The sequence below is a fragment of the Staphylococcus arlettae genome (genome assembly GCF_025560845.1).
Lineage (GTDB): Bacteria > Bacillota > Bacilli > Staphylococcales > Staphylococcaceae > Staphylococcus > Staphylococcus arlettae.
The window spans coordinates 1,903,155-1,960,825 of sequence record NZ_CP094803.1 but is presented as its reverse complement, the minus strand read 5'-3'; the positions used below and the strand labels follow the sequence as shown (position 1 = coordinate 1,960,825).

The following is a 57,671-nucleotide window of genomic DNA, read 5'->3' as shown; positions in this document are numbered from 1 at the left end:
TATCAATACGTTTATCTACACCAGCTTTACCTACTGCTGCTGCTCGTAATAGTTGGCGTGTATTTTTATCAAAATAAACACGTAAGTGAATTTTTGTGTTTCCTGGGTAATAACCAGCATGTTTACCTTGTTTAAGCTCAACCATGCTATAGTCAAAATGTTTTAATTCATTAGGTGTCACACCTACGCTCGCAAATGTATAATCAAAAAACTTAACAATATTACTGCCTAAAAATCCTTTGAATTGAATTTGTGGATTACCGGCAATTTGTTCTGCGATAATACTCGCTGCACGATGAGCACCCCAAGCAAGTGGTACGTGTGCTTGTAAATCGACGTGACGATAACGTGAAGTAATAATATCACCGAGTGCATAGATATTTTCGATATTCGTTTCAAATTTATCATTAACAGGAATATAGCCGTGGCTATCTAAAGTAACATTTGACGCTTTAATAAAGTTTGAGTTTGGCTCAACACCCACACCAGTAATGACGAGGTCAAAGTCTTCGTGGTGGCCTGATTTAAAATACACAGTTTTGCCTTTAATGGTATCTATTTCTTCATTGAAATGATAAGTTATATTACGCTCTTTCAATGATTCGATGATAGGTTCGTTCATATCATTATCCATTAATTTATTAATATGCTCAGAACGATGTATTAATGTAGGTGTAATTCCACGTTCATACAAATTATCTAACACTTCTAAACTGATATAACCGGCACCAACTATTAACGCACGTTGGACTTGATTGTCTTGTATAAAGGACTCAATGGCATCAGTATCTTCCATATTGCGTAGAGTAAAGACTATGTCACTATCAAGAGGAAGTGAACGTGCACTACATCCAGGGCTTAAAATTAATGTATCATAGTTAACATGAAAGACTTCATCTTTTTGATAGTCATGCACAGTAACAGTTTGGTTATCATCATTAATAGCTATAACTTCATGATAGGGCTTAACTGTTATTTGTTTAGCATTATAAAAAGCTTCGGGAGTTGCTTCGAGTATTGCATCACGTGATTCGACAATGTTTCCTAAATAATAAGGCAAGCCACAATTAGCAAAACTCATATCACGATCTTTTTCAAAGACTGTGATTTCACTATTATGATCCAAACGTCTAATTTGACTCGCGACAGTTGCACCACCTGCAACCGCACCAACTACAACAATGTGATTCATAATATTTTCGGCCTCCTTATTGAGTAATATTTGTATAACCTCGATAGTTAGATACGTGAATTTATAACTTGTTCATAAGCGATGTTTAAATTGAAAAATTCATTAAGATAACGGCCGATACCATCATCATTGTTAGAATAAGTAACATGATTTGAAACATGTTTTAGTTCGTCTAAACCATTTTCCATTGCAACGCCATGTTGTGCATATTTAATCATTTCTAAGTCGTTATCCTCATCGCCAAATGCAATAATATTGGAGCGTTCAATATCAAGGTAAGATTTAACCGCATCTATACCTTTAGCTTTACTAATATTTTTACCCACTATTTCAATAACAGGAAATGGTGATCCCCAACGACGATGTTCAATGCTTTCAGCATAAAAACGTGATAGCATTTGTTTAATTCGTGGAATCATAACTTCTTCTGCTTCAACTAAAATCGACGTTGGTGAAGCAGTTAGTGTTTGTAATAAATCTCCAGTTTCAACAGTAGGGCTGCCCATAGAAAAACCATCAAATAATTTTTGGTCAAAGTTATCGATAAAAACATGATCTTTGATTTCAGCAATAATATTACTGACACCATAGTCTTTCAATGATTGAATAATGCTTGTAGCAAGCTCTAAATCTAATTCTTCATGAACTGGTGTAAAATTGTCATCTTTTGGATGATGTACATATGCCCCGTTAAAATTGACTACAGGTGTGTTCATATTCAATTCATGGTAATAAGTTTGACTAGCACGATAAGGACGTCCAGTAGCAATCATTAGTTTGTGTCCTTGTGCTTGTAATGTATTAAGTATTGTTTTTGTATAAGGTGAAATCTGTTTATCATCGTTTAATAAAGTACCATCTAAATCTAAACAAATTAAATAAGGTTTCATATATGTCTCCTTAAGTTGATATTAAAATTTAATGTAACAATATCATAGCATTTTATTGGCGTTTTGTAAGATATTTGATATATTGTTAATTAAGATTAATTACGAAGAGGTGATTACAAATGGATGAAGGACTTAAAGATAGTATTTTAAATGCCTTAGAGATGGTTATCGACCCAGAGCTTGGTATTGATATAGTTAATTTAGGCTTAGTATATAATGTAGATGTAGATGATGAAGGATTATGTACCGTTGAAATGACATTGACTTCTATGGGATGTCCAATGGGACCTCAAATTATAAATCAAATTAAAATGGTATTAGCTGAAATACCTGAAATTTCAGATACTGAAGTTAATGTTGTATGGAGCCCGCCTTGGGATAAAGATAAAATGTCTCGTTATGCTAAAATTGCATTAGGCATTGGCTAAGCTCAATTTTTAGTAAAGACTTAATTATGTTCATAGATGTTTAGACATCATTGGACATGTTAAGTCTTTTTTTGTTGGAGAAAATTAAATATCAATTGAGTTATGATAAAGACAATCCGAAAGTTGGATAGCCATTCGAGATTGGTTTTATTTAACTTGTGACAAAATAAATTGTGTGTGCGTGTGACCATAACGTTGCATATCATCGATACACTGTTCAACTGCTGACATTGATTGAAAATGCATTTTAACTAAAAAGCAAGATGAACCAGAAACTCTATAACAAAAATCAACATCAGATTGGTTATTAATAAAAAGTTTGAAGTCTTTATATAAATTATTTTTAATAGTAATGTGCATAATAACTTCAATAGTATAACCTAACAAAGTGTAATCAATGTCAATTGTATATTTTTTAATAATACCGGTCTCTAAGAGTTTATTGATTCGTTCACGTACTGAAGGTGATGATAAATGTACAAGGTCACTCAATTCAGACAACGATATTTTACTATTCGTTTGTAGCACAGAAATGATTTTATTGTCGATTACGTCCATGAATAATAATACCTCAAATAATAAAGTTTTTATTAATTATACCTAATAAAACATAAGGATGAAAGACGTTTAGTTATATAAACTTCATAATAGGAGGTGGACATATGACTTTAATAAAATTAAGTGAATTAGGTGAAACACCGTATCAACAATTACTAGGTCATAACGAACAATTATTACAGAGTTGGACAACATTAGCCCAAACGATTGAACAAAACTTACATTTACAACCTAAAGTGGTGGAGGAAATTAGAAGAATGTTGGCACACCAAAGTGGTTGTTCATATTGTAAGAGCAAAGGAAAACCAGAAGGTAGTAAAGCACAATTTAATCCAAAAGAACTGACAGCAATTGGTTTTACAGAAGTATATATGACAATGGGGACGAACATACCTGATTATCTATTTCAGGAGCTTTATAAAGTAATGACTGACGAAGAAATCATCATGTTGATAGCGTATATTCAGTTCACGGAGTGTCAGCAAAAATTTGGCGCATTGTTACAATTGGAGGCTACTGATTAATTTGATGGCACGATTTCGATTAAATTTGTACTAATTTGTGTATAACAAAAAAGAGAAAATTAGCGGCATACGAATGATGTTTTTTAGTTGATATTAGCAACAGAAAGGTATATAATTTAATTAAGGTCAAAGAAAGTCAAAGTCAAAGATAGTTAACCTTGACCTACACTTAATGATACAGGGGTGAGTTTATTTGGATATTAATCAAATGACCTATAAAGTACAAAGTGTTTTACAACAAGCTATTGAAATCGCTAAAAACTATGAAAACCAAAATATTGAAATTGAAGCTATATTAAAAGCAGCCTTAACAGAATCGGATAGTTTATTTAAAAATATTTTAGATAGAGCAAATATTGATACTGAAAGTTTAGCACTACAGTATGATAGTAAATTAAGTAATTATCCAACTGTACAAGGTGAACATGTGCAATATGGACAATATATAAGTCAAAACGCTAATAAATTATTGAATACAGCAGAACAATATATGAACACATATGAAGATGAATATATTTCAATGGAACATTTGTTGTTAGCAGCAATGGAAGTAGACAGTATTACACGTGAAGCAATAGGTAACAAACAAGAAGTTATTACAGAAATTATTAAAAAAGTTAGAGGAGGAAACCATGTGACAACACAAAATCCAGAAGTAAATTATGAAGCTTTAGAAAAATATGGCCGTGATCTTGTTGAAGAAGTAAGACAAGGGAATATGGATCCAGTCATTGGTAGAGATGAAGAAATACGAAATGCTATACGTATTTTAAGTAGAAAAACTAAAAATAATCCAGTATTAATTGGTGAACCAGGTGTTGGTAAAACTGCAATTGTTGAAGGCTTAGCCCAAAGAATTGTACGTAAAGATGTACCTGATTCTTTGTTGGATAAGACTATTTTTGAATTGGATTTAAGTGCATTAGTTGCAGGCGCAAAATACCGTGGTGAATTCGAAGAGCGCTTAAAAGCAGTGTTAAAAGAAGTTAAAGACTCAGATGGCCGAATCATATTATTTATTGATGAGATCCATATGTTAGTTGGTGCAGGTAAAACAGAAGGCGCGATGGATGCCGGTAACATGTTAAAACCTATGTTAGCTCGTGGCGAACTTCATTGTATTGGGGCAACAACTTTAAATGAATATCGTGAATATATTGAAAAAGATTCTGCTTTAGAGCGTCGTTTCCAAAAAGTAAATGTATCAGAACCAGATGTAGAAGATACGATTTCTATTTTACGTGGTCTTAAAGAACGTTATGAAGTATATCATGGTGTACGTATTCAAGACCGTGCACTCGTCGCAGCAGCAGAACTGTCTGATCGTTATATTACTGATCGTTTTTTACCGGATAAAGCAATTGATCTTGTTGACCAAGCCTGTGCAACGATTCGTACTGAGATGGGTTCGAACCCTACAGAATTAGATCAAGTTAATCGTCGTGTAATGCAATTAGAAATTGAAGAAAGTGCATTGAAAAATGAATCTGATAATGCAAGTAAACAAAGATTACATGAATTGCAAGAAGAATTAGCGAATGAAAAAGAAAAGCAAAGTGCCATTCAGTCACGTGTTGAACAAGAAAAAGAAAAAATTGCGAAACTACAAGAAAAACGTACTGAATTAGATGAAAATAGAAAGGCGTTAGAAGACGCAGAAAATAATTATAATCTTGAACGTGCTGCTGAATTGAAACATGGTAAAATTCCTGAATTAGAAAAAGAATTAAGAGATTTAGAGGAAGCTTTTCAAGATGAACAAAATGAAGACAATGAGCGTATCATTCGTGAAATCGTATCAGATGAAGAAATAGGCGATATTGTAAGTTCATGGACTGGTATTCCAGTATCCAAATTAGTAGAAACAGAACGCGAAAAATTATTGAATTTATCAGAAATATTGCATCAACGCGTAGTAGGTCAAGACAAAGCAGTAGATTTAGTATCTGATGCTGTAGTAAGAGCTAGAGCAGGTATTAAAGATCCTCAAAGACCGATAGGGAGCTTTTTATTCTTAGGTCCTACAGGTGTAGGGAAAACAGAATTAGCTAAGTCTTTAGCATCGACATTATTTGATTCAGAAAAACATATGATACGTATAGATATGAGTGAATATATGGAGAAACACTCTGTGTCTCGTCTTATTGGAGCGCCTCCAGGTTATGTGGGTCATGACGAAGGTGGACAATTGACAGAAGCGGTTCGCCGCAATCCATACTCAGTAATTTTGCTTGATGAAATTGAAAAGGCACATTCAGACGTCTTTAACGTATTATTGCAAATATTAGATGAAGGACGCTTAACTGATTCCAAAGGGCGAAGTGTTGATTTCAAAAATACGATTATCATTATGACAAGTAATATTGGTTCTCAAGTATTGTTAGAACAAGTGAAAGATACAGGTGTCATTACTGAAGCTACAGAAAAAGCAGTGATGGATAGTTTAAATCAATATTTCAAACCAGAAATTTTAAACCGAATGGATGATATCGTATTATTTAAACCATTATCTGTCGAAGATATGGGACGTATTGTTGAAAAACTATTAGCACAGTTAAATATCAGATTGTTAGACCAACGTATTACAATTGAAGTGTCACCAGAAGCGCAAGCATGGCTAGGTAAAGAAGCCTACGAACCACAATTTGGTGCGCGACCATTAAAACGCTTTATACAATCACAAATCGAAACACCATTGGCACGTCAAATGATTAGAGAAAACTTACCTGAAGGTACAACTGTACAAGTTGATTTAACAGATGACGGCTTAACATTTAATATAGTTGAACCACAAAGTATGTAAAGACACAATAAACAAGAGGGAGTGGGACAGAAATCTGATTTTGAAAAAATGATTTCGTCGTCCCACCCCGGCAAGGATGACTAGCATTGAAAAAAAGCTTAGTTTAAAGCGCATTTTCAATACAGTCATCTACTGCCCATATGAAAAAAGATTTCGAATAAAATATGGAGTGGGACAGAAATCTGATTTTGGAAAAATGATTTCGTCATCCCACCCCGGCAAGGATGACTAGCGTTGAAACAAGCTTGGTTTAAAGCGCATTTTCAATGCAGTCAGCTACTGCCAATATGAAAAGAGACTGGGAGGAATCAATATTGTCCCAGCCCCTCTTATTTGAAAATGGGGATTTATGTCCTAGCTACATTAAAAAAACAAGCCAATGCACTTCTTGTGCATTGGCTTGTTTTTATTTTTTAAATGTCTATTGTTGACTCGTATCTTTTTTTAGTGGCTTCATTGTCATGTCGAATAATACAACAATAATTGTGAAGATAACTGCTGCAACGATTGGTGTAATTAAGTTCAATGGACCACCGCCCTCTAAGCTGTTCAATACAAAGTTAACCATTTCGAGTAACAAAATAGCCCAAAATAATACTGCGAGGTATTTCATAGTATGATGCCTCCAATTAATCTGTATATATCTTCATTATAAGGAAAAGGTTATATTTTGTATAGTAGAAATCGATTACAATTGTTTTGATTTTGTGACGATGGGAAGTGTGATTAATAATAAAATGTGTATATTAACTTAAACCACTGCGCTAGTTCTTGTATTTAACTAAAAAAATATGTTAAGTTAATACCTGGTATTAAATATATATTAAGAAGGTGTACAACCATGAATGTGGGTATCAAAGGTTTCGGTGCATATGCGCCAGAAAACGTAGTGGACAATGCCTATTTCGAGTCATTTTTAGAAACTTCAGATGAATGGATTTCTAAAATGACTGGTATAAAAGAAAGAAGATGGGCTGGAGAAGATGAAGATACTACAGACTTAGCTTATAAAGCAAGCATTAAAGCAATTGAAGACGCTGGAATAGAAGCAAATGATATTGATATGATTATAGTTGCTACTTCAACTGGAGAATATCCGTTTCCAACAGTAGGTAACATGTTACAAAACAGACTAGGTATTAGTAAAGTAGCATCAATGGATCAATTAGCTGCTTGTAGTGGCTTTATGTATGGACTAATTAATGCAAAACAATTCGTACAATCAGGTGATTATAAAAACATCTTGGTTGTAGGTGTAGATAAATTATCTAAAATTACAGATATGACTGACCGTTCAACGGCTATCTTATTTGGCGACGGTGCTGGTGCTGCTGTTGTTAGTGAGGTATCTGAAGGTCGAGGTATTTTAAGTTATGAGCTTGGCTCAGACGGTTCAGGTGGAGAATATTTATACTTAAACCCAGATAATGGTAAAATATTTATGAACGGACGTGAAGTGTTTAAATTTGCGGTCCGCATCATGGGTGAAGCTTCCAATAGAGCGGTAGAAAAAGCTGGTTTACAATCTGAGGATGTAGATATGTTTATTCCACACCAAGCAAATATCCGTATTATGGAATCTGCGCGTGAACGTTTAGGCATTCCAAAAGAAAAAATGAGTGTATCAGTAGATAAATTTGGTAATACTTCTGCAGCATCCATTCCTTTAAGTATTGCACAAGAATTAGAAAATAATAAAATTAAAGATGATGATGTATTAGTATTTGTTGGATTTGGCGGCGGCCTTACATGGGGTGCCATTACATTAAAATGGGGTAAATAGGAGGTCAATTTATGAGCAAAGAACAACGTGTGGTTATTACGGGTATTGGTGCTTTATCACCAATCGGTAATGATGCGAAAACATCATGGCAAAATGCATTAAATGGAGTAAGTGGAATTGACAAAATTACACGTATTGATACTGAACCATATAATGTACATTTAGCAGGTGAGCTAAAAGATTTTAATATTGAGGACTATATTGACAAAAAAGAAGCAAGACGAATGGATCGTTTTACGCAATATGCAGTCGTGGCTGCAAGAGAAGCAGTTGCAGATGCGAAATTTGAAATCAACGAAAGTACAGCTGATAAAATTGGTGTATGGATTGGTGCAGGTATCGGAGGTATGGAAACATTTGAAAATGCCCACAATACTTTATTAAATAAAGGTCCACGACGTGTTAGTCCTTTCTTCGTACCAATGTTAATTCCAGATATGGCAACAGGTCAAGTCTCTATAGACTTAGGAGCTAAGGGGCCGAATGGTTCAACTGTAACTGCCTGTGCGACAGGGACGAACTCAATTGGTGAAGCATTCAAAATCATACAACGTGGTGATGCAGATGCGATGATAACTGGTGGTACAGAGGCACCAATTACTGATATGTCGATTGCAGGATTCAGTGCAAGTAGAGCACTTTCAACAAACGACGATCCTGAAACTGCTTGTCGCCCATTCCAAATTGGCCGCGATGGTTTTGTTATGGGTGAAGGCGCAGGAATAGTAGTGCTTGAATCATTAGAGTCTGCACAAGCGCGTGGCGCAGAAATTTATGCCGAAATTGTTGGCTATGGTTCAACTGGTGATGCATATCATATTACAGCACCAGCACCTGAAGGTGAAGGTGGTTCTCGTGCTATGCAAGCAGCAATTAAAGATGCTGGTATTGAAGCACAAGACATTCAATATTTAAATGCACATGGTACAAGTACGTCTGTAGGTGACTTAACAGAAGTGCAAGCTATCAAAAATACTTTCGGTGACGCCGCTCATTCATTGAAAGTAAGTTCTACAAAATCTATGACAGGACACTTATTAGGTGCTACTGGTGGTATAGAAGCTATCTTCTCAGCATTATCTATTAAAGAAGGACGTGTAGCACCAACAATCCATGCAGTTACACCTGACCCAGAGTGTGACTTAGATTTTGTACCTAATGAAGCTCAAGATTTAGACATTACTTATGCTATGAGTAACAGTTTAGGTTTCGGCGGACATAATGCAGTAATTATTTTGAAAAAGTTTGCTGATTAATCTATATAACACACATTAGTATCATAACTTTAAACCGTAAAAACCTTTTTATAATGGAGGTTTTTACGGTTGTTTAATTTTACTAAATTCAAAATAAAGTAACGCTTCCTATTGAATGCAATAGGAAGCGTTTTGTGTAGTTACTATATAATATAGGCTAAAGCAATACTAATTAGAAAATAGATAATGTTACAAGCACAGGCATATTTTATCCAAGATGTGATAACATAATGGTCCTTTTTAGCGCTTTTAGGATTGAAAAAGGAATCGTCTGCTACAGATTGTCTTCGTTTTTTTGTAGATAGTTGATATGTTAAACGGCGAAATCCATAGCTTGTAGGATCTAAAACACCTTCTTGAATAATAATCATTACAAAAGATAGGATTGCGATAATGCTAGATAATATAAACAAAATATTTATGTAGTTTGTTAAAGTGAAATCACTTATGAGCGAAAATATAAGTGTTAACACAGGTGTTGCGAGTAACCAAAGTATACTTTTTTTAAAAAAGCGCATAACTCCTTATCCTCCAAATAAGCATTTCCACAATTATAACTGAAAATTTGAAAAAACAAAATATTAATATGCTAACGCTTTAATATATTAAAATCACTCAATTAATATAAAAATAATAATGCTATCCTTTAATAATGTGAAGCGAAACTATATTGATTAATACGTAAATTAACTATATAATATGTATAATATTTCTGAAAATTTTGAAAGGAATGTTAATTTTGAACATTTAAGGGGGATGAGCTATGCTTAAATACATTTTAAAAAGATTAGGTTATATGTTTCTATCGTTATTTATTATTATAACGATTACCTTTTTCTTAATGAAATTGATGCCTGGATCACCATTTAATGATGAAAAGTTAAATGAGTCACAAAAAGAATTATTAAACGAGAAGTACGGTTTGAATGATTCGATACCAGTGCAATAAGGTAACTATTTAAAAAATGTAGTTACTGGTGATTTTGGAAATTCTTTCCAATATGATAATCAACCTGTGTGGGAATTAATTCAACCACGCTTATTGCCATCGTTAGAAATGGGTATTGCAGCTATGGTTATAGGAGTAATTTTAGGATTGATACTAGGGGTTATTGCAGCAGTTAAACAAAATACATGGGTTGATTATAGTGCCACCGTTATTTCAGTTATTGCAGTTTCGGTACCATCATTCGTTTTAGCAGTATTACTGCAGTACGTATTCGCAGTACGATTACAAATATTCCCAGTTGCAGGTTGGGAAGGTATTTCTACAGCTGTATTGCCATCATTAGCACTTTCGGCAGCTGTATTAGCAACCGTAACGAGATACATAAGAGCGGAAATGATAGAAGTGTTAAGTTCGGACTATATATTAATGGCGAGAGCTAAAGGTAATTCGACAATGCGCGTATTATTTGGACATGCATTACGTAATGCATTAATACCAGTAATTACGATTATTGTGCCAATGCTTGCCAGTATATTAACAGGAACATTGACAATTGAAAATATTTTCGGTGTACCAGGTTTAGGGGATCAATTTGTACGATCAATTACAACAAATGACTTCCCAGTTATTATGGCGACCACTATTTTATTTAGTACACTGTTTATTGTTTCTATCTTTATTGTAGATATTTTATACGGTGTGATAGATCCACGTATTCGTGTGCAAGGAGGTAAGAAATAATGACAGATAAAAGAGATGAATTTTTAACTGATGATGCTTCCAATGCAGTAATGGCTAATACTACAAGTGGTGTTATGGCCGAGGACTTTGTTAAAAGTAATAATGACATTGCTAAAGAGCCAGAGATGCAGCGTGAGAGTAAAAACTTCTGGCAGGATGCTTGGTCACAATTAAAACGTAATAAATTAGCAGTAGTCGGCATGATAGGATTGATTATTATTTTGATACTAGCGTTAGTTGGTCCATTAATGAGTTCACATGATTATGCCGAACAAGATGTAGATCGACGTAATTTACCAGCAAAAATTCCGGTATTAGATCAACTGTCATTCTTGCCTTTTGACGGTGAAGGAGCACAAGGTGTAGATGCATATAAAGAGGCCGGCGTAAAAGAAAATTTTTGGTTTGGGACAGACCAATTAGGCCGTGACTTATGGTCTAGAACTTGGCAAGGCGCTCAAGTATCACTATTTATTGGTGTTGTAGCCGCGTTGTTAGATATTTTTATCGGAGTAGTATACGGTGCAATATCCGGCTTCTTCGGCGGTCGAGTAGACAATGTGATGCAACGTATTATTGAAATTGTCGCGTCTATTCCAACATTGATTGTTGTAATTTTGTTCGTATTAATTTTTGAACCTTCCATTTGGACGATTATTTTAGCGATGGCCATAACTGGTTGGATCGGTATGAGTCGTGTAGTACGTGGAGAATTTTTAAAACTAAAAACGCAAGAATTTGTCATGGCTTCTCGTACGTTAGGGTCATCAAAATTAAAATTAATTTTTAAACATATTTTACCGAATACATTAGGTGCTATTGTAGTTACTTCAATGTTCACAGTTCCAAATGCCATTTTCTTCGAGGCATTTTTAAGCTTTATCGGTATTGGTGTACCAGCACCAAGAACATCACTAGGTTCACTCGTTAATGATGGTCGTGCGATGTTACTAATTCATCCACATGAATTATTCATACCAGCATTAGTGTTAAGTTTATTAATATTATTCTTCTACCTATTTAGTGATGGTTTAAGAGATGCATTTGACCCTAAAATGCGTAAATAACAAAGGAGGCGTTTTTTATGTCAGAAAGAATTTTAGAAGTAAAAGATTTGCATGTGTCCTTTGATATTGATGCAGGGGAAGTGCAAGCCGTACGTGGTGTAGATTTTTATTTGAATAAAGGTGAAACATTAGCAATAGTAGGTGAATCTGGATCTGGGAAATCAGTTACTACTAAAGCGATTACAAAATTGTTCCAGGGTGATACCGGTCGTATCAAACAAGGGGAAATTAATTTTTTAGGTGAAGACCTTTGTGTAAAATCAGAACAAGAATTAGTTAAATTACGTGGTAAAGAAATTTCGATGATATTCCAAGATCCGATGACATCATTAAATCCAACGATGAAAATTGGTAAGCAAGTTATGGAACCGCTCATCAAACATAAAAATTACAATAAAGCAGATGCTAAAAAGCGAGCAATAGAAATTTTGGAATTAGTTGGATTACCAAATCCTCAACAGCGATTTAACGCGTATCCACACCAATTCTCAGGTGGACAAAGACAGCGTATTGTCATTGCTACAGCCTTGGCATGTGAACCCAAAGTACTTATTGCAGATGAACCAACAACGGCTTTAGATGTAACGATGCAAGCACAAATACTTGATTTAATGAAATCATTACAAGATAAAATCGATACGTCTATTATTTTTATTACCCATGATTTAGGTGTAGTGGCAAACATAGCAGATCGTGTAGCAGTAATGTATGGCGGACAAATGATTGAAACTGGTGATGTTAATGAAATATTTTATGATCCTAAACATCCGTATACATGGGGATTATTATCATCTATGCCAGATTTAACAACAGGTACAGATACAGAGTTGATTGCTATTCCAGGAACACCTCCAGACTTATTACATCCGCCTAAAGGGGATTCGTTTGCTAGTCGTAGTCAGTATGCATTAGATGTTGATTTCAAAGAGGCACCACCATGGTTCCAAGTCTCACCAACGCACTATGTGAAATCTTGGTTATTGGATGAACGTGCACCAGAAGTTGAACCGCCAGCAATGGTACAACAACGCATGCGTGAAATGTCAAATAACTACGCTAAGCCTAAACAAGTAGAAAGGGTGTCGTTCAATGGTCAATCATAAAGAAACACTGTTAGAAGTAAAAGAATTAAAACAGTACTTTAACGAGGGCAAACGTAATGAAGTACGAGCGATAGAAAATATTTCCTTTAATATATACAAAGGTGAAACATTTGGACTTGTAGGTGAATCTGGTTGTGGTAAATCAACAACAGGTAAAGCCATTATTAAACTTAATGATATTACTGATGGTGAAATTCTCTACGAGGGTGTAGATATTCAAAAAATAAAAAACAGAAAAGATTCTTTGAAATTCAACAAAAAAATTCAAATGATTTTCCAAGACCCTTATGCATCATTAAATCCTAGACTGAAAGTTATGGATATTATCGCTGAAGGCATTGATATTCATAAATTAGCTTCTGGTACAAAAGATCGCAAAAAACGTGTGTATGATTTATTAGAAACTGTAGGTTTAAGTAAAGAACATGCGAATCGTTATCCACACGAATTTTCAGGGGGACAAAGACAGCGTATCGGAATTGCTCGTGCATTAGCAGTTGAACCAGAGTTTATCATTGCCGATGAACCAATATCGGCACTAGATGTCTCTATTCAAGCACAAGTAGTTAACATCTTGTTAAAGCTACAACGTGAAAAAGACATTACGTTTTTATTCATTGCACATGATTTATCGATGGTGAAATATATCTCAGACCGAATAGCGGTAATGCATTTTGGTAAAATTGTGGAGCTAGGAACGGCGGACGAAATTTACAATAATCCCCTCCATCCATACACTCAATCATTACTATCGGCTGTGCCTCAACCAGATCCAGAAAGTGAAAAACAACGTAAACGTATAACATATAAAGCAGATGAAGCACGAGATAAAGAACGCACTTTACAAGAAGTGTCACCCGAGCATTATGTTTTTGTCACTGATGAAGAAGCAGAAACTTTAAAAAATAACAACGCTCAAACGCAACAATAACAGGGAGAGGGGGAGTTAGATGAAGAAGTTCAAATTACTTATTATCACGATTGCACTTGCTGTTGTGTTAGCTGGGTGTAGTAGTGCAGAAGGTATTTATTCAGATAAAGGACAAGTATTTAGAAAAGTAATACCACAAGATATGGCATCATTAGATACAGCAATGGTCACAGACACAGTGTCATTTGATATTTTCAATCAAGTTTACGAAGGCTTATATTCGTTGAATGATAAAGATGAAGCCATTCCAGGTGTAGCAAAAGAGCTGCCTAAAGAAAGTAACGGTGGCAAAACATTAACTATTAAATTACGAAAAGACGCTAAATGGTCTAATGGAGATAAAGTAACAGCACATGATTTTGTTTATTCTTGGCAACGAGCACTTAAGCCGGATACAGCTGCAGAGTATGCTTACATAATGTATGATATTAAAAATGCAGAAGAAGTTAATTTAGGTAAAAAAGATGTCGATGAATTAGGGGTTAAAGCTGTAGATGATTATACGTTAAAAGTAGAATTAACTAAACCTATACCTTATATCAATGAATTGTTTGCTTTTGGTATTTTCATGCCACAAAATGAAAAAGCCGTTAAAAAATATGGCGAACAATATGGTACTACAGCTGAAAAATCTGTCTATAATGGTCCATTTAAAGTGAAAAATTGGAAAGTTGAAGACAAAATTGAATTAGAAAAAAATAAAGATTATTGGGATAGCAAAAAAGTACATTTAGATAGAGTTAATTATAAAGTATTAAAAGATCAACAAGCGGGAGCTGCATTGTATGACACAAGTTCTGTCGATGATGCTATCATTACTGCAGATCAAGTAGAAAAATATGAAGGTAACGAAGGTTTGCAAAAACGTCTATTAGCAAGTACTTTCTTTATTAAAATGAACCAAAAAGAAGTACCTGAATTTAAAAATAAAGATATGCGATTAGCAATTGCTAAATCAATAAATAAAGAAGCCTTTGTAAACTCCGTTAAAAATGATGGTTCTGAAGCTATGGATGGCTTTACATCTAAATTAACTGCTAAAACACCAAATGGTAAAGACTTTGCTGATGTTATAGATTCGCCACTTGCATTTAATGCGCAAGAAGCCCAAAAACACTATGACAAAGCGAAAAAAGAGTTGGGTATAAAGAATTTTACGTTCACTATGATTACTGATGATGGTGCTGATAAAAAAATAGCAGCAGAATTTATTAAAGCTCAAGTAGAAAAAAATCTACCTGGAGCCACTATGAAAATACAACAGGTACCGTTTAAACAACGTGTAAACAGGGAACTATCAGAAAACTATGAAACATCATTATCAGGCTGGGGTCCAGACTATCCAGATCCATTAACATTCTTAAGTATTATGACAACTGGTAATTCGCAAAATAATACTGGTTGGAGTAGTAAGGAATATGACCAGTTAGTAAAAGACGCTAATGGAAAATTATTGAAAAAACCAGAAGAGCGTAATGCGGCAATGATAAAAGCAGAAAATTTATTACTCAAAGATGCCCCGGTCGCTCCTATTTACCAAAAAGGTGAAGCACATTTAACAAATCCACAAGTTAAAGGATTGGTATATCACCAAATTGGTGGGGATACATCATTAAAAAATGTCAAAATAGATAAAAGTATTGACCGTGAAACTGGTGAAAAGAAATAGACTAATCTAAGAACGTATTACTTTTAACGCTTCTTATAAACTAGTTAATAACGGAATAACGCCTGAAACATTACTAATGTTTCAGGCGTTATTGTTTTGCTATAGGTTTATCTTTTACGTCCTAAGCCCATTGCTTTTTCCATTTTCTTCAATGTTTTGAACGACGCTTTTTGAGCCTTGTCACGGCCTTCATCTAAAATTTCATCTAATTGGTCTGAGTTGTAGAAGGCATTGTAGCGCTCTTGGAAATCAGTTAAGAATTGTTTCACTACTTCTGATAAATCTACTTTAAATGTTCCATAACCAGCCTCTTTATAACGTTCGACAAGTGCGTCGACAGATTCATCGGTAAGACTAGAATAAATAGATAATAAGTTCGAAATACCCGGTTTATTTTCGCGATCAAATTGAATAATACCATCAGAGTCAGTTACTGCACTTTTAATCTTTTTAGCAGCTACATTTGGTTCGTCTAATAAAGAGATAAAGTTTTTTTGATTGTCATCACTTTTACTCATTTTTTTAGTAGGATCTTGTAAACTCATTACACGACCCCCGACTTTTGGCATGCGTATTTCTGGTTTGACTAGAATATCGTTGAAGCGTGTATTAAAACGATCAACTAAATTACGTGTTAATTCAATATGTTGTTTTTGATCATCACCTACAGGGACAATATTCGTATTATAAATGACGATATCAGCTGCCATAAGTGGTGGATATGTGAGTAATCCTGCTGGAATACCTTCAGTCTGTTTCTGAGATTTGTCTTTGAATTGAGTCATACGTTCCAATTCACCAATAGATGCGATGGTAGTTAACATCCAACTTGCTTGTACATGCGCAGGTACTTCTGATTGAATAAATAACGTTGATTTTTCTGGATCAATACCTGATGCAAGGTAAATTGCAGCGAGTTGTCTAATTTGCTTACGTAACTTTAAACGGTCTTGAGGAACGGTAATTGCATGTTGATCTACGATGCAGAAAAAACAATCATAATCATCTTGCACTTCACCAAATTGTTTTAATGCACCAATGTAATTTCCCAGCGTTGGAATACCGCTTGGTTGGATACCTGAAAATAATGTTTCCATTTGTGTGATGCCTACTTTCTAATTTATTAATAACTTTGCATTCATTATAACAGTATTTTAATCATTTGTAAGTTATGTTAAACTAGATATATACTCCAGTTTTAGTGTTAAAGGTCACATGAGATTTGAGAATTTTTAAAAAGTTTTTAGAAAAATTGTGAATTTCTCATTTAATTTTAATGTTGAAGGGGTATACTAACGTATGTAAGGTTAAGAAAGATAAAAATCATTACGATACAATAACTTCTTAATCATATAAATAATGTGAACAATGAATTTTATTCATGAAAATAGGAGAGTGAGATGTATGGTAACATTATTTACTTCACCAAGTTGCACATCTTGCCGTAAAGCGAAAGCATGGTTACAAGAACATGACATTCCGTATACGGAGCGAAACATTTTTTCTGAGCACCTAACAATTGATGAAATTAAACAAATTTTAAAAATGACTGAAGATGGAACAGATGAAATTATTTCTACGCGTTCAAAAACATATCAAAAGTTGAATGTTGATATTGACGCGCTACCACTTCAAGATTTATATGCAATTATCCAAGATAATCCTGGCTTATTACGTCGTCCTATCATTTTAGATGATAAACGTTTACAGGTAGGATACAACGAAGATGAAATCAGACGTTTCTTACCACGTAAAGTACGTACTTTCCAATTGCAAGAAGCACAACGTCTAGTTGATTAAGTATACATTAAAAGAAGTAACGTTATAAAAAATAGAAATTGTGAATGAATTGTGAAATTCAAAAAAACAGCACTATAAATAAGTGCTGTTTCAGACTGTCGACAAAGTCTCCGACTTTGTTGGCAGTTTTTTTATGCACGCTTTCCGCGGGCACTGCCTTAGCCTGTAGTCTTCGGCTAGTGATATTCCCGCAGGAGTCGGCATAAATTACTGCCAATATTACACAAAAACATTATAATATATGTAAATTAAACAGTGGTGGTGTTTATTATGTTGAATAAATCAATTGATAAAAGAGATCAATATGAAATGATTTCTATCTCTGAATTAGTCCCTAATAATCATTTATTACGTAAAGTCGATGCGATATTAGATTTAAATTTTGTGTATGAACTTGTCGAAGACAAATATTGCCTTGATAATGGTAGACCATCTATAGATCCTGTTATTTTAGTAAAAATATTACTCATACAAAGGTTGTTTGGCATTAAATCAATGAGACAAACAATTAAAGAAATAGAAACAAATGTAGCTTACCGTTGGTATTTAGGATATAGCTTTTTAGATAAAGTACCTCATTACGGAACATTTAGTAAGAACTATACACGTCGTTTTCATGATACAGATTTATTTGAACAAATATTTGAGAAAATACTAGAAATAGCTATCAAAAATAACTTAATAGATCACTCATCTTTATTCATTGATTCTACACATATTAAAGCAAATGCAAATAAGAATAAATACATCAAAAAAATTGTAAAAAAAGATACACTTCACTTCCAAGAAGAATTGGATAATGAAATAAATGAACAAAGGCGAGCACAAGGAAAAAAGCCAATAAAAAATAAAAGCAAGGAGGAATATAAAACCAAAAAAGTAAGTACGACTGATCCAGAAGCTGGGTACTACGTTAAAGGTGAACGAGAAAAGCAATTTGCTTATAGTTTACACGCATGTGTAGATAAAAATGGTTATATTATTGATAAGCACGTGACACCTGGTAATATTCACGACAGTACACAACTCAAACCAATGATTGAAAGATTGGAAACCAAGCAGATGTTGCCTATCACATTAGCAATTGATTCAGGTTATAAAACACCTTTTAATGCACACTTTTTGCTTGAAAAAGCAATTGTACCAGCAATGCCATATACGAGACCTAAAGGAAAACCTGGTTTTTTCAGAACAAAAGATTTCATCTACGATGAACATTATGATACTTATATTTGTCCTAATGATGAAACTTTACTATATAAAAGAACAATGCCAACAGGACACAGATTATATGTATCAGATGCTTCAATATGTCGAGACTGTCCACTACTAAATAAATGTACTGAAAGTAAAGATGCCATAAAACAAATTAGAAGACATGTTTGGCAAGATGATTTAGATATAGTTGAAGATTTAAGGTTTGTGGATACAATTAAAAAACAATATAAAATGCGAAGTCAAACAATAGAGAGAAAATTTGGCGATGCAAAAGAACAGCATGGTATGAGATGGACGAGATATAGAGGACATGACAAAGTTTCCATGGATACCACGCTAATTTGTGCTGCCATGAATCTTAAAAAAATCGCAATGTGGCTAATAAAAGGCCCAGTAATGGTCTGAAAGACCACTGCAATTTTGAAAAAAACTATAAAAAAAGAAAATAAATAAACCCTTCGCATTAACTTGCGAAGGGTTTGTCCACGTTCTGAAACAGCACTATAAATAAGTGCTGTTTTTTTGGTATATAGCAGGGTATATGTTATTATAAGAAATCGATAGATGATAGTAAAATTTAATCAAACAAAACGATTGTAATTCTTACTACGTTCTAATACAATATGGTTACTATTCATCGACTGTAAGGAGTGAGATGATATGAGAATAGAGCGTGTTGACGATACAACAGTGAAGTTATTTATAACTTATAGTGACATTGAAGCTAGAGGATTTAAACGCGAAGATTTATGGACTAATCGTAAGCGTGGCGAAGAATTCTTTTGGAATATGATGGAAGAAGTAAATGAAGAAGAAGATTTTGTCGTAGAAGGTCCATTATGGATTCAAGTTCATGCTTTTGAAAAAGGCGTAGAAGTTACCATTTCTAAATCGAAAAACGAAGATTTAATGAATATGTCTGACGATGAAGCCAATGAGCAATTAGATTATCAAGTAAGCGATATTTTATCACAAACGTTTGACCAAGATGACAGCCTAGAAGAATTGCTTGAACAAAAAGCACAACAATCAACTAGTAATCAGCAAGAACAAAAAGAACACAAACAACAAAATGTTCGTACTGTAATTGTAAAATTCAATGACTTTGAAGAAGTAATTAGTTATGCACATCAACATAATATCGTTATCAATGAATTTGAAGACTTACTGTTCAGTCTTAATAATCAATATTATTATGCTATGTACTTCGATGAAAGTGTAGAGCAAGAAATTATTAATGATTGCTATAGTCAATTGTTAGAATTTGCACATCCTACAGACAAGTCAGAAGTATATTTAAATGATTATGCGAAAATTATTATGAGTCATAACGTGACTTCTCAAGTACGTCGTTATTTTCCTGATACAGTAGAATAAAATAAATACAGTATAGACAAATAAGCCATAGTTTTATGGCTTATTTTTTTGCCTTTAAAAGTAATTCGATGAGTAGCGTCGTGTATCCTTATGAGGTGAAAAAATGTATTATGCTAAACAAAATAACGGATCATTGATAACTGCACATGAAGCACAAAGAGGTAGTGCTTATTTTTGTCCGCATTGTGCTGAAACAGTAGTATTACGACAAGGAACAGTTAAAAGAGCTCATTTCACACATATTAAACGAAATTGTCGACCTAATCATAGTGGGGAAACGCTGACACACTATAAAGCGAAATATCGTTTAGCGCAAGACTTACAATTATTAGGTTATGAGGTGCAAATCGAACCACAAATACGCCAAGGTTCACAAATACCGGATTTATTACTAAATAATAAAGTAGTAGTGGAACTACAATTTTCCAACATTACGCTAGTTGAACTACAACGCCGTACTTCAAATTATGAATTACTTGGTTACATGGTTTGTTGGGTAGTTTTGTTACCTACAGTAAAGTATAACTATTTTAAATTAACGGATTTTCAAAGTGCTTGTATTCAGCCTCAATTACGTAGATTATTTGCGTGGCATCCAACTAGTGAACGATTATACGTAATAACACAAATTATGGCATACGGTCATAACAAGTTTAAAGGGGTCTATAATAAGTTAAACCATTTTACGTTCAATAACTGTTCAGAGCAACAAAGAGTATCAACTGCTAAAATCCCTGAGCAAAGTATATTAAAGTATTTGCAATTTTGTCGCAAAAGGAAGTCAGTGTTAGAACCGACATTAAGTTTAATGTATCAATTACAACTTACAGAACAATGGGTAGCTAAGCATTTAGGTCATGTATATCCTGAGCAACTATTAATAAAAACCCACCCTGTTTTATGGCAATTACGTTATATTTACGAATTACAACTACCTAATTTTCAAGTAACACAAGTGGTGAATAGTTTAAAGAGACGTACATTTGCTACGCCAAATATTAATACTACAAAAGAGTTACAACGTTTGATAAATCGATTTGCTCAGCATTATAAAACTAGTAAACAATATAACGTGCAAAATTAGACGTGTCATGAGAAAATTATAACAATTAGATTTCTAGGAGGTTTAGAAAGTTATGAGTCAACAATTAACAAGAGAAGAACAAGAAACTAAATATCCTGAGTATACATGGGATTTAACAACAATCTTTGAATCAGATGATGCTTTTGAAGCAGCATTCGCTGAGGTTGAATCATATTTAGGTCAAGAAGAACAATTTAAAGGGCATTTAGCAGATAGTGCTGAAACACTATACCAAGCATTAGCTCTAGAACAAGAAGTTGGTTCCAAATTGGAAAAAGTGTATGTATATGCGCATTTAAAACAAGATCAAGATACTGCAAATGATAAATACACTGGTTTAGAATCAAGAGCACACCAACTCATTATTAAATTTAATGCTAGTTGGAGCTTTTTAGTGCCTGAAATTTTACAAATAGATGAAGCACAAATACAAAGTTATATTGAAGCGTATGAACCTTTACAACAATTTGCATTTGATTTGAAATTAATTAATGAAAAGCGCCCTCACGTGTTAAGTGCAGATAAGGAAAAATTACTGTCTCAAGCACAAGATGCCTTGTCTACGCCGAATAATGTCTATGGTATGTTTAGTAATGCAGATTTAGAGTTTGAAGACGCTGTTGATAGTGAAGGTAATAAACATCCATTAACACAAGGTACATTTATTAAATGTTTAGAGTCGGATGATAGAGTGTTACGTCAATCAGCATACAATAATTTATATAATAAATATGGTGCCTATAATAATACGTTAAGTGCAACCTTAGCAGGCGAAGTAAAAACAAGTATATTTAATGCGCGCTCACATAATTATCAAACAGCAAGAGAAGCAGCTTTAAGTAATAATCACATTCCAGAGGAAGTTTATGACAACCTAGTGAAAACAGTTCATAAATATTTACCACTATTACATCGTTATACTGAACTGCGTAAATCATTATTAGAATTAGATGATATGAAAATGTATGATCTTTATACGCCGTTGGTAAAAGATGTTAAATTTGATATGCCATATGAAGAAGCTAAGTCATGGATGATAAAGGCATTGGAACCAATGGGCGAAGAATATATGAATGTAGTAAAAGAAGGCTTGAACAATCGTTGGGTGGACGTTTTTGAAAATAAAGGCAAACGTTCTGGTGGTTATTCTTCTGGTGCTCATTTGACTAATCCATTTATTTTACTCAACTGGTCAAATACAGTCTCTGATTTATACACATTAGTTCATGAATTTGGTCATTCTGCGCACAGTTATTTCAGTCGTAAACATCAACCTGCTAATTCTAGTGATTATACTATTTTCGTAGCAGAGGTAGCATCGACATGTAATGAAGCGTTATTGAGTGATTATATGGATAAACATTTGGATGACGATAGACGTTTATTACTACTCAACCAAGAATTAGAGCGCTTCCGTGCTACATTATTCCGCCAAACAATGTTTGCTGAATTTGAACATAAAATTCACCAAATTGAAGAAGCGGGAGAACCTTTAACAGCAACTCGTATGAATGAAGAATATGCAGCATTGAATAAACTATACTTCGGTGATGCAGTAGAAACTGACGAACATATTAGTAAAGAATGGTCACGCATACCTCATTTCTATATGAATTATTATGTATATCAATATGCTACTGGTTATAGTGCAGCCCAAAGTTTAAGCCATCAAATTTTAACAGAAGGGCAACCCGCAGTAGAACGCTATATTAATGAGTTCTTGAAAAAAGGTAGTTCCGACTATCCAATTGAAATACTAAAAAATGCGGGTGTTGATATGACATCACCAGAGCCAATTGAGCAAGCATGTGAAGTATTTGAACAAAAATTAGATGCATTTGAAAAACTTATGAAAGCTTAATATGAATGAATTCGTTTTCAATTTGACGAGTTTGTGACAAATTTAATTTATTCAGTTTAAATGGTTGAAAAGGGGGGGAGGGCGTGTTATATTATGTACATGAAATTAATCACATAACAAACATACCCCTTTGTTTGAAGTGAGAAATTTCTCCCATCCCCTTTGTTTAGCGCCGTGTAATCAGACACGGCGTTTTTTTATGTCTTTTTTTACTACTTAAGCATTTCTCTTTGACTTCTTTTAAGAAAAGTCTTATATTTAACTTGTATTTAAAATAGTTACAAGTAGGAGGCGTTCATATGAAAATAGCTGTAGTAGGAGCGAATGGGAAAGCCGGTAAATTGATTACTGAAGAAGCAATAAACAGGGGATTTGATGTGTCAGCAATAGTAAGAAATAACAATAAAACAATTGCTTCACAAGTAATTCAAAAAGATTTGTTTGACTTAAATCAAGATGACGTAGCGCCATTTGATGTTATCGTCAATGCCTTTGGTCAACCAGACCCACATAAACAATACGAACATAGTCAAGCGATAGCGCATTTGACAAGTTTAATAGCTAATAGTCCCACACGTTTTATTGTCGTAGGTGGTGCAGGTAGTTTGTATGTAGATGCTGATCATAAAATAAAATTAATAGATACACCAGAGTTTCCAGAACAATTTAAGGCTACTGCTCAAGCACAAGGCAAGACATTAGAGGAGCTGAAAAACCAATCTAATGTACAATGGACATTCGTAAGTCCAGCTCCAGACTTTCAATACGAAGGTAACCGTACAGGAGAATATCGTATAAGCAACGATGAAGTTATCGGTGATTATGTAAGCTATGCTGATTTTGCGATAGCGATTGTCGATGAAATTGCTAATGCACATTATGTACAACAGCGTTTTGCAGTATTTGCAAAATAATAAAATTGTATATAAAAAAATCCCGCAAGCGCTATGGACGCTAGCGGGATTTTTTTGGTTCATAATTTGGCTCTCCAAAATGTTCCTTTTGGATCACGTAATTTTTCTATTTTTTGTTGCAATGCTAATTTTTTAAGTTCTTTATTTAATACCTTTTCGGGCCATTCATAAATTGTTAGGAGTTCCTCTTTGGTTACGAGTTGTTGTTGTTGAATATATTCTTCTAACTTTGGAGGTAATTCTTTTTCTATTGATGTGCCCATCAATTCATTTATGATATAAGTATAAATATGATAAGGATACAAACCTTCTACTTTCAAGCCTTCTTCATGTACATCTTCACTAAAGAAAACTAATGAAGGCGCTTCGTTTATATCCATTTCTCGTGCAATGTGTAAATCAACTTGCAAGCTTTCTTTTAGTACTTTATTGTGTAAGTCTTCTTTGAACACATCGTAATCTATACCAGCATTATTTATACAATCATTGACCATACCCTCAGTAATAATATCTTTTTTTGTGATTATTTCATTTTGTACAAGGTGTATGAACCTTTCTGCACGCAATCTACCTTGTAATTCAGCTGCTTTATAAGCTAGTGCAATATTATCTAAATCAGAAGTACTTTGAGCTTGGCATTTCGTTAAAACTCTTAAAGATGGGTTTAGAATATGTCTAATTCGGATATATTGCTTATATTCAAGGCGCAATTTAGACAGAATTGCAGATAGTTTGAAACAATCTGTACTGAATGGATCGAAAAATGAATAAATTTCTATTTTACTTACAGGTGAAAGATTGGCATCTTCACGACTATTAGCATGTATCATTTTTAATTCTCCAGTCATGTGTTTTCACCTACAATTAATTTTCGGAATTTACCATATGATTAGCAGTTAGACGTAGACGTTCATATAAATAATCACCTACACCTGCAGGAAACTGAGCTGCTGTAATTGCAGTAGCCATATTTTCTAGCCAAGCATCACGTTCGAATGTCGTGATAGTAAAATCTAAATGACGTCTTTTAAGCATTGGATGTCCGTGCTCTTGTGAATAGAGACTTGGACCACCTAAAAATTGGGTCAGAAACTGTTTTTGTTTACGGCTCGTTTCTTCAAAATCTCCAGGAAATAAATGGTTTATACGTTGGTCTTTTGCTACAAGCATATAAAAGTGATCAATCATGTTGTATAAAGCTTCAGAACCGATAATTTCATAAGGTGTTTGAGTCATTGTTATCACCATATTTCATTTATATATTAATAATATAACATGAATATTTACATATGAAAGTAATTCGACTTTTAGGAGAATTGTCCGTGTTTATTATTGCAACCCTTCTTTACGGTTAAAGAAACGTTGTACTTTATTATCGGGTGTGACAGCATCGATATCATGTTCTGCTAATAACGCATGAAATTGTGCCAAACCTGAGTTATACTCTTGGACTTCATATTCTAATTCATAATCAGTTGTATTTAGGTAAGTACTTTTATCTAGGACTAATAGATTATTGTCTATCTCTCGTTCTAAACGTTCAGTGGTAAGTGAACCTAATATTACTAGTGATTCGATATCAATATACATTTGCGATAAAACGTCTTTGATATCTTGAGGCAGTTGAGAAGGAGGTAGTGGTGCGTTAATTTCAGGTTGTACAGTAGTATCGAAGTTATATTCTAATAATCCTACTGCGGCTGGAACTTTTAACGTCATTTCATTGTGTTGGTCTTTTACACGAATGCGCAATGCACAACGTTGTGCTTTTAATTGAAAATCTGGTGTGTCTATATAATGATTCGTTTGTGAAAATGGTGTCTCATTTTTAAAGTAAAAATCTGTTAAATTGTCGTATTGTGTTGCTGTTAATAATTGTTTGAATTCAATTTCATTATTTGTAGCCAAAATAATTCACTCCTCGGCTTTTATTATGCAAAATTTTGTTGTAGATTTAAAGTAATCCGAAAAAATAATACTATATATACATAATAAATCTTTAAAAAAGTTGGATTTCATAATAGTCATGTGACGTGTTATGTAATAGGAAATTATGTTAAACTAATGAAGAATAAGGAGGAACAAGCATGCGTATTTATGTTAACGAAATCAAAATTACAGATGATAGCATTCTTTGCTATACCGAAGAATCAATAGAAGGATTACAAGAAGCAGGACAAATGCTTGTTGATAGTGATAATCATGCCTTCGCACATATTTTAGATAATGGGGAATCTTATACATACCTTATTTTTGTACAAGAAACATGGTCGATGTTACACGAAAATAAAGGTAAAAAAATAATAGTTAATGACACGTTAGAATTAACAGAATTTAATAACGAACTAACTTACATATTAGAAAATATTAAGGGTAATTCAAATTATGGTAAGGAGTTTGTTTCAGTAGTTGAAGACACGTTTGAATTAGAGTGAAGCGGAGTGAGACGCAATGAATCAATGGGATCAGTTTTTAGCTCCATATAAACAAGCTGTAGATGAATTAAAAATAAAGTTAAAGGGTTTACGTAAACAATACGAAGTTGGTGAACAAGCATCACCAATTGAATTTGTCACTGGTAGGGTTAAACCTATGACTAGTATTATCGACAAAGCGAATAAGCGACATATCCCTTTTGATCGATTACATGAAGAAATGTATGATATAGCAGGTTTACGTATGATGTGTCAGTTTGTGGATGATATTGATGTTGTGGTTAATCTACTAAGGCAACGTAAAGATTTTAATGTTGTTGAAGAACGTGATTATATTAGTAATACTAAGCAAAGTGGTTATCGTTCATATCACGTGATTATTGAATATCCAATAGAAACACTGTCAGGTAAAAAAAGAATATTGGCTGAAATACAAATCCGTACATTAGCGATGAATTTTTGGGCGACGATTGAACATACATTGCGTTATAAATATGATAGTGATTATCCGCCTGAGATCCAACATAGGCTTGAACGTGCGGCTGAAGCGGCATTTTTATTAGATGAAGAAATGTCGGAAATTAAAGATGAGATTCAAGAGGCACAACAATATTATTCCAAAAAGCGAGCGAAAAAACATAACAATGACTAGTGAGGTGTATATCCATGCGTTATACAATATTATCTAAAGGCGATTCTAAATCTAATGCCTTAAAGCATAAAATGATAAACCATATGGAAGACTTTAATATGGTAGAAGATGAAGACAACCCAGAAATTGTAATTTCTGTAGGTGGAGATGGCACCTTACTTCAAGCATTTCATAAATATAGTCATATGTTATCACGTTGCGCTTTTGTCGGGGTACATACTGGGCATCTCGGCTTTTATGCAGATTGGTTACCACATGAAGTAGAAAAATTAATAATAGAAATTAATAATTCACAATTCCAAGTAATTGAATATCCATTGTTAGAAATCATAGTGCGATATAATGACAATGGTTATGAAACAAGATATTTAGCGTTAAATGAAGCGACAATGAAAACTGAAAATGGTTCAACGTTAGTTGTGGACGTAAATATACGTGGTAAGCAATTTGAACGTTTTAGAGGTGATGGATTATGTGTATCTACACCTTCAGGTTCAACAGCTTATAATAAAGCACTTGGTGGTGCACTTATTCATCCATCTTTAGAGGCAATGCAAATAGCAGAAATTGCATCTATAAATAATAGAGTATTTAGAACAGTAGGTTCACCATTAGTCTTACCTAAACATCATACTTGTTTAATTACACCTGTGAACCATGACACTATTTTAACAACAATTGATCATGTAATTATAAAACATAAGAATGTCAATGCCATTCAATTTCGAGTTGCGAATGAAAAAGTGCGATTTGCTAGATTTAGACCATTTCCATTTTGGAAGAGAGTGCATGATTCATTCATTTCTAGTGAGGACGATATTTGATGAAATTTGTCTACCGAATCTTTCGTAATGAAATGCTGAAAGATTTTTTACACAGACATTCATACTCACGTAAGACGATAAGCGCCATTAAAAATAATGGCGCTTTAGTTGTTAATAATGAGCATGTAACGGTAAGAAAACAATTAACTGAAGGTGATGAGTTAATTGTTTGTTTGCCACAGGAACAACCGAGTTTTAATTTACAGCCTTATCATTCACCATTAACTATTTTATTTGAAGATGATTATATTCTTATTGTATCGAAATCAGCGAATCAAAATATTGCACCTTCTAGAGAACACTTACATCAAAGTTTAGTAGAACAAGTGCTTGCATATTTACAGCAATCTTTCACACGCTATGTGCCACATATCGTTACACGGTTAGATCGTAATACTTCAGGTATTGTTATATTTACGAAACATGGGTATATTCATCATTTAATGTCTGAAACGCAAATAGATAAGCGTTATTTATGTATTTGTATGGGTAAAGTACAGGATAATGGAATAATCAAAGCACCGATAAAGAGGCATCCTGACAGTATTATTCAAAGGATGGTAGATCCAACTGGTAAATACGCAGAAACACATTTTAAATGTTTAGCTTCTACAGACAACTTTAGTTTATGTCAGGTCAAGTTACTAACTGGAAGGACACATCAAATTAGAGTTCACTTTCAGCATATAGGTCATCCACTAGTAGGAGATGGGTTATATGGGGGGATAACATCCCGTTATCATCATCAACTACTACAATGTATGCGTGTTTCCTTCACGCATCCTATTACGCAACAAATCATTACAATTGAAGATCAAACAGATAAACTTACTACTATTTATAATATGCTATAATTTTAAATATATTCTGGAGGTGTCGACTATGAATAATGAGAATGAAACAATCACACTAGATGATGAAAACGTATATAATAAAGTTTTACTTGATGATTTATTGTTACAAAATCATATAGATGAATTTAGAACTGAATTTTTAACAATGCATACATATGAACAAAGTGAGTATTTTGAAGATAGCGAGGATGAAATTCGACAACGTATATTTGAAGTCTTATCTCCAGAAGAAGTAGCTAATTTTTTCGATCAATTAGAAATTGATGAAGAAGAGTATGAAGCACTTTTTGATACGATGAATGCATCCTATGCCAGTCATGTGTTAGAAGATATGTCATATGATAATGCTGTAGACATAATGAACAATTTATCAAAACAAAAAATAGTCAGCCTCTTAACTTTAATGAATAAAGATGATGCCAAAGAAATAAAAGCATTGCTGCATTATGAAGAAGACACTGCCGGCGGTATCATGACTACTGAATATATTTCGTTAAAGGCTACTATGCCAGTGAAAGAAGCATTGATGCACGTTAAAGAACAAGCTCCAGACGCAGAAACCATTTATGTAATTTTCGCAGTGAATGATGATAAACAATTGGTTGGTGTGTTGTCATTAAGGGATTTAATTATTGCTGAAAATGATGCATATATTGAAGATATTATGAGTGAACGTGTTATTAGTGCAAATGTAGCTGATGACCAAGAAGACGTAGCACAAAAAATGCGAGATTATGATTTTATAGCTATGCCGGTTGTCGATTATCAAGATCATCTTCTTGGTATTATTACCATTGATGATATTTTAGATGTAATAGATGAAGAAGCAAGCGAAGACTACTCACGTTTAGCAGGTGTTAGTGACGTCGATGCTACGAATGATTCTGTTACCAAAACTGCTTTAAAGCGTTTGCCTTGGCTTATTATATTAACATTTCTAGGTATGATAACTGCCACAATATTAGGCTCATTTGAAGACACATTATCACAAGTTGCACTATTAGCAGCCTTTATTCCAATTATTAGTGGCATGTCAGGTAATTCTGGTACACAATCGTTAGCCGTTTCAGTACGTAATATATCAACTGGTGAAATTGATGAACAAAGTAAATTCAAAGTGGCATTACGAGAAACTGGAAGTGGATTTTTAAGTGGTTTAGTATGTGCTGCTATTCTATTAATGATTATTATTGTCCTGTACCAACAACCTATTTTAGGGCTTATTGTTGCAAGTAGCTTAACTATAGCGATGACAGTAGGAACGTTAGTTGGTTCAATGATACCTCTAGTTATGAACAAACTTAATATTGATCCGGCAGTTGCTAGTGGGCCGTTTATTACAACAATTAATGATATCGTAAGTATGCTAATTTACTTTGGCCTAGCGACGTCATTCATGTCTTATTTATTATAGGAGGCAATATGGAATTTATATCACTTGTTATAGTTGTTTTAGCAGCATTTTTAACACCTATTATTGTCAACAGACTTAATATTACTTTTATTCCAGTCGTCGTTGCTGAAATACTTATGGGTATTGTGATTGGTAACTCTTTTCTGAATCTTGTAGAAAGAGATGCTATGCTTAATATTTTGTCGACATTAGGATTTATCTTTTTAATGTTTTTAAGTGGATTAGAAATAGACTTTACGGCCTTTAAAAAAGATTCTAAAAAAGGTAGTAATAGTAAAAATGAGAAGAAAAAAGTGCCGGGACATTTACAATTGGCTGTTACTGTCTTTATGTTTATTATGATAATTTCAATTGTCTTTGCCTATCTCTTTAAGTGGTTTGGATTGATAGATGACGTCTTGTTAATGATTATTATTATTTCGACAATCTCATTAGGCGTCGTTGTACCTACATTAAAAGAAATGAACATTATGAGAACGACTATTGGACAGTTTATCTTACTCGTTGCTGTGTTAGCAGATTTGGTTACTATGATTTTATTAACAGCATATGGCACCATTCATGCTTCACATAGTGGTTCTATTTGGTTAATTAGCACATTAGTTGTGTTTACAGTTGTCTTTTATTTAATCGGTGGCGTATTCAAGAAAGCGCAGTTTTTACAAAAGTTAATGGACGGTACTACCCAAATCGGTATTAGAGCAGTATTTGCGCTAATCATATTATTAGTAGCATTAGCAGAAGGTGCTGGTGCAGAAAATATTTTGGGTGCGTTTCTAGCCGGTGTCGTTGTTTCCTTGTTAAAACCAGACGAAGATTTAGTGGAAAAATTAGATTCCTTTGGTTACGGTTTCTTCATACCAATATTCTTTATAATGGTTGGGGTAGATTTAAACATCCCTTCTTTAATAAAAGAACCGTCACTGTTAATTATTATTCCGTTATTAATGGCAGCTTTTTTAGTGTCAAAATTAATTCCGGTCTTTTATATAAGACGTTGGTTTGATCAAAAAACCACGATTTCTACAGCATTTTTATTAACGTCAACATTATCATTGGTTATTGCTTCGGCAAAAATTGCGGAACAATTAGGAACAATCACACCAGAAATTTCAGGCATTTTAATTTTAAGTGCTGTTATTACATGTGTATTCGTGCCGATCGTATTTAAAAAAATGTTCCCAATGCCTGAAGAAGCAACACGCAAAATTGAGGTCAGTATGATTGGAAAGAACCAATTAACGATACCAATTGCTCAAAATTTAGCATCTCAGTTATACCAAGTTTCATTGTACTATCGAACAGATTTAAGCGATAAACGTAAATTAGCTGATGAGATATCTATGATTGAAATTGCTGATTATGAAGCGGACATGTTAGATAGATTAGGTTTGTTCAAAAGAAATATCGTTGTCTGCTCTACTAATGACGATGATATTAACAAAAAGGTAGCGTTAATGGCTAAAGAACGAGGCGTTGAACGTGTTATTTGTCGTTTGGAAAGTAATACCGATGATCAAGAATTACGTGCACAAGGTATTGAAATCTTTAGTAGTTATTTAAGTAATAAAATTTTGCTTAAAGGTCTAATTGAAACACCTAATATGTTAAATATCTTAAGTAATGTAGAAACTTCATTATACGAAATTGCGATGTTGAATCATAAATATGATCAAATACAATTACGTAACTTCCCATTCGATGGCGATATTATTTTTGTAAGAATTATTCGTAATAATGAATCTATCGTACCTCATGGTGATACGCAATTACGTTATCGTGATAGACTAATTGTAACTGGCTCTAAAGAATATGTAGATGAATTAAAACGAGAATTAGAATTTTATTATTAACAACGCCCATGTCCAGTAGGCGACTTACTTAACATAATACAAATTAAATAATTAAATTAATGTATTTAATTGTTCAGTTAAATGTAGCAATGTTAAAATAATTACTGGTATAATTAAGTAATATAATGTGGATTGTACTAAACAATCATTGAAGTGAAATCAATTTATATAAATTAAAGGAGTTAGTCTAATGTTTAATTTGGAAAATAAAACGTATGTTATTATGGGTATTGCGAATAAACGTAGTATTGGTTTTGGTGTGGCAAAAGTGCTAGATGAATTAGGTGCTAAACTAGTATTTACATATCGTAAAGAGCGTAGTAAAAAAGAATTAGAGCGTCTAGTTGAGCAATTAAACCAAACTGAAACACATATGTATCAAGTTGATGTACAAAACGATGAAGATGTCGTTGCAGGATTTGCTAAAATTGGCGAAGAAGTAGGACACATTGATGGTGTATATCACTCTATCGCATTCGGTAATGTTGAAGACTTACGTGGCCGTTTTTCTGATACATCAAGAGATGGTTTCTTATTAGCGCAAGATATTAGTTCATACTCATTAACGATTGTAGCTCGAGAAGCTAAAAAATTAATGACTGAGGGTGGTAGTATTGTTGCTACTACGTATATCGGTGGAGAATATGCTGTACCTAATTACAATGTAATGGGAGTAGCTAAAGCTAGTTTAGAAGCTAATGTACGCTACTTAGCAGCGGATTTGGGTGAAGATAATATTCGTGTTAATGCTATCTCTGCAGGTCCAATTCGTACATTAAGTGCTAAAGGGGTCGGCGGTTTCAATACTATTCTTAAAGAAATTGAAGAACGCGCACCGTTAAAACGTAATGTAACTCAAGAAGAAGTGGGTAAAACAGCTGCATACTTATTAAGTGATTTTGCAAGTGGTGTTACTGGTGAAAACATTCATGTAGATAGCGGCTATCATGCAATAAAATAATAAAGTGTAAAACGTTGGTGCATGCACCAACGTTTTTTATATATGAACTGATGATAAAAAGAGGCTAAGATAATAAAGAGGACCAATCCATATAAGGATTAGTCCTCTTATTTTACGAATGGGGATTTAAGTCCATCCGTTAATCATGCACAGTAGATTGTGCTTTATCTATAATTTTTTGTCTATAGTTGAAAATATTTCTAACAATACATTTAATTACTGCATATAATGGTACAGCAATAAGTATTAGCATAAAGCCTCCTAAATTACCTGCAGCTAAAATCACTACAATGATAGTTAATGGGTGAATATTTAAAGATTTACCCATAACGTTAGGTGTTATGACATTTCCTTCTAATTGTTGTGCAATTAATGTAATGATACAAACCCAAATAAATGTAGAAGGGCTTTGAATAATTGCGATAATACCTGCTGGTGCAAACGCCATCCAAGGACCTAGGAATGGGATCATATTTGCTACAATCGCGAACATTACTAATAATAGTGTGTAATTTAAACCTAAAATAGAATAGCCGATATATAAGATTAGTCCCAAAATTAAACTTACTGTTACTTGACCTTGGATATAAGATTTTACAGTTTCGTTTAAATCTTTCAATAAATCTACAACAAATACTTTGCGTTCACCTTTAAAAATGCGTGCAATAAATGGTATAAAACGCTCATGATCTTTTAACATATAGATTAAGAAAAATGGAACCATAATTAATAAGAACATTGTTGAAATAATAGAAGTAATATAACTTAATGAATTAGATAAAATATCAGCAACGTTATCACCCATAGAGCCAACAACTTTATTGATTCTTTCCGTAACATCTGACGGCAAGCGTTCCATTTGGTTTAATGAAAATTGGATAATATTTTGTACTTCATTTTGTAACATAGGGATTTGTTGGATCAAATTATCAATTTGTTCTACAATCATTGGACCTACAATACCGACGATGATGCCGATAACAATGATTAACCCGATAAAGATAATTGTGATACTTCCCCAACGTGGTACATTATATTTCTCTAAAATCTTTTGAAAAGGAAGACATAGATAGAATAAAAAACCACTTAATAACAATGGTAGAAGTACAGATTGTAAAATAATGATAAACGGTATGAAGATGGAATGAACTTCCATTACTAATTTAATTAGTATAAATAGGATTATTAAGGCAATCCCAGTTCTAAACCATACTTTATTTAACATAGAACTGTCCTCCTAAAGCAATAATAGATTACACTTTAGTATAGCTTATAACGTGGCACAACAAAAGACAAAAATAGAACCATTCATAAATCTACAATTAATGAATGGAAAAGTAAAAAATATCCATTGTGCAAGCGCTTACATATGTGTATAATAATAAGCATTATATCACGCAAATACTGTGATATGACAAGGGGGATAAAATGATGTTAGAAAATTTTGTTGCATGGCTTAATGAATTAGTATGGAGTAAACCGCTAGTTTATGGTTTGTTGTTAACCGGTGTAATATTTTCGTTTATGATGCGTTTTGTTCAAATTAGACATTTTAAAGAAATGATAAGGTTGATGTTTCAAGGTGAGAAATCACCTACTGGGATATCAAGTTTCCAAGCGATTGCTTTATCTTTAGCAGGACGTGTGGGAACAGGTAATATTGTAGGTGTATCTACAGCTATTTTTATTGGGGGCCCTGGTGCAGTATTTTGGATGTGGGCGTCAGCGTTCTTAGGTGCGAGTAGTGCCTTTATAGAATCGACATTAGGTCAGATCTACAAACGTGAAGAAAAAGGGGAATATCGTGGTGGACCTGCTTTCTACATTGAATATGGAATGAAAGGTAAAATTGGGAAAATTTATGGTTTAATATTCGCGATTGTTACAGTAATTTCGGTAGGGCTTTTGCTACCAGGTGTTCAATCAAATGCAATTGCAAGTTCAATGAAAAATGCTTTTGGTTTTGATGCATGGATAATAGCTATAGCTTTAGCTGTGTTATTAGCGTTAATTATTTTCGGTGGTATTAAATGGATTGCTAATGCTGCCACTGCTATCGTACCTTTCATGGCGATTGCGTACATTTTAATGGCAGTTATTATTATCATTATAAATATCGAACATGTACCAGCTTTATTTGCGTTAATTTTTAAATCAGCATTCGGAATGGAAGCTGCTTTTGGTGGCATTGTAGGGGCTATGATTGAAATTGGAGTGAAACGTGGACTCTACTCAAATGAAGCAGGACAAGGTACAGGGCCTCATGCGGCTTCGGCTGCTGAAGTGTCTCATCCTGCCAAACAAGGATTAGTACAATCATTTTCTGTGTATGTTGATACATTGTTTGTCTGTACAGCTACAGCACTTATTATTTTATTATCTGGCACTTACAATGTTACTGATGGTAAAACAAATAGTGATGGTGGTCCGAGACTTATTGAAAATAACGAAATTTTTGTACCTATGGCTAATGGTGACAAAGATTATTCTGGTACTGCAATGTATGCACAAGCTGGTATTGATAAAGCATTACAAGGTAGTTCATATCATTTCGATCCAGCATTTTCTGGTATTGGGTCGTACTTTATAGCGATTGCATTATTCTTCTTTGCTTTTACTACAATATTAGCGTATTACTATATTGCAGAAACCAATATAACCTATCTTACAAAAAATAAAAATTATTCCAACACATTCTTTTGGATTAACGTCACACGTATAATTTTAATAGCTGCAACTATTTTTGGTGCCGTTAAAACTGCAGAGGCTGCTTGGGGTATGGGTGATCTAGGTGTTGGCTTAATGGCATGGTTAAACATCATAGCTATATGGATATTACATCGCCCAGCAATCAATGCTTTGAAAGATTATGAGCGACAAAAGAAAAAATTGGGTTCAGGTAAGCAAGCGATATATAAACCAGATAAGAATGAAGTGCCTAACGCAGTATTTTGGCACTATGATTATCCTGAACGGCTTGAAAAAGAACGACAAAAAGAGTAAATCTATACAATTTAATACTAGTCAGTATATTTGAAAATACTGCGTCTCTTGGTACAATGGCGTTAAGAAAACTAGGAGGCGCATATTTTTATGACCGAGTTTCAAGCAGGAAGCGTAAATGAAATTAACTTTCCCAGTAAAATATTAGAGAGGGATATTAAGTTGTCTATTTATTTACCCAAAGACTATACAGCCTTATTTAAATATAAAGTAGTATTTTGCTTTGATGGTAAAGACTTTTATAGTTTTGGACAAATTCATAGAACTTATGAAAAATTAAGAGCAAACAATGAAGTAGAAAGAGCGATATTTGTTGGATTTAACTATGAATCGGTAGATAAAAGAAGAGCAGAGTTTCACCCACAAGGTGAGCGTACACCTTTAACAGTTAAAGCTATGGCTCAAGAAATATTACCGTATATAGATCAACAATTTCCAACTTATAAAGTAGGTAATGGACGACTACTACTTGGAGATAGTTTAGCAGCCAGTGTTGCTTTAATAACGGCGTTAACTTATCCACGCGTGTTTAGCCAAGTAGGTATGCTTAGTCCACAACATGACGACGTGATTACAACATTGGTGCAAAGATGTCAATTTACTGACATTTTAACAGTTTGGCATACTGTAGGATTAGAGGAGGCCGATTTTGCCTTACCAACAACTGGTAAAAGAGCCGATTTTTTAACGCCTAATAGAGCATTGAATCAATTATTAGCAACACAGGAAATGACCTATTACTATCAAGAATTTGATGGTGGTCATCGTTGGAAATCTTGGAAACCATTATTAGCTGATACACTTACTTATTTTTTATCAGATAATATTTCTTTTTAATAAAAACTAAAAATTGAAGTTAAATAAAGTTTAAAGTAACGAATTTTTCTGAAATTTGCTATAATGGTAATATGTTAAACAAAGGAGGAATTTCAATGATTTTAGGATTAGCATTAATTCCGTCAAAAGCATTTCAAGATGAAGTAAATGCTTACCGTAAGCGTTATGATTCACATTATGCGACAATTATGCCGCATATTACAATTAAAGGGCAATTTGAGATTAAAGATGAAGATTTCGAAGCTGTTAAAGAAGATATTAAATCACGTCTAGAAGGGCTTCAACCAATCGATGTGCATGCAACTAAGGCTTCTAGCTTTGCACCGATAAATAATGTTATTTATTTTAAAGTGCAAAAAACAGATGAAATTCAAAACTTGTTTGATCAATTTAATAATGGTGATTTTTATGGACAACCTGATCATCCGTTTGTTCCACATTTTACAATTGCTCAAGGACTAACAAGTCAAGAATTCGAAGATATTTATGGACAAGTTAAATTAGCAGGTATTGATTATAAAGAAACTATTGATCAAGTTTCTTTAGTGAAATATGATGATGAAGCTGAAAAGTGGAAAGTTGAAGATACTTTTAATTTAGCTTAATTGTAAATTATCCTCATAGAGACTAACAATGTTAGCTCTAGTGAAAATAAAAGGTATTATTGCAATAAAACCTAATTGAAATAATACTTGATTAGGCTAGACTGTCGACAAAGTTTCCGGCTTTGTTGGCAGTTTTTTTGTGCACGCTTTCCGCGAGCACTGCCTCAGCCTGTAGTCTTCGGCGAGCGCTATTACCACAGGAGTCGGCCAAAATCGCTACCAAAATTAATCATTGTATTTAAATCTTAAATATACATTAGTAAATATAAAGAAGGGGAGATATGGGTCAAGGCGTTTCCGCTCAGCAGTTTCACAATAAGAAGCATTTAAATAGCAACTATGTAACTATAAAAAACACGGTCGTAAAATTTAATAGTGTTAACTAAATTTTACGACCGTGACTTTTATATACGTTAAAACATTATTGATTGTCAGTAGTACTTTATATTAAATTTTTGCGGTTTTTTATAAAGTAGAGCGCATAAAAGACTGCTAAAAATAAAAAGACTAGTGCTGAAAAATAAAATGTATTGTTAACACTATGCGTGAACTCTTTAATAAGTCCGCCACATAACGGACCAATCATAGAACCGAAACCTTGAACACTATTAAAAACTCCCCAAGTTTCTTCTTGTTCTTCAGGATTAATGTGACCTGCCATAAATGTATTCCATGCAGGTAGTAGTAGACCGTACATTAAACCGATGAAAACAGCGAGTCCCCATACTATATAAATATTAGTAATAAGAGATAATGCAAAAATTAATAATGCATACAATGTGAAACCACCGATGATTACACTATAGGTAAATAGTCTTCCATTATTATCTATTAATTTTGACAGAATAAGCATTGAAATGGCACAGCCAATGCCACCGATAATAAGTGCAATGGTGTATTCAACAGTTGATACGCCAACAACTTCTGTTGCATAAATAGGTAAAATAGGGACTAATGCAGTAATTGCTGCACCTTGTAGTAAAATACCTGGAAATAGCAGCATATGCTTTTTAGTTACATTTTTAATTTGTGTGATTTGTTGGGCTACAGGTTTCGTATTGTAATTTGTTAATCTGATTTTTACGAAATAATATAATACCCATGCGACTAAAACCATGAGTGACATCATAAAGGCAAAATTCGTTGGATGGAATTTAAAGATAATATTCATTGAGACCATACCAACTAATAAACCTAGCAACCAAGAAAAATAAACATAGCCCATTTGTTTGCCACGATTTTTTTCTTCAACACTAGCTAACATTATGACCCAAATTGGACTAACAGCGATTCCTAGTAAAATTGCACTAGCAATTAAGACAATTGGGTTTGTTGGAAACCAAATAACTAGAAATAAGCTGAAAAAGGCAAGTAAGAAACCTAATGTTAATACTACTTTAGTACCTAATCGTTTGAGTAAAAAACCAATGACAAAATTGGTTGCAGCGTCTGCTATAAAATGAATAGAAATAGCGATAGATGTAACACCTACCGCTATGGAAGTTGCTGTTGGAAGTAGTGATAAATAACTCAATATATACATTCCTCGGGCAAATTCCATTAAAAATAATATTATAAGCATGATTATGAAATTTTTATTGTGTGCGTAATTATTTAACGAAGAGCTTTGCATATAAAGGAACCTTTCCATATACTTCCTCATATTGACTAGAATGATGCATGAGGTCTAGTAAATCTTTACATAACTTATAAGTTGAATATGTTACTCTAGAGTCGTCCATTTGTTGTGACATCATTGCTAAAGCGTCAGGCTGTGATGTTAACTCTGCAACATACGAGATAGCATCATCTGGTGTATAAGCGATCTTACCGAATCCTTTGGCTTCAAAATAATGTGCGTTTTCTAACTCTTGACCTGGTGCTGGATCTAAGAAAATCATAGGAATTTGTCTCGTCAGTGCTTCAGAAATAGTTATACCCCCTGGCTTAGTAATCATCAATTGACTTGAAGCCATCCACTCATTCATATGTTGAGTATAACCTAAAATTAACACATTATTATAGTCTTTAAATTGTGCCGTTAAGCTACGTTTTAATTCTTTACTTTTACCACAAATCATAACTATTTGAGATTGTGGACTTTGGATAAGCATATCTTTAATCATCTGACCGAAACCAGTAGAAACACCAAAAGCGCCTGCTGACATTAATATAGTAGGTTTATCAGGATCTAAGTGATTGCTACTTAACCACTCACTTTTATCGATAGCTGCCTCAAATTTATCAGAGATAGGAATACCCGTTACTTTGATGTTATTTTTAGGAACACCAATAGATGCAAATTCTTCTTTTAAGTCCTCAGTAGCTAAATAATATCTTTCAGAATGAGGGGTAATCCAATTTTTATGCATTTTATAGTCAGTCATTACTGTGGCAACAGGAATATTAATGTTAAATTGTTCAGTCAATACTGACATAACCGGAGTAGGGAATGTTAGTAAAATTAAATCCGGTTTTTCTTTTAATAATAAATTTATTAATTTATTTAAGCCGTAATATTTATAAAAACATTTGTCTAACTCCTCAGGTCGACTATAATAAAATGATTTATACATGTTTCTAAAATACTTAAAACTATTGATATACCATTTTTTACATATAGAAGTTAATAAAGGGTGAGCTTCTAAAAATAAATCATGTTCAATTACGGTTAGGTTATCAAGGTTCATAGCATTAAATTCATTCACGATACTTTGCGTAACTTGTAGATGACCATTACCAAATGAACCAGTAATTATCAATAATTTTTTCTTTTGAGTAACCATGAAAGCCACCCTCCAATAATGTAGTGTGATGCATAATTATTTTATCGTAATTTTAAGCAGTGCGAAAGAAAAAAACGCAATTAAAGAAGATTATATCATTTTACAAGTTGATGTAAAATGATTCATACTAGTTTAAGTGTATATGAGTTACAATGAAATCTATTTTTATAAGTATAGATTAGCATTAATAAAGTAAAATGTATCGTCAGATTCATTATAATCAGCAAATTATAGAAAGACTTAACATATGACTTACATCAAGTTAAAATTCTCCAAGTATTATTAAACTTTCTAATAGTTTGTTTATTTAAACTATAGCCATAAAATGAAGAAACAAATCATGAATTTCAAGAAATCATTGCTATAAAAACAAGAAAAAACGTGTATAATAAACATATGTGATTTAAAGGAGCGATAGATGTTGGATGCGAAAACGTTGTTTGACAAAATAAAAGTAAAACAAGTTATTGGATCATTAGAACAAGATATAGTTGATATAACAACTGACTCACGTACTGCTACAGCACAAAGCATATTTGTAGCATCAGAGGGCTATACAGTGGATAGTCATAAGTTTTGTCAAGATTTAGTGGATGCAGGGTGTGAAATTGTAGTAGTTAATAGACAGTTGACACTTACAGGTAATGTGACACAAGTTATAGTGCCTGACACTTTACGTGTAGCAAGTATCTTAGTCAACTTATTGTTTAATTATCCAAGCCAGCAATTAATAACTTATGGTGTAACTGGAACAAATGGTAAAACATCTGTTGCGACAATGATTCATCATATTTATAGAAAATTAAATAAAGGCAGTGCCTATTTAGGTACTAACGGCTTTCAAATAAATGAAGAAAAAACTAAAGGTGCTAATACAACACCTGAAACGGTAGTATTAACGAAGAAAATAAATGAAGCTGTCCAACAACAAGCTGAAGCGATGACTTTAGAAGTATCGAGTCATGGTTTGGCGTTGGGACGTTTACGCGGAGTCGAATTTGATGTGGCAATCTTTACAAATTTAACGCAAGATCACTTAGATTTCCATGGCACTATGGAGGCATATGGGCATGCTAAATCATTATTGTTTAGCCAATTAGGTGAAGATTTAGCAAAAGAGAAATATGCCATTGTTAATAACGATGATGATTTTGCTGAATATTTAACATCTGTGACACCGTTTGAGGTTTTTACTTATGGTATCGATCGTGAAGCACAATTTACGGCCATTAATATTAATGAAACATTGCAAGGTGTTACTTTTGATTTGGCAACGCCTTTTGGTGTGTATCCAGTTAAATCCCCATACGTTGGAAAATTTAATATTTCTAATATCATGGCAGCAATCATTGCAGTATGGAGTAAGGGCATACCTTTGACAGAAGTTATAGATGTTGTTGAATATTTAGAGCCTGTCGATGGACGTTTAGAAGTGCTAGATCCTGAATTGCCAATTGATTTAATTATTGATTACGCGCATACAGCTGATGGAATGGATAAATTAATTGATGCTGTAAAACCATTCGCACAACAGCGCCTAATCTTTTTATGTGGAATGGCGGGAGAACGTGATTTAACTAAAACTCCTGAAATGGGCCGTGTCGCTTGTCGTGCTGATTACGTTATTTTTACTCCTGATAATCCGGCAAACGATGATCCGAAAATGCTAACTTCAGAATTAGCGAAAGGTGCTACGCATAATAACTACGTAGAGTTTACTGATCGTGCAGAAGGAATTAAACATGCTATTGAAATTGCACAGCCAGGAGATACCGTTGTGTTAGCTTCGAAAGGTAGAGAACCTTATCAAATTATGCCAGGACATGTTAAAGTACCACATCGTGACGATTTAATTGGTTTAGACGCAGCATATGCAAAATTTGACGGTGGACCACATGCAGATTAGACACTTACCAGATGATACTAGAGTGTACCTGCATAAAGATGACCAAATACATCACTATTTTGTAGGGATACCTGATTATAATTGGTCGTTAGAGTTAACAACTCACGTCGATACTTGTGAAATGAAAGAAGAAATAATCATGCATTTATTTACAATATTCGACGAACAAAAATGTACCCAAATTGCAACAAGAGTAATTGAATGGATAGACGAGTATTAAAGGAGAATTAAAATGACAATTAAGGAAGAAATTGAAGCACGAAAAACGTTTGCTATTATTTCTCACCCCGATGCTGGTAAAACGACATTAACCGAAAAACTATTGTTATTCGGTGGTGCAATTCGTGAAGCTGGGACAGTAAAAGGTAAAAAAAGTGGGAAGTTTGCTACAAGTGATTGGATGAAAGTAGAGCAAGAACGTGGTATTTCAGTAACTAGTTCTGTGATGCAATTTGATTATGATCACTATAAAATTAATATATTAGATACACCAGGCCATGAAGATTTTTCAGAAGATACGTATCGTACATTAATGGCTGTTGATAGCGCAGTTATGGTAATTGACTGTGCGAAAGGGATTGAACCACAAACATTAAAATTATTCAAAGTGTGTAAAATGCGTGGTATTCCTATTTTTACATTTATTAACAAACTAGATCGTGTAGGTAAGGAACCATTTGAATTATTAGAAGAAATAGAACAAACACTCGAAATAGAAACTTATCCAATGAACTGGCCAGTAGGCATGGGACAAAACTTTTTCGGTATTATCGATAGAGAATCAAGAACTATTGAACCTTTTAGAGATGAAGAAAATTTATTACATTTAAATGATGATTATGAATTGGAAGAATCTCATCCTATAACGAATGATAGTGCTTTTGAACAGGCTATCGAAGAATTGATGCTTGTCGAAGAAGCGGGTGGTTCATTTGATAATGATTCATTATTAGCGGGTGAATTGACACCGGTGTTCTTTGGTTCGGCATTAGCTAATTTTGGAGTAGAACAATTTCTAAATGCTTATGTGGATCATGCGCCTATGCCAGATGCACGTCAAACAAAAGAAGATACAGCTGTTTCTCCTTATGACAAAGACTTTTCTGGTTTCATTTTTAAGATTCAGGCCAATATGGATCCTAAGCATAGAGACCGTATAGCATTTATGAGGATAGTGAGTGGCGCATTTGAACGTGGCATGGATGTGACATTACAACGAGCAAAGAAAAAACAAAAAATTACACGTTCAACATCCTTTATGGCTGATGATAAAGAAACGTTAAATCATGCTGTCGCTGGTGACATTATCGGATTATATGATACCGGTAATTACCAAATTGGAGATACCTTAGTAGGTGGAAATCAAAAATATAGTTTCCAAGAGCTACCTCAATTTACACCTGAATTATTTATGAAAGTTTCTGCTAAAAACGTTATGAAGCAAAAACATTTCCATAAAGGAATTGAACAACTAGTGCAAGAGGGTGCAATTCAATATTATAAAACATTGCACACGAACCAAATCATTCTAGGTGCAGTAGGACAACTCCAATTCGAAGTGTTTGAGCATAGAATTAAAAATGAATATAACGTAGATGTAGTTATGGAACCAGTAGGGAAGAAAATAGCACGTTGGATTGAAAATGAAGATGATATTCAAGAAAAAATGAATTCTTCACGTTCGATATTAGTGAAAGACCGTTATGATCAATACGTCTTTTTATTTGAAAATGATTTTGCAACGCGCTGGTTTGAAGAAAAATTCCCTGAAATTAAGTTATATAGTTTATTATAAGTAAAGTTTCGTGTATAATAAATAAAAAATAGAATACCTATGACTAAATGTCAGAGGGGAGTAACTTAGCTCTAATAAAGCACTGTAGTAATACAAGGAGCAATTAGAGTCGTTTTATCGTCATTACGAAGTGTTTGCACTTCCGGTAAAATGGGTAAATGTATTTTTGCTGAGTGAGACCTTTGCTTGTAGTTGTGTCTTTCTGTAGTTTATGTGAAGCAGTGGGTCATAACTTATTAGCTTAGGTCTCTATTTTTATGTAAAATTAAAGGAGTTGTAATGTCATGGATCCGAGTTTGATCTTACCTTATTTATGGGTACTAGTTGTTTTAGTATTCTTAGAAGGTTTATTGGCGGCTGATAATGCGGTCGTAATGGCTGTTATGGTTAAGCATTTACCCCCAGAACAACGTAAAAAAGCCTTGTTCTATGGTTTATTAGGTGCATTTGTATTTAGATTTATAGCACTATTTTTAATAAGTATTATCGCAAATTTTTGGTATATCCAAGCAGCAGGTGCACTTTATTTACTTTATATGTCCATCAAAAACCTGTACAATTTCTTCCAACATAAGGATGAAAATGAAGAAATTGGCAATGATAGTCATCACTACGATGAAGATGGAGAAGAAATTAAAACAAGTTCCAAAGCGTTTTGGGGCACTGTAGCCAAAGTTGAATTTGCAGACATTGCTTTTGCTATCGATTCAATGTTAGCGGCAATGGCTATCGCTATTACTTTACCAAAAGTTGGTATTCATTTTGGTGGTATGGACTTAGGGCAATTCACTGTAATGTTCCTAGGTGGTTTAATCGGTGTCGTAATCATGCGTTTTGCGGCAACATATTTTGTAGAGTTGTTAAATAAATATCCAGGTTTAGAAGGTGCGGCATTTGCTATCGTAGGCTGGGTCGGCATTAAGTTGATAGTTCTTGTGTTAGCGCACGAAGACATTGGCTTAATACCTCATGAATTCCCTCACGGTGCCATTTGGCAAACTATTTTCTGGGCTGTTATGATTTTACTTGTTATCGTAGGCTGGTTAACGTCTATGCGTAATAACAAAAAACATAAAAACTAATTATCAAAGCATTGGATGGACCTTTTCAAAGGTGTAATCCAATGCTTTTTCAGTTATATTATGGTTAACTGTTAAAAAATTAACAAAATAAAGATATTGTGTATCAACTTTTTGCATATTAAGATGAAATAAAGAAGAATTTTTTTGTGCAATATGTCATAATGAAAGGATAATGATAAGCGAATGAAGGAGGAGATTTGGTGGATAAAGACAACAAAATAATCATACCTAGAAAGAAATATCGTCGTAAACGCCGCCAGTTCTTTCATAATGAAGAACGTGAACAACGTATCAAATACGAGCAGCAGCTACAACAACAACAAGCACTTAAAGATGAAGAGGTAGCTAAAAACAACGAAGAAAGAGTGAAAGAAAATTTACAAAAGTCACGTATCGAAAAACTCACTCAAGAAGAAATTCAACAGCAACAACAAGAAATGAAAAAGCGCAACACGTCAGTTGAAACTGACGCTCAAACTAGCCCAACAGCTAATGAAGATGCAACAACAGATGATAAAACAATTGAGCAAGAAACAACTGAAGTGCAAGAAAGTTCGAGTCCAGAAGCAACAACATTATCAAAATCGACATCAAATGAAGCAACAACTGATCAAAATGAAGATGAGCATCAGTCACAATTAGCAGCGGATGAAAATACGAGTTTTCACTCTGAAGAAGCACAACAATCTCAGGTGAGCGATTCTGTTGATGCAGACACTACGTCGAATACAACTAGTGATGAGCAACAGTCAGCAACACAACAAGCAACATCTAAAACTGAACCAACATGGCAAGATAAGACACGAGCTTTTATTAAATTCCATTGGGCTAAAATCTTAATTGTTATTGGCGTAATTTTAATATTAACCTTGATGAATGCGATATTTAATAATGTAGATAACAACGGTCACAATAAAGATGGATTTTTAAATGGCAGTATCGATGATCATAAACAGTACACAAACACGATGAAGAGTGCGAATAAAGCTATTCATTCTGTAGTCACTGTAGAAAATAATACAAGTGATGACGCTTCATCAGTACAGAATGAAACTAAAGAAGCAGGACAAGAAAATGAACTAGGTTCTGGTGTCGTCTACAAAAAAGTGGACGACTCTATTTTTATTATAACGAATGCACATGTTGTTGGAGATAAAGAACAACAAAAGATTACATATGGTGATGACAATGAAACAATTGGTAAAGTCATTGGCACTGATAAATGGTCAGATATAGCAGTTGTCAAAGCTAAAATAAAAAAACAAAGTGATATTAAAGCAATTAAACATGGTGATTCGCAAAAACTGGTTTTAGGTGAACCAATAATTGCAGTAGGTAATCCGTTAGGTGTTGATTTTAAAGGGTCTATTTCCAGTGGAATAATCTCAGGTCTGAATAGACATGTACCAGTTGACATTGATAAAGATGACAACTATGATGTGCTGATGGATGCATTTCAAATTGATGCTCCAGTAAACCCTGGTAACTCTGGTGGCGGCATTATAGATAGAGATGGCAAGCTAGTAGGTATTGCTTCCTTGAAAATTAGTATGGATAATGTAGAAGGAATTGCATTTGCTATACCTGTAAATACAGCATTATCAACTGCACAAGAATTAGAAAAAAAAGGTGAAGTAAAATATCCAAATACTGGCGTGAAAATTATTGATACTGCAGAATTAAATGATGACGCTAAAGCTTCATTACAATTACCTGAAGACATCGATAATGGTGTAGTTATTGGTGAAGTACAAGAAAATAGTTTAGCTGAAAAATCTGGGTTGCAAAAAAATGATGTCATAGTAGAATTAGATGGTAAAGAATTAGAAGATAAACTAAGATACAGACAAATTATTTTTAGTCACAAAGATGATTTGGATACTCTACCACTTAAAATATATAGAGATGGTAAGGTAAAAGATATTAAACTTAAATTGAAGTGACGTTGAGGTGAGTAAAAGCGTTGTCTATTTTTAATAAATTATTTAAAAAATCTAGCCCTCAACAAGGGATTGTCATGTATTATCTCGTTGCTATAGTCGTATCATTTTTATTACTCAATTTACCATTTGTATATAAAAGTGGTGTAGATGTAAAACCGATTGATACTTTATTTGTCGCAGTATCCGGAGTAAGTGTTACGGGATTAACTCCTATAAATATTTCCGAAACTTTTTCGACTTTTGGCCAAATCATTATTATGGTGATTTTAAATATTGGTGGCATCGGTGTTATGGCAATCGGGACGTTATTATGGGTAGTTTTAGGCAAAAGAATTGGTATCCGTGAACGTCAACTCATTATGTTGGATAATAATAAAGATACGATGAGTGGTACAGTTAAATTAATATTAGATATTGTGAAAACAATGCTTGCTATTGAATTTGTGGCAGCTATGTTATTAACATTTTATTTTTACAGAGATAATCCGGATTTATCATATGCGATCATGCAAGGCTTTTTCGTGTCGGTATCAGCAACAACTAACGGTGGTTTAGATATAACCGGCCAGTCCTTGATTCCTTACGCAAATGATTACTTTGTACAAACTATAGTAATGTTTTTAATTATTTTAGGTTCAATAGGTTTTCCGGTGTTACTTGAAGTGAAAGCGTATATTAAAAATAGAATACCTAATTTTAGATTTTCATTATTTACTAAAATTACAACGTCAACATACTTATTCTTATTCGTTTTTGGTGTAATTATTATTTTAGTACTTGAGCATAATCACGCTTTACAGAACATGAGTTGGCATAAAAGTTTATTCTATGCACTATTTAATTCTTCAACTACACGTAGTGCAGGTTTACAAACTATTGATGTAAGTCAATTTAGTGAAGGTACAAATGCCATTATGGGATTCTTGATGTTTATTGGTTCATCTCCAAGTTCCGTCGGAGGAGGAATAAGAACAACAACATTCGCAATATTAATCTTATTTCTACTTAACTATAATAATAATTCAGAGAAGTTTTCCATTAAAGTATTTAATCGTGAAATCCATGCGATGGATGTACAACGTTCATTTGCAGTTTTCACTATGGCTAGTTTGATTACTTTCGCTAGTATTGTCAGCATTTTAATCATTGAAAATAGTGAAATGACATTGTTAGAAGTGTTTTTTGAAGTCATGTCAGCATTTGGAACATGTGGTTTATCGTTAGGAATTACGAGCGATTTACATTCAACATCCAAAGTAATACTTATGGGTCTCATGTTTATAGGACGTGTTGGATTGATTAGCTTTATTATTATGCTCGGTGGTAGGAAAGAACCAGATAAGTATCATTATCCAAAAGAACGTATTCAAATTGGTTAATATTAGACTAAGCTAAAAAACAATATAAGGTCATTTGTACTAATAATTTTGTGGGCAAGGTGGCAATGTCAAAAAAGTAATATTGACATTGTTATTGAGTCCACATTTTTTAATCAGTAACATGGTTAATTAATTACTTTAGTATCGTAATATAGCGCAATCGTGTTAAACTGTGAGTGATAAAGGGGCGAGGTATATGACACAAAGTGAAAAAATAAATGTTGATATTATAGCGACTTCGGATATGCATAGTTATTTTTTAAATGGACATCATGGATCTAACATTTATCGCGCTGGTACATATGTAAAACACATGAGACAGCGCAATAACAATGTAGTATTGCTAGATAGTGGAGGTAGTTTAGCCGGTTCTCTAGCTGCATTTTATTATGCAGTAGTAGCACCGTATAAACGACATCCGATGATTAAGCTCATGAATGCTATGGAATATGATGCGAGTGGCATAAGCCCAAATGAATTTAAATTTGGGTTGTCATTTTTCTCTAGAGCAGTATCACTATCAAGGTTTCCTTGGTTATCTGCAAATATAGAATATAATCGTACTAAGGAACCATATTTTTCAACGCCTTATACGATAAAAGAAATAGAAGGTATTAAAATCGCTATCGTTGGTTTAACTTCCGATGGATTAATGGAACGTGAATATTTTGAAATGGAACACGATGTGGTTATTGAAAAAACACTAGTTTCTGCCAAAAGATGGATTAGCTATATTCATGAAAGTGAAGCCCCAGACTTTTTAATTGTTATATATCATGGTGGTCTAAATCAGCTTAATACTTCTACGAATGAAAGAGAACAAAAAGTAAATGAAGCAGAAAAAATAATGCAACATATAGGAGTGATTGATTTATTAATCACAGGTCATCAGCATCAAACTTTTGTCGGTAGAAACGACCAAACAGTATATGTACAAGCAGGGCAAAACGCTCAAAAATTAGTACATATTAAAGTTGATTTTAAAAAACGAACAAGTTCTTTTGAATTAGAAGGTATTAACTCTGAAATTATTGATTTAAATGCTTTTGAAGAAGATAAAGCATTATTAACAGAGACGTATTACGATAGAAAAGCAGTAGAATATTGGGCAGACGACATTATTACTGCTCATAACTTAGAAGCTGGAGTAAATGGACTCGAAGATGTAATTACACAGCCCCATGCTTTTACCCAATTGTTACATGATAGCATTAGATTAGTTTATGACTTAGATATTTCTTGTGTTCATTTACCGAAGAGTGGGGAAACAGGATTACAAGGAACAGTAACAAATGCGGAATTATATAATGCTTATCCACATCCAGACGTACCTATGGATTTAACAATTAAAGGACAACATATAAAAGATATTTTGGAATACAGCTATGCACATATTGAATTTTCAAATGATGCCTTAAGCGTTACAATTATCGATGAAACTTTATGTACATTTTGGCAAGGCGTGGATTATACAATTGATATGAATGCACAACCATTCAATCGAGTGACCTTAAACAATATTAATTTAAATCATATGTATCGCGTATCAATGACTGACTATTGTTACCGCAATTACCAATCATATTTAGAAAATGCAGTTATCCATGATAAACATTCAATTACTATGAATGATCTTATTGCTGATAATTTAAGTAATGATAGTTATCAAATACAACAAAAACAACAATTTAAAGTTTATTTATAAGTGAAAAAGCGTACCCACTATGGATACGCTTTTTATTATTCAGAAATATTTAACCATGGAAAATAAGTAAAAGCACCACAGCAACAATTTGTGCAATAACAGTAGTAGCTATTCTACGTGTATAGAGGTAGCTAATAGATAATAATATTTGGACAATGAAAATAAGACTAACTATCCATAAGTTATCTAAGTAATAAAATAATGAAGCTGAACAAAGTGCTGTAATTATAATACTTAACCAATTTGGTATATTTAATTTAATTAGTTCTTTTTGAAGTACGGTTCTCATATATAATTCATGGCAAGGTATTACAAATAATAATGTGACCAACATTTGCCACTTGAAATATACACCTGTACGCGTAAGCTCTTTAATAAGCTCAGAATATTTCAAATCATATGATATAGCAGCAAAAATTAATTGAATGATAATGAGCGTCAGTCCACTCAAAATACCTACACCTATAGATGTCAGTAGTCGTTTTGATTCTATATCACGTTGATAAAAGACGTAACTAACGCCTGCAATTAGCATGATACCAGTATAGAGGTACCAATACTCTTGCTTTTCGCCCCACATAATATATAAAATTACGTGAAAGACCAAAAAACTAATGATAAACCACACTAATGCTTTTGAAATTGATTTCATAATATTATCCTTCTTGGTCGACGATTTTATATCGTTTATGATTAATGACCGTTTTTTCAGGTAAGTCTAATTCAGTGAAATTCTCCATGATTGTTAAATCGACAATTACTGAATTATCATTAATTTTTTCTACACGGCCTTTTAAACCATCATAAAATTCTACAATATTTCCTACTTCTGCAACAGTCATTTTGAGTCCTCCCTAGAATAGTTAACTAGATATATTGTACTAAAAAATACAAGACAAATAAACAAATATCCATTATATCGTGTGAAATGAATGAATTGAGTAATAATTATAAAAAATGCGAGTATATAATTGGCAATTTTAATAAAAATAATGCATAAATAAGATAAGGGTATATATTAGGAGAAGGAGAGATACAATGAAGTTTATTAGTAATAAAAATATTACAGACCCAACTATGAATTTAGCTATGGAAGAATATGTGTTAAAAAATATGCCTAATGATGATAGCTACTTTTTATTTTACGTTAATAGACCTTCAATTATAATTGGGAAAAATCAAAATACGATTGAAGAAATTAACAAGCCTTATATTGATGAACATAATATAGATGTAGTAAGAAGAATATCTGGCGGTGGAGCAGTTTATCATGATACAGGCAATTTAAATTTTAGTTTTATTACAAATGACGACGGTGATAGTTTTCATAATTTCAAAAAATTCACCGAACCTATTGTAGAAGCATTAAATAAACTCGGCGTAAATGCTGAATTAAGTGGGAGAAATGATATACAAGTAGGTCAAGCTAAAATATCTGGTAATGCGATGGTTAAAGTTAAAGATCGTATGTTCAGTCATGGTACTTTGATTTTAAATAGTGATTTGAATGAAGTACAAAACGCATTAAAAGTAAATCCGGCAAAAATTAAATCTAAAGGTATTAAATCCATACGTAGTCGTGTTGCTAATATCGTTGAATTTTTAGATGAGCCACTCGATATTGAAACCTTTAAATCCATTATATTAAAAACTATTTTTGGGGAACAAAGTGATGTGGAAGAATATGAGTTAACTGCAGACGATTGGTCAAAAATAGAAGAACTAAGCAATACTAAGTACCGTACATGGGATTGGAATTATGGCAAAAATCCTAAGTATAATTTTGAACGTGAAGAAAAATTTGAAAAGGGCTTTGTGCAAATTAAATTCGATGTAAAACGAGGACGTATTGAACATGCTAAAATATTTGGAGATTTCTTTGGTGAGGGAGATATTACAGATTTAGAAGAAGCATTGACAGGCACTTTACATGATTTTGAAAGTATTGAAGCAGCATTAGATGATTTTAATTTGTATCATTATTTTGGTGATATTGATAAATATGAACTAATAAGATTGATGTCATAACATTAAAAAAAGTCTATTCTCATACTTGATTTAAAAGTAGGGAATAGACTTTTATTCTAAATGTGTGGAGTATAAATTAGCCAACGAGAAAGTCCTCCAAGTTTTTGTATTCTTCTGTGTAGCGCTTGAAATCATTCTCATTTTTGTTCTTAAGTGCATTGTCTATAAGAATTTCTAATTGTTCTTTACGAACATTTCTCAGTGACTCATCTATAATAAGTTCAATGCCTAAGTCGTTAATTGTAGAAACAAAAGATTCTAATGTATTATATTTTACATTTGTGTTGTGTTTCATTTTGAACACGTCCTTTCTATATATTTAATTTCATTATACAATCATTATTTTTTGAAATCAACGAATATTCTGACTTTTTAGAATTTAAAAGTGTAAAAAGAAACTTTTAAAAGTTAGAATTTTACAGCCAAATATCCCTGGAATTTAATTAATGGAAATATTAAAGAAGAAAATAATATAAACAATTGATTTTAAAATAGTAATACTATAATATATTGTTAATTAATAGCTGAGGAGGCGATTACAATATTTAGTAAATATGTCATTAAGAAAGGAGACATGGTGATACAACCCATTGACACTAAAGAAAGAAAATATGGAGGGACGCGAATATTAAAATATAAACAACAGATAGAAGAAGTAAAAGATAGAACACACAAAATTATTGAGAGATCATGTCGTTTTTATGGCAGTAGCTATCACTTTAAAAAAGAAGATACCATTAGAATTACTGGAATTATCAGTAAACCGCCGATATTATTTACACCGCTATTTCCTACTTACTTTTTTCCTACCCATTCTGACAGAAAAGATGAAAATGCTTGGATTAATATTCATTATGTACAACATATAAAGAGATTAAAAGACAGAAAATGCAAAATTACTTTTGTTGATGAGCAAACACTCAATATAGATATTTCTGCACATAGTATGAGGCATCAATATTTAAACGCCATTTATTACTATTATATGATGGATAGAGCAGCAAGGATTGCTACTTTTGATCCAGATGCACCAATCGATTATACTAAACCGCAATTAAATATTTATGAAGCATTAGCTAAGTACTCATTATTTGAACATAAATAAAGAAATACTTGTAAAAATGAAATATGCGGAATAAAGTATTAAATTAGTGTAAATATTCCGCATATTTTTTTAACATTAACACTTGAAAATTTATGTGTAATTGATATAATTATATTTGTGCTTGATGAGAGACACATATTATTCCACAGTAGCTCAGTGGTAGAGCTATCGGCTGTTAACCGATCGGTCGTAGGTTCGAGTCCTACCTGTGGAGCCATTGGAAACGTACTCAAGTTGGCTGAAGAGGCGCCCCTGCTAAGGGTGTAGGTCGCGAAAGCGGCGCGAGGGTTCGAATCCCTCCGTTTCCGTTATAACATGTAAGTATTTACTATGAATACTTCACATTATCGTAAGAACGTTGTTAACGCAACGTTCTTTTTTTTATCTAAATGTTAAGAAACAGCGAATGCTAATAAAATGTAGGGTGATAAATATTATAACTTCCACTTTAATTACTTTACATTTATAGTTATAAAGCTAATTTTGAATATCAAATAATATGATGTATTAGTCATGTGAATAATGTCATTTTATCTCACACAAATTTGCACATGATATTTGGCTTCAGTAGTATGATGTGCAAGGAGTGATAAAATGATTAGATTGGCACATGTAGAAGATTTACACAACATAACGAAAATTTATAATGATGCGATATTAAATACTACAGCTGTTTATTCTTATGATCCGGTGACACTTGAAAATAGACAAGCATGGTTTGCGGAAAAACTTGCAAAAAATGAACCAGTAATAGTTTATGTAAAGGATAATGAAGTGGTAGGTTTTGCTACATATGGTTCGTTTAGAGATTGGCCTGCATATAAAAATACTGTGGAACATTCTATATATGTTGATCCTAATACTAGAAAAGAAGGTATAGCTTCTAAGCTGTTAACTGAATTAATTAAAGAGATAGAGTATAAAGGATATAAAACTATTGTTGCTGGCATAGATGCTAATAACGAAGGAAGTATCAAATTGCATGAAAAATTCAACTTTGTTGCGTGTGGTAACATTAAAAGCGTAGGATATAAATTTGATAAATGGCTAGATTTAGCATTCTATCAATTAATACTGAAGTAATCCCATAAAAAACCCATCCATATTCGAAATGGATGGGTTTTATTATGTTAAATGATGATTATTAAGCATCATTTAATAGAGAAAATAGTTGCTTGTAATTATTTATAGCGGTGTCATATTTTACTGTTGATGTCGTTTCAACACTTTTGAGTGGTGAGTCAATGATCTTCGTCATGTATTCTGTTAACTCAGTTATATTGTTGGCTTCGACTAAATATCCATTTTCACCATGCGTTATGATTTCGGACGGACCATATCTAATATCATATGAAATAACAGGACATCCAACTTCTATACTTTCCATTATGGTTAAACCGAAGCCTTCATATTGACTTGTAAGAAGGGAAGCTTTGGATTGTTGTAGTTCTTGTATGGGGTTATTTGTATGTTCATTAATTGTTATTTTTTGTTGTAGCTCTAAATCATCAATCAGTGTTTTTATATATGAACTATAATTGGCGTCGCCACTACCAAAGATACTTAATGTAGTCGAGTATCCTTTAGCTACGAATTTTTTGTATGCATGAATAATATGTTCTATTTGTTTTTCAGGTACCAATCGTCCAATAAATATGAAACGATTTTGTTGTGGTAGCTGTGTATCTATATTTACGGGTTTAATGAAATGAGGTATAACGGAAATTTTGTTTTCAGTTATAACATTATTGGTTAAAATATCTGCTTTTTGTTGGTGTGTTAAAACGATGTATTGTGTCACTTTGTCAGCGTTTTTTAAAGCATATTTATATGAGCTTTTTATATTGTGTTTACCAAGGTGACTACTGTGAAATACTAAAATATTTTTAGTACGCTTTGTTTGTTTTAATAGTGGTGCATCCAATAAGCGTGCATCATTAAATATTATGTCGCCATCTTTGAACTTGCTATCAAAATAATATCGAAATAATTGTTTTTCTGAAGTGAAAGTTTTATGTGGCTGTTTATCCTTGTACGTCTGGATAAAGCTTAAGTCATTGTCTGCATTATCTTCAAAAAACTTCATACAATAAATAGCACCATAAACATCGAAAAATTCTTCTAATATTTTTTGAGAAGATTTGGGTGCGTAATATACTTTTTTGTGCAATATGCCATTTTTATTATATTGCCAGCGTTGAACTTTTTTCTTACTGATAGGGGACATATAGTCTTCAAATTTAACTACTTTAGTATTGTCATAATAGCGTCTATATAAAACATACGTTTCATTATCGTAGTACCGTACGATGCTTTTGTCTTTTGAAATTTCTGAAGTAAAACCTGATAATTCATAAGGCGTTTCATGGTAAGTCAGTTGATTGGGATTATCAGTAGTGGGTTCAATAAGTAATTTATAATCTGCTAACCAGTCATAAATGTTTTCAAAATAAGTATTAGTTGTTATTTTTTCATCTTCTAAATATGATTTATAAATATCGTTATAATTGGCATTATAGTTAGTTGTTAAAATTGTTGTATTGATATTTAAAGCTTGATCTATTAATTTTATTCTATTCAGTAAAGCTTTTGTTCTTCCGCCATGTTGTAATGGCAATGTTGAAGTTATTGTATAGATCATTTTTAAATCCTTTCTGTTTTTCGTAAGTATCGGTAACCCAACACCATATTGTAAGTTATTAAGCTATTTTATCACTATAAAAAATCAACAATATATGATTGTTACGGCAATAAAACTAGCAGTATCTACAGCATAATTATAAAAAATTAGCTATAAGTTATTAACATAGTACCAGAGTATTTATATATTGTTTGAAATAATATTATGGACAGTAAAATAGTATATAAGATTTGATTTTCAATTTAAAGTCTAAATGAAGGAATTTAAAAAAGTTAAGCACTCTGCGGAGTTATAATTTGGAATAAGTAGGTATATTTACATTTTTAGAGACTTTTTTAGTTAAGATGAAAATAATTCGAGTCAAAAACTTTAAATGATATTGATAATTATTATCGATTAAAGGTATGATGGATAAAAAAGAGGTAAAGTATATGAAGAAATTATTAATAATAGCATTATGTTTATGCTTCGTTGTAGCAGCTTGTGGTAATAAAAAAGAAAGTGAAAATGAGCAAAGAGAATATACAACTACAGATGATAGCAAAGTGAAAATACCTAAAAACCCTAAACGTATAGTATTGTTAACTGCAAATTATGGTAGTTTGAAAAAGTTAGGGGTTGAACCTGTAGCGATTACGAATGCTTTTCCAGATTCTAAATATCTAGGGAATAGTAAAGTGAAAAAGGTAAATCCAGAAGATGTTGAAGCTGTAGCTAAATTAAAACCAGATTTAATCATTACATATAAAGAAAATAAAAATAATAAAAAATTCTCTAAAATTGCACCAACAGTACCAATTAAAGTACAAAAATTAGATTATAAAGAAACACATATAGAATATGGTAAACTTGTTAATAAAGAAGATAAAGCTAAGCAACAGGCTAATGAAGTTGCGAAAAAATTAGAACAAGATGGTAAAGAGATCAAAAAACACATCGGTAATGATGCAACATTTTCAATTATGGATATTCAACAAAAAGACATTTATCAATTTGGACCACGTTTTGGTAGAGGCAGTGACACATTATATGATGGTTTTAAAGTAAAACAAGATCCTGAGGCACAAAAAGCTATGCCTGCAGAACGCTTTATGAAAGTACCTAAAGAAAAATTTAATGACTATGCAGGAGATTATTTAATGATTCCTACGCCTGATGGTAAAAAATCAAAAGCAGAATTTACAACTTCAGATATGTGGAAAAATAATGAAGCAGTAGTACAAAATAACGTGATTTATTATGATGCAGATGAAGCCATCTATAGTGACTTGATAACAATTGAAAAACAAGGTGAACAATTTAAGAAAGAAATCATGAACATTAATTAATACTATGATAAGAGCACTGAATGGTCGTCATTATGCACGCATTCAGTGCTTTTTATTGTAATTTAATGACATAGTCATGGTGTGATATTACACAAAAAAGCCCTTTGAGTCACATTAAGTGCTACAAAGGGTGGGGTGTGTTTATTACTTGTTATTTTTTTTACTAAATAAGCGTTTTATGCCTCTAATGATAAAACTAACAGCTACTGCTCTTAGTACACGTTGTATAATTTGTTGCATTTTTTATACCTCCTAAGTTGTTACAACTGGATATTATTTATTTACCCAAATTCTTTAAGTTAAGTCTATAAAAATTAAACTTTAAATAGTAATCATGTAAATTAAGGGAAGTAAATCATGCCTTCATCATCTGCTTTTTTGAAAAAT

At 33.0% G+C, this 57,671-nt stretch carries 53 protein-coding genes, 2 tRNA genes and 1 pseudogene (2 of these 56 cut by a window edge); 39 read left to right on the top strand and 17 right to left on the bottom strand.

Annotated elements, in window-relative coordinates:
• Together MUA37_RS09575 and MUA37_RS09570 are read right to left on the bottom strand one after the other, a co-directional pair.
• Positions 1 to 1,192, bottom strand: the 5' portion of a protein-coding gene (locus MUA37_RS09575; protein WP_107379883.1) for a CoA-disulfide reductase. Its footprint begins 131 nt before the window's first position; 1,192 of the gene's 1,323 nt are visible here — the first part of the coding sequence; it begins with the start codon at positions 1,190 to 1,192; the stop codon falls past the left edge of the window.
• 47 nt (positions 1,193 to 1,239) lie between these two features.
• Positions 1,240 to 2,082 (bottom strand): Cof-type HAD-IIB family hydrolase, encoded by an 843-nt coding sequence (locus MUA37_RS09570; protein WP_002509330.1) that lies wholly within the window; start codon positions 2,080 to 2,082, stop codon positions 1,240 to 1,242.
• 119 nt (positions 2,083 to 2,201) lie between these two features.
• Between MUA37_RS09570 and MUA37_RS09565 the strand changes: the two genes are divergently transcribed.
• Entirely contained in the window at positions 2,202 to 2,510 is a 309-nt protein-coding gene (locus MUA37_RS09565) for a metal-sulfur cluster assembly factor (protein WP_262624553.1), read from the top strand.
• A gap of 147 nt (positions 2,511 to 2,657) precedes the next feature.
• Here MUA37_RS09565 and MUA37_RS09560 read toward each other — a convergent pair whose 3' ends face one another.
• A complete protein-coding gene (locus tag MUA37_RS09560; protein ID WP_002509328.1) occupies positions 2,658 to 3,068 on the bottom strand; it encodes an Lrp/AsnC family transcriptional regulator in 411 nt (136 codons plus the stop codon).
• A gap of 104 nt (positions 3,069 to 3,172) precedes the next feature.
• On the opposite strand from MUA37_RS09560, the gene MUA37_RS09555 reads away from it, so the two are divergent.
• A complete protein-coding gene (locus MUA37_RS09555; RefSeq protein WP_021458881.1) occupies positions 3,173 to 3,592 on the top strand; it encodes a carboxymuconolactone decarboxylase family protein in 420 nt (139 codons plus the stop codon).
• Between the two features lie 193 nt (positions 3,593 to 3,785).
• The gene (gene clpB, locus MUA37_RS09550) at positions 3,786 to 6,395 is read left to right on the top strand and encodes an ATP-dependent chaperone ClpB (RefSeq protein WP_107389075.1); all 2,610 of its coding nucleotides are present in this window, start codon (positions 3,786 to 3,788) and stop codon (positions 6,393 to 6,395) included.
• Positions 6,396 to 6,816: 421 nt separating this feature from the next.
• Here the strand turns inward: clpB and MUA37_RS09545 are convergent, their stop codons facing one another.
• Entirely contained in the window at positions 6,817 to 7,008 is a 192-nt protein-coding gene (locus tag MUA37_RS09545; RefSeq protein ID WP_103388124.1) for a YjzD family protein, read from the bottom strand.
• 228 nt (positions 7,009 to 7,236) lie between these two features.
• Here MUA37_RS09545 and MUA37_RS09540 point away from each other — a divergent pair, with 228 nt between their 5' ends.
• Positions 7,237 to 8,178: a beta-ketoacyl-ACP synthase III gene (locus tag MUA37_RS09540; protein ID WP_107373862.1), complete on the top strand. Its 942-nt coding sequence runs from the start codon at positions 7,237 to 7,239 to the stop codon at positions 8,176 to 8,178.
• Between the two features lie 11 nt (positions 8,179 to 8,189).
• On the top strand, positions 8,190 to 9,434 hold the full coding sequence (fabF, locus tag MUA37_RS09535) for a beta-ketoacyl-ACP synthase II (protein ID WP_002510176.1): 1,245 nt from the start codon (positions 8,190 to 8,192) through the stop codon (positions 9,432 to 9,434).
• 143 nt (positions 9,435 to 9,577) lie between these two features.
• Here the strand turns inward: fabF and MUA37_RS09530 are convergent, their stop codons facing one another.
• Positions 9,578 to 9,952: a DUF3899 domain-containing protein gene (locus MUA37_RS09530; protein ID WP_002510175.1), complete on the bottom strand. Its 375-nt coding sequence runs from the start codon at positions 9,950 to 9,952 to the stop codon at positions 9,578 to 9,580.
• 245 nt (positions 9,953 to 10,197) lie between these two features.
• On the opposite strand from MUA37_RS09530, the pseudogene opp3b reads away from it, so the two are divergent.
• From opp3b to MUA37_RS09505, 5 genes and pseudogenes are all read left to right on the top strand, one after another.
• Positions 10,198 to 11,124, top strand: a pseudogene (opp3b, locus tag MUA37_RS09525) (oligopeptide ABC transporter permease).
• A complete protein-coding gene (gene opp3C, locus MUA37_RS09520) occupies positions 11,124 to 12,191 on the top strand; it encodes an oligopeptide ABC transporter permease (protein WP_002510173.1) in 1,068 nt (355 codons plus the stop codon). Before opp3b ends, opp3C begins: the two are co-directional and overlap by 1 nt.
• Before the next feature lie 17 nt (positions 12,192 to 12,208).
• The gene (locus tag MUA37_RS09515) at positions 12,209 to 13,294 is read left to right on the top strand and encodes an ABC transporter ATP-binding protein (protein WP_002510172.1); all 1,086 of its coding nucleotides are present in this window, start codon (positions 12,209 to 12,211) and stop codon (positions 13,292 to 13,294) included.
• Positions 13,281 to 14,225, top strand: coding sequence for an ABC transporter ATP-binding protein (locus tag MUA37_RS09510; protein ID WP_002510171.1), 945 nt, complete (start codon positions 13,281 to 13,283; stop codon positions 14,223 to 14,225). The genes MUA37_RS09515 and MUA37_RS09510 overlap by 14 nt, the downstream gene beginning before the upstream one ends.
• A gap of 19 nt (positions 14,226 to 14,244) precedes the next feature.
• A complete protein-coding gene (locus tag MUA37_RS09505) occupies positions 14,245 to 15,894 on the top strand; it encodes a peptide ABC transporter substrate-binding protein (protein ID WP_262624552.1) in 1,650 nt (549 codons plus the stop codon).
• A 107-nt stretch (positions 15,895 to 16,001) separates the two neighbouring features.
• Here MUA37_RS09505 and trpS read toward each other — a convergent pair whose 3' ends face one another.
• Entirely contained in the window at positions 16,002 to 16,991 is a 990-nt protein-coding gene (gene trpS / locus MUA37_RS09500; protein ID WP_232197851.1) for a tryptophan--tRNA ligase, read from the bottom strand.
• Between the two features lie 307 nt (positions 16,992 to 17,298).
• Between trpS and spxA the strand changes: the two genes are divergently transcribed.
• The 6 genes from spxA to MUA37_RS09470 all read left to right on the top strand — a co-directional run bounded on the left by spxA (position 17,299) and on the right by MUA37_RS09470 (position 24,148).
• Positions 17,299 to 17,694, top strand: coding sequence for a transcriptional regulator SpxA (gene spxA / locus MUA37_RS09495; protein WP_021458876.1), 396 nt, complete (start codon positions 17,299 to 17,301; stop codon positions 17,692 to 17,694).
• A gap of 270 nt (positions 17,695 to 17,964) precedes the next feature.
• Positions 17,965 to 19,317 carry an IS1182 family transposase gene (locus MUA37_RS09490; protein WP_021459431.1) on the top strand — a complete coding sequence of 451 codons (1,353 nt, stop codon included), beginning with the start codon at positions 17,965 to 17,967 and terminating at the stop codon, positions 19,315 to 19,317.
• Between the two features lie 255 nt (positions 19,318 to 19,572).
• Complete coding sequence (gene mecA, locus MUA37_RS09485; RefSeq protein ID WP_002510167.1) at positions 19,573 to 20,289, top strand: adaptor protein MecA; 717 nt, start codon at positions 19,573 to 19,575, stop codon at positions 20,287 to 20,289.
• Positions 20,290 to 20,392: 103 nt separating this feature from the next.
• Entirely contained in the window at positions 20,393 to 21,373 is a 981-nt protein-coding gene (locus MUA37_RS09480) for a competence protein CoiA (RefSeq protein ID WP_262624551.1), read from the top strand.
• Positions 21,374 to 21,425: 52 nt separating this feature from the next.
• The gene (pepF, locus tag MUA37_RS09475; protein ID WP_204171547.1) at positions 21,426 to 23,234 is read left to right on the top strand and encodes an oligoendopeptidase F; all 1,809 of its coding nucleotides are present in this window, start codon (positions 21,426 to 21,428) and stop codon (positions 23,232 to 23,234) included.
• Between the two features lie 299 nt (positions 23,235 to 23,533).
• Positions 23,534 to 24,148, top strand: a complete 615-nt coding sequence (locus MUA37_RS09470; RefSeq protein WP_002510164.1) for an NAD(P)-dependent oxidoreductase — start codon at positions 23,534 to 23,536, stop codon at positions 24,146 to 24,148.
• A gap of 59 nt (positions 24,149 to 24,207) precedes the next feature.
• On the opposite strand, the gene yjbH is transcribed toward MUA37_RS09470, so the two are convergent.
• The 3 genes from yjbH to MUA37_RS09455 form a co-directional block, all read right to left on the bottom strand.
• Positions 24,208 to 24,996 carry a protease adaptor protein YjbH gene (yjbH, locus tag MUA37_RS09465; protein ID WP_002510163.1) on the bottom strand — a complete coding sequence of 263 codons (789 nt, stop codon included), beginning with the start codon at positions 24,994 to 24,996 and terminating at the stop codon, positions 24,208 to 24,210.
• Positions 24,997 to 25,012: 16 nt separating this feature from the next.
• Complete coding sequence (locus MUA37_RS09460; RefSeq protein ID WP_002510162.1) at positions 25,013 to 25,384, bottom strand: truncated hemoglobin YjbI; 372 nt, start codon at positions 25,382 to 25,384, stop codon at positions 25,013 to 25,015.
• A 93-nt stretch (positions 25,385 to 25,477) separates the two neighbouring features.
• Positions 25,478 to 26,056, bottom strand: coding sequence for a CYTH domain-containing protein (locus MUA37_RS09455; protein WP_262624550.1), 579 nt, complete (start codon positions 26,054 to 26,056; stop codon positions 25,478 to 25,480).
• Between the two features lie 179 nt (positions 26,057 to 26,235).
• Here MUA37_RS09455 and MUA37_RS09450 point away from each other — a divergent pair, with 179 nt between their 5' ends.
• The 7 genes from MUA37_RS09450 to fabI all read left to right on the top strand — a co-directional run bounded on the left by MUA37_RS09450 (position 26,236) and on the right by fabI (position 33,141).
• Complete coding sequence (locus tag MUA37_RS09450) at positions 26,236 to 26,583, top strand: UPF0738 family protein (RefSeq protein WP_002510160.1); 348 nt, start codon at positions 26,236 to 26,238, stop codon at positions 26,581 to 26,583.
• A gap of 16 nt (positions 26,584 to 26,599) precedes the next feature.
• Positions 26,600 to 27,235, top strand: a complete 636-nt coding sequence (locus MUA37_RS09445; RefSeq protein WP_002510159.1) for a GTP diphosphokinase — start codon at positions 26,600 to 26,602, stop codon at positions 27,233 to 27,235.
• Between the two features lie 14 nt (positions 27,236 to 27,249).
• Positions 27,250 to 28,059 (top strand): NAD kinase, encoded by an 810-nt coding sequence (locus MUA37_RS09440; protein WP_262624549.1) that lies wholly within the window; start codon positions 27,250 to 27,252, stop codon positions 28,057 to 28,059.
• Complete coding sequence (locus MUA37_RS09435) at positions 28,059 to 28,913, top strand: RluA family pseudouridine synthase (protein WP_262624548.1); 855 nt, start codon at positions 28,059 to 28,061, stop codon at positions 28,911 to 28,913. The genes MUA37_RS09440 and MUA37_RS09435 overlap by 1 nt, the downstream gene beginning before the upstream one ends.
• 28 nt (positions 28,914 to 28,941) lie before the next feature.
• On the top strand, positions 28,942 to 30,327 hold the full coding sequence (gene mgtE, locus MUA37_RS09430) for a magnesium transporter (RefSeq protein WP_002510156.1): 1,386 nt from the start codon (positions 28,942 to 28,944) through the stop codon (positions 30,325 to 30,327).
• Between the two features lie 8 nt (positions 30,328 to 30,335).
• Complete coding sequence (locus MUA37_RS09425) at positions 30,336 to 32,180, top strand: monovalent cation:proton antiporter family protein (RefSeq protein ID WP_204171546.1); 1,845 nt, start codon at positions 30,336 to 30,338, stop codon at positions 32,178 to 32,180.
• 190 nt (positions 32,181 to 32,370) lie between these two features.
• Positions 32,371 to 33,141 carry an enoyl-ACP reductase FabI gene (gene fabI / locus MUA37_RS09420; protein ID WP_002510154.1) on the top strand — a complete coding sequence of 257 codons (771 nt, stop codon included), beginning with the start codon at positions 32,371 to 32,373 and terminating at the stop codon, positions 33,139 to 33,141.
• 139 nt (positions 33,142 to 33,280) lie between these two features.
• Here the strand turns inward: fabI and cozEa are convergent, their stop codons facing one another.
• On the bottom strand, positions 33,281 to 34,366 hold the full coding sequence (gene cozEa / locus MUA37_RS09415) for a lipoteichoic acid biosynthesis protein CozEa (protein ID WP_002510153.1): 1,086 nt from the start codon (positions 34,364 to 34,366) through the stop codon (positions 33,281 to 33,283).
• Between the two features lie 206 nt (positions 34,367 to 34,572).
• On the opposite strand from cozEa, the gene MUA37_RS09410 reads away from it, so the two are divergent.
• The 3 genes from MUA37_RS09410 (at position 34,573) to MUA37_RS09400 (ending at position 37,586) form a co-directional block, all read left to right on the top strand.
• The gene (locus MUA37_RS09410; RefSeq protein WP_204171545.1) at positions 34,573 to 36,144 is read left to right on the top strand and encodes an alanine/glycine:cation symporter family protein; all 1,572 of its coding nucleotides are present in this window, start codon (positions 34,573 to 34,575) and stop codon (positions 36,142 to 36,144) included.
• Between the two features lie 90 nt (positions 36,145 to 36,234).
• A complete protein-coding gene (locus MUA37_RS09405; protein ID WP_002510151.1) occupies positions 36,235 to 36,981 on the top strand; it encodes an esterase family protein in 747 nt (248 codons plus the stop codon).
• Between the two features lie 95 nt (positions 36,982 to 37,076).
• On the top strand, positions 37,077 to 37,586 hold the full coding sequence (locus tag MUA37_RS09400; RefSeq protein ID WP_002510150.1) for a YjcG family protein: 510 nt from the start codon (positions 37,077 to 37,079) through the stop codon (positions 37,584 to 37,586).
• A gap of 442 nt (positions 37,587 to 38,028) precedes the next feature.
• Here the strand turns inward: MUA37_RS09400 and ltaA are convergent, their stop codons facing one another.
• Complete coding sequence (gene ltaA, locus MUA37_RS09395; RefSeq protein ID WP_031266501.1) at positions 38,029 to 39,219, bottom strand: lipoteichoic acid biosynthesis MFS flippase LtaA; 1,191 nt, start codon at positions 39,217 to 39,219, stop codon at positions 38,029 to 38,031.
• Positions 39,197 to 40,372: a diglucosyl diacylglycerol synthase gene (locus tag MUA37_RS09390; protein WP_142019745.1), complete on the bottom strand. Its 1,176-nt coding sequence runs from the start codon at positions 40,370 to 40,372 to the stop codon at positions 39,197 to 39,199. The genes ltaA and MUA37_RS09390 overlap by 23 nt, the downstream gene beginning before the upstream one ends.
• A 421-nt stretch (positions 40,373 to 40,793) precedes the next feature.
• On the opposite strand from MUA37_RS09390, the gene MUA37_RS09385 reads away from it, so the two are divergent.
• The 7 genes from MUA37_RS09385 (at position 40,794) to MUA37_RS09355 (ending at position 50,182) form a co-directional block, all read left to right on the top strand.
• Positions 40,794 to 42,278 (top strand): UDP-N-acetylmuramoyl-L-alanyl-D-glutamate--L-lysine ligase, encoded by a 1,485-nt coding sequence (locus tag MUA37_RS09385; RefSeq protein WP_262624926.1) that lies wholly within the window; start codon positions 40,794 to 40,796, stop codon positions 42,276 to 42,278.
• Positions 42,268 to 42,498 carry a YueH family protein gene (locus MUA37_RS09380; protein ID WP_172606422.1) on the top strand — a complete coding sequence of 77 codons (231 nt, stop codon included), beginning with the start codon at positions 42,268 to 42,270 and terminating at the stop codon, positions 42,496 to 42,498. Before MUA37_RS09385 ends, MUA37_RS09380 begins: the two co-directional genes overlap by 11 nt.
• Before the next feature lie 12 nt (positions 42,499 to 42,510).
• Complete coding sequence (locus MUA37_RS09375) at positions 42,511 to 44,073, top strand: peptide chain release factor 3 (RefSeq protein ID WP_002510144.1); 1,563 nt, start codon at positions 42,511 to 42,513, stop codon at positions 44,071 to 44,073.
• A 284-nt stretch (positions 44,074 to 44,357) separates the two neighbouring features.
• Complete coding sequence (locus MUA37_RS09370; protein ID WP_103388136.1) at positions 44,358 to 45,155, top strand: TerC family protein; 798 nt, start codon at positions 44,358 to 44,360, stop codon at positions 45,153 to 45,155.
• A gap of 200 nt (positions 45,156 to 45,355) precedes the next feature.
• Entirely contained in the window at positions 45,356 to 47,098 is a 1,743-nt protein-coding gene (locus MUA37_RS09365) for a S1C family serine protease (RefSeq protein ID WP_214336161.1), read from the top strand.
• A 74-nt stretch (positions 47,099 to 47,172) separates the two neighbouring features.
• A complete protein-coding gene (locus tag MUA37_RS09360) occupies positions 47,173 to 48,477 on the top strand; it encodes a TrkH family potassium uptake protein (protein WP_369946164.1) in 1,305 nt (434 codons plus the stop codon).
• Positions 48,478 to 48,673: 196 nt separating this feature from the next.
• Positions 48,674 to 50,182, top strand: coding sequence for a bifunctional metallophosphatase/5'-nucleotidase (locus MUA37_RS09355; protein WP_107373853.1), 1,509 nt, complete (start codon positions 48,674 to 48,676; stop codon positions 50,180 to 50,182).
• A 49-nt stretch (positions 50,183 to 50,231) separates the two neighbouring features.
• Here the strand turns inward: MUA37_RS09355 and MUA37_RS09350 are convergent, their stop codons facing one another.
• The gene (locus tag MUA37_RS09350) at positions 50,232 to 50,834 is read right to left on the bottom strand and encodes a CPBP family glutamic-type intramembrane protease (RefSeq protein WP_103388138.1); all 603 of its coding nucleotides are present in this window, start codon (positions 50,832 to 50,834) and stop codon (positions 50,232 to 50,234) included.
• 4 nt (positions 50,835 to 50,838) lie between these two features.
• Positions 50,839 to 51,024: a YkvS family protein gene (locus MUA37_RS09345; protein ID WP_002510138.1), complete on the bottom strand. Its 186-nt coding sequence runs from the start codon at positions 51,022 to 51,024 to the stop codon at positions 50,839 to 50,841.
• Between the two features lie 196 nt (positions 51,025 to 51,220).
• Here MUA37_RS09345 and MUA37_RS09340 point away from each other — a divergent pair, with 196 nt between their 5' ends.
• Positions 51,221 to 52,210, top strand: a complete 990-nt coding sequence (locus MUA37_RS09340) for a lipoate--protein ligase (RefSeq protein ID WP_002510137.1) — start codon at positions 51,221 to 51,223, stop codon at positions 52,208 to 52,210.
• 76 nt (positions 52,211 to 52,286) lie between these two features.
• Here the strand turns inward: MUA37_RS09340 and MUA37_RS09335 are convergent, their stop codons facing one another.
• Positions 52,287 to 52,505 carry an IDEAL domain-containing protein gene (locus MUA37_RS09335; RefSeq protein WP_002510136.1) on the bottom strand — a complete coding sequence of 73 codons (219 nt, stop codon included), beginning with the start codon at positions 52,503 to 52,505 and terminating at the stop codon, positions 52,287 to 52,289.
• 246 nt (positions 52,506 to 52,751) lie between these two features.
• On the opposite strand from MUA37_RS09335, the gene MUA37_RS09330 reads away from it, so the two are divergent.
• The 4 genes from MUA37_RS09330 to MUA37_RS09315 all read left to right on the top strand — a co-directional run bounded on the left by MUA37_RS09330 (position 52,752) and on the right by MUA37_RS09315 (position 54,398).
• Positions 52,752 to 53,315 carry a competence protein ComK gene (locus tag MUA37_RS09330; RefSeq protein ID WP_031266496.1) on the top strand — a complete coding sequence of 188 codons (564 nt, stop codon included), beginning with the start codon at positions 52,752 to 52,754 and terminating at the stop codon, positions 53,313 to 53,315.
• 142 nt (positions 53,316 to 53,457) lie between these two features.
• Positions 53,458 to 53,532 (top strand) — tRNA-Asn (locus MUA37_RS09325).
• 2 nt (positions 53,533 to 53,534) lie between these two features.
• A tRNA-Ser gene (locus MUA37_RS09320) sits at positions 53,535 to 53,623 on the top strand.
• A 286-nt stretch (positions 53,624 to 53,909) separates the two neighbouring features.
• Positions 53,910 to 54,398 (top strand): GNAT family N-acetyltransferase, encoded by a 489-nt coding sequence (locus MUA37_RS09315; protein ID WP_262624547.1) that lies wholly within the window; start codon positions 53,910 to 53,912, stop codon positions 54,396 to 54,398.
• 61 nt (positions 54,399 to 54,459) lie between these two features.
• Here MUA37_RS09315 and MUA37_RS09310 read toward each other — a convergent pair whose 3' ends face one another.
• Positions 54,460 to 55,956: a glycosyltransferase gene (locus MUA37_RS09310; RefSeq protein ID WP_002510133.1), complete on the bottom strand. Its 1,497-nt coding sequence runs from the start codon at positions 55,954 to 55,956 to the stop codon at positions 54,460 to 54,462.
• 431 nt (positions 55,957 to 56,387) lie between these two features.
• Here MUA37_RS09310 and MUA37_RS09305 point away from each other — a divergent pair, with 431 nt between their 5' ends.
• The gene (locus MUA37_RS09305) at positions 56,388 to 57,284 is read left to right on the top strand and encodes an ABC transporter substrate-binding protein (RefSeq protein ID WP_262624546.1); all 897 of its coding nucleotides are present in this window, start codon (positions 56,388 to 56,390) and stop codon (positions 57,282 to 57,284) included.
• 341 nt (positions 57,285 to 57,625) lie between these two features.
• On the opposite strand, the gene MUA37_RS09300 is transcribed toward MUA37_RS09305, so the two are convergent.
• Positions 57,626 to 57,671: the 3' end of a TM2 domain-containing protein gene (locus MUA37_RS09300; RefSeq protein WP_002510131.1), read on the bottom strand. It continues 164 nt past the right edge of the window; the window shows 46 of its 210 coding nt (coding positions 165-210); the start codon falls outside the window, past its right edge; it ends in the stop codon at positions 57,626 to 57,628.

What these genes read in the sequence shown, in the direction of transcription:
- MUA37_RS09570 (WP_002509330.1), bottom strand. Translation starts at nt 2,082, where the DNA reads ATGAAACCTTATTTAATTTGTTTAGATTTAGATGGTACTTTATTAAAC.
- MUA37_RS09565 (WP_262624553.1), top strand. Translation starts at nt 2,202, where the DNA reads ATGGATGAAGGACTTAAAGATAGTATTTTAAATGCCTTAGAGATGGTT.
- MUA37_RS09560 (WP_002509328.1), bottom strand. Translation starts at nt 3,068, where the DNA reads ATGGACGTAATCGACAATAAAATCATTTCTGTGCTACAAACGAATAGT.
- MUA37_RS09555 (WP_021458881.1), top strand. Translation starts at nt 3,173, where the DNA reads ATGACTTTAATAAAATTAAGTGAATTAGGTGAAACACCGTATCAACAA.
- MUA37_RS09545 (WP_103388124.1), bottom strand. Translation starts at nt 7,008, where the DNA reads ATGAAATACCTCGCAGTATTATTTTGGGCTATTTTGTTACTCGAAATG.
- MUA37_RS09540 (WP_107373862.1), top strand. Translation starts at nt 7,237, where the DNA reads ATGAATGTGGGTATCAAAGGTTTCGGTGCATATGCGCCAGAAAACGTA.
- fabF (WP_002510176.1), top strand. Translation starts at nt 8,190, where the DNA reads ATGAGCAAAGAACAACGTGTGGTTATTACGGGTATTGGTGCTTTATCA.
- MUA37_RS09530 (WP_002510175.1), bottom strand. Translation starts at nt 9,952, where the DNA reads ATGCGCTTTTTTAAAAAAAGTATACTTTGGTTACTCGCAACACCTGTG.
- opp3C (WP_002510173.1), top strand. Translation starts at nt 11,124, where the DNA reads ATGACAGATAAAAGAGATGAATTTTTAACTGATGATGCTTCCAATGCA.
- MUA37_RS09515 (WP_002510172.1), top strand. Translation starts at nt 12,209, where the DNA reads ATGTCAGAAAGAATTTTAGAAGTAAAAGATTTGCATGTGTCCTTTGAT.
- MUA37_RS09510 (WP_002510171.1), top strand. Translation starts at nt 13,281, where the DNA reads ATGGTCAATCATAAAGAAACACTGTTAGAAGTAAAAGAATTAAAACAG.
- MUA37_RS09505 (WP_262624552.1), top strand. Translation starts at nt 14,245, where the DNA reads ATGAAGAAGTTCAAATTACTTATTATCACGATTGCACTTGCTGTTGTG.
- trpS (WP_232197851.1), bottom strand. Translation starts at nt 16,991, where the DNA reads ATGGAAACATTATTTTCAGGTATCCAACCAAGCGGTATTCCAACGCTG.
- spxA (WP_021458876.1), top strand. Translation starts at nt 17,299, where the DNA reads ATGGTAACATTATTTACTTCACCAAGTTGCACATCTTGCCGTAAAGCG.
- MUA37_RS09490 (WP_021459431.1), top strand. Translation starts at nt 17,965, where the DNA reads ATGTTGAATAAATCAATTGATAAAAGAGATCAATATGAAATGATTTCT.
- mecA (WP_002510167.1), top strand. Translation starts at nt 19,573, where the DNA reads ATGAGAATAGAGCGTGTTGACGATACAACAGTGAAGTTATTTATAACT.
- MUA37_RS09480 (WP_262624551.1), top strand. Translation starts at nt 20,393, where the DNA reads ATGTATTATGCTAAACAAAATAACGGATCATTGATAACTGCACATGAA.
- pepF (WP_204171547.1), top strand. Translation starts at nt 21,426, where the DNA reads ATGAGTCAACAATTAACAAGAGAAGAACAAGAAACTAAATATCCTGAG.
- MUA37_RS09470 (WP_002510164.1), top strand. Translation starts at nt 23,534, where the DNA reads ATGAAAATAGCTGTAGTAGGAGCGAATGGGAAAGCCGGTAAATTGATT.
- yjbH (WP_002510163.1), bottom strand. Translation starts at nt 24,996, where the DNA reads ATGACTGGAGAATTAAAAATGATACATGCTAATAGTCGTGAAGATGCC.
- MUA37_RS09460 (WP_002510162.1), bottom strand. Translation starts at nt 25,384, where the DNA reads ATGACTCAAACACCTTATGAAATTATCGGTTCTGAAGCTTTATACAAC.
- MUA37_RS09450 (WP_002510160.1), top strand. Translation starts at nt 26,236, where the DNA reads ATGCGTATTTATGTTAACGAAATCAAAATTACAGATGATAGCATTCTT.
- MUA37_RS09445 (WP_002510159.1), top strand. Translation starts at nt 26,600, where the DNA reads ATGAATCAATGGGATCAGTTTTTAGCTCCATATAAACAAGCTGTAGAT.
- MUA37_RS09440 (WP_262624549.1), top strand. Translation starts at nt 27,250, where the DNA reads ATGCGTTATACAATATTATCTAAAGGCGATTCTAAATCTAATGCCTTA.
- MUA37_RS09435 (WP_262624548.1), top strand. Translation starts at nt 28,059, where the DNA reads ATGAAATTTGTCTACCGAATCTTTCGTAATGAAATGCTGAAAGATTTT.
- mgtE (WP_002510156.1), top strand. Translation starts at nt 28,942, where the DNA reads ATGAATAATGAGAATGAAACAATCACACTAGATGATGAAAACGTATAT.
- MUA37_RS09425 (WP_204171546.1), top strand. Translation starts at nt 30,336, where the DNA reads ATGGAATTTATATCACTTGTTATAGTTGTTTTAGCAGCATTTTTAACA.
- fabI (WP_002510154.1), top strand. Translation starts at nt 32,371, where the DNA reads ATGTTTAATTTGGAAAATAAAACGTATGTTATTATGGGTATTGCGAAT.
- cozEa (WP_002510153.1), bottom strand. Translation starts at nt 34,366, where the DNA reads ATGTTAAATAAAGTATGGTTTAGAACTGGGATTGCCTTAATAATCCTA.
- MUA37_RS09410 (WP_204171545.1), top strand. Translation starts at nt 34,573, where the DNA reads ATGTTAGAAAATTTTGTTGCATGGCTTAATGAATTAGTATGGAGTAAA.
- MUA37_RS09405 (WP_002510151.1), top strand. Translation starts at nt 36,235, where the DNA reads ATGACCGAGTTTCAAGCAGGAAGCGTAAATGAAATTAACTTTCCCAGT.
- MUA37_RS09400 (WP_002510150.1), top strand. Translation starts at nt 37,077, where the DNA reads ATGATTTTAGGATTAGCATTAATTCCGTCAAAAGCATTTCAAGATGAA.
- ltaA (WP_031266501.1), bottom strand. Translation starts at nt 39,219, where the DNA reads ATGCAAAGCTCTTCGTTAAATAATTACGCACACAATAAAAATTTCATA.
- MUA37_RS09390 (WP_142019745.1), bottom strand. Translation starts at nt 40,372, where the DNA reads ATGGTTACTCAAAAGAAAAAATTATTGATAATTACTGGTTCATTTGGT.
- MUA37_RS09380 (WP_172606422.1), top strand. Translation starts at nt 42,268, where the DNA reads ATGCAGATTAGACACTTACCAGATGATACTAGAGTGTACCTGCATAAA.
- MUA37_RS09375 (WP_002510144.1), top strand. Translation starts at nt 42,511, where the DNA reads ATGACAATTAAGGAAGAAATTGAAGCACGAAAAACGTTTGCTATTATT.
- MUA37_RS09370 (WP_103388136.1), top strand. Translation starts at nt 44,358, where the DNA reads ATGGATCCGAGTTTGATCTTACCTTATTTATGGGTACTAGTTGTTTTA.
- MUA37_RS09360 (WP_369946164.1), top strand. Translation starts at nt 47,173, where the DNA reads ATGTATTATCTCGTTGCTATAGTCGTATCATTTTTATTACTCAATTTA.
- MUA37_RS09355 (WP_107373853.1), top strand. Translation starts at nt 48,674, where the DNA reads ATGACACAAAGTGAAAAAATAAATGTTGATATTATAGCGACTTCGGAT.
- MUA37_RS09350 (WP_103388138.1), bottom strand. Translation starts at nt 50,834, where the DNA reads ATGAAATCAATTTCAAAAGCATTAGTGTGGTTTATCATTAGTTTTTTG.
- MUA37_RS09345 (WP_002510138.1), bottom strand. Translation starts at nt 51,024, where the DNA reads ATGACTGTTGCAGAAGTAGGAAATATTGTAGAATTTTATGATGGTTTA.
- MUA37_RS09340 (WP_002510137.1), top strand. Translation starts at nt 51,221, where the DNA reads ATGAAGTTTATTAGTAATAAAAATATTACAGACCCAACTATGAATTTA.
- MUA37_RS09335 (WP_002510136.1), bottom strand. Translation starts at nt 52,505, where the DNA reads ATGAAACACAACACAAATGTAAAATATAATACATTAGAATCTTTTGTT.
- MUA37_RS09315 (WP_262624547.1), top strand. Translation starts at nt 53,910, where the DNA reads ATGATTAGATTGGCACATGTAGAAGATTTACACAACATAACGAAAATT.
- MUA37_RS09310 (WP_002510133.1), bottom strand. Translation starts at nt 55,956, where the DNA reads ATGATCTATACAATAACTTCAACATTGCCATTACAACATGGCGGAAGA.
- MUA37_RS09305 (WP_262624546.1), top strand. Translation starts at nt 56,388, where the DNA reads ATGAAGAAATTATTAATAATAGCATTATGTTTATGCTTCGTTGTAGCA.